Origin of the sequence: Comamonas sp. SY3, from assembly GCF_041730275.1 — a bacterium.
Lineage (GTDB): Bacteria > Pseudomonadota > Gammaproteobacteria > Burkholderiales > Burkholderiaceae_C > Comamonas > Comamonas sediminis.
Genome location: NZ_JBGTYN010000006.1, coordinates 164919 through 221634, shown reverse-complemented (window position 1 = coordinate 221634; position 56716 = coordinate 164919). Strand labels below are relative to the sequence as shown.

At 62.9% G+C, this 56716-nt stretch carries 51 protein-coding genes, 1 tRNA gene and 1 pseudogene (2 of these 53 only partly in view); 31 read left to right on the top strand and 22 right to left on the bottom strand.

Translation table 11 applies throughout. The features are described from left to right. From ACCQ08_RS10705 to tatC, 9 genes are all read left to right on the top strand, one after another. Nucleotides 1-7589, top strand: partial view of a hypothetical protein gene (locus tag ACCQ08_RS10705; protein ID WP_373449761.1) — the 3' portion only. It extends 2608 nt beyond the left edge of the window; 7589 of the gene's 10197 nt are visible here — the last part of the coding sequence; its start codon lies beyond the left edge, outside the window; its stop codon occupies nt 7587-7589. A 110-nt stretch (nt 7590-7699) separates the two neighbouring features. Further along, complete coding sequence (hisI, locus tag ACCQ08_RS10700) at nt 7700-8098, top strand: phosphoribosyl-AMP cyclohydrolase (protein ID WP_182328367.1); 399 nt, start codon at nt 7700-7702, stop codon at nt 8096-8098. Between the two features lie 88 nt (nt 8099-8186). Continuing rightward, nucleotides 8187-8564 (top strand): phosphoribosyl-ATP diphosphatase, encoded by a 378-nt coding sequence (locus tag ACCQ08_RS10695; protein WP_312529640.1) that lies wholly within the window; start codon nt 8187-8189, stop codon nt 8562-8564. Further along, the gene (locus ACCQ08_RS10690; RefSeq protein ID WP_239810777.1) at nt 8561-8950 is read left to right on the top strand and encodes a hypothetical protein; all 390 of its coding nucleotides are present in this window, start codon (nt 8561-8563) and stop codon (nt 8948-8950) included. Before ACCQ08_RS10695 ends, ACCQ08_RS10690 begins: the two co-directional genes overlap by 4 nt. A 91-nt stretch (nt 8951-9041) precedes the next feature. After that, nucleotides 9042-10052 (top strand): patatin-like phospholipase family protein, encoded by a 1011-nt coding sequence (locus tag ACCQ08_RS10685; RefSeq protein WP_373449790.1) that lies wholly within the window; start codon nt 9042-9044, stop codon nt 10050-10052. A 95-nt stretch (nt 10053-10147) separates the two neighbouring features. Next, on the top strand, nt 10148-10504 hold the full coding sequence (locus tag ACCQ08_RS10680; RefSeq protein WP_313332138.1) for a histidine triad nucleotide-binding protein: 357 nt from the start codon (nt 10148-10150) through the stop codon (nt 10502-10504). A 103-nt stretch (nt 10505-10607) separates the two neighbouring features. Continuing rightward, entirely contained in the window at nt 10608-10859 is a 252-nt protein-coding gene (gene tatA, locus ACCQ08_RS10675) for a Sec-independent protein translocase subunit TatA (protein ID WP_239810780.1), read from the top strand. Between the two features lie 65 nt (nt 10860-10924). Then, entirely contained in the window at nt 10925-11446 is a 522-nt protein-coding gene (tatB, locus tag ACCQ08_RS10670) for a Sec-independent protein translocase protein TatB (protein WP_239810781.1), read from the top strand. A 137-nt stretch (nt 11447-11583) separates the two neighbouring features. Continuing rightward, on the top strand, nt 11584-12378 hold the full coding sequence (gene tatC / locus ACCQ08_RS10665; RefSeq protein WP_239810782.1) for a twin-arginine translocase subunit TatC: 795 nt from the start codon (nt 11584-11586) through the stop codon (nt 12376-12378). Nucleotides 12379-12562: 184 nt separating this feature from the next. Here the strand turns inward: tatC and ACCQ08_RS10660 are convergent, their stop codons facing one another. Next, nucleotides 12563-13726, bottom strand: coding sequence for a trypsin-like peptidase domain-containing protein (locus ACCQ08_RS10660; RefSeq protein ID WP_312416491.1), 1164 nt, complete (start codon nt 13724-13726; stop codon nt 12563-12565). 580 nt (nt 13727-14306) lie between these two features. Here ACCQ08_RS10660 and ACCQ08_RS10655 point away from each other — a divergent pair. The 3 genes from ACCQ08_RS10655 (at nt 14307) to pdxA (ending at nt 17561) form a co-directional block, all read left to right on the top strand. Then, nucleotides 14307-15629: an MFS transporter gene (locus ACCQ08_RS10655; RefSeq protein WP_313332133.1), complete on the top strand. Its 1323-nt coding sequence runs from the start codon at nt 14307-14309 to the stop codon at nt 15627-15629. A 103-nt stretch (nt 15630-15732) separates the two neighbouring features. Beyond that, complete coding sequence (locus ACCQ08_RS10650) at nt 15733-16485, top strand: Nif3-like dinuclear metal center hexameric protein (RefSeq protein WP_313332132.1); 753 nt, start codon at nt 15733-15735, stop codon at nt 16483-16485. Nucleotides 16486-16508: 23 nt separating this feature from the next. Further along, a complete protein-coding gene (pdxA, locus tag ACCQ08_RS10645) occupies nt 16509-17561 on the top strand; it encodes a 4-hydroxythreonine-4-phosphate dehydrogenase PdxA (RefSeq protein ID WP_373449760.1) in 1053 nt (350 codons plus the stop codon). 73 nt (nt 17562-17634) lie between these two features. On the opposite strand, the gene mscL is transcribed toward pdxA, so the two are convergent. After that, nucleotides 17635-18063, bottom strand: a complete 429-nt coding sequence (gene mscL / locus ACCQ08_RS10640) for a large conductance mechanosensitive channel protein MscL (protein WP_312416480.1) — start codon at nt 18061-18063, stop codon at nt 17635-17637. A gap of 132 nt (nt 18064-18195) precedes the next feature. Between mscL and petA the strand changes: the two genes are divergently transcribed. From petA to ACCQ08_RS10610, 6 genes are all read left to right on the top strand, one after another. Beyond that, entirely contained in the window at nt 18196-18792 is a 597-nt protein-coding gene (gene petA / locus ACCQ08_RS10635; RefSeq protein ID WP_239810788.1) for a ubiquinol-cytochrome c reductase iron-sulfur subunit, read from the top strand. Nucleotides 18793-18801: 9 nt separating this feature from the next. After that, the gene (locus ACCQ08_RS10630) at nt 18802-20250 is read left to right on the top strand and encodes a cytochrome bc complex cytochrome b subunit (protein ID WP_373449759.1); all 1449 of its coding nucleotides are present in this window, start codon (nt 18802-18804) and stop codon (nt 20248-20250) included. A gap of 18 nt (nt 20251-20268) precedes the next feature. Then, nucleotides 20269-21033, top strand: a complete 765-nt coding sequence (locus ACCQ08_RS10625) for a cytochrome c1 (protein WP_373449758.1) — start codon at nt 20269-20271, stop codon at nt 21031-21033. A 124-nt stretch (nt 21034-21157) separates the two neighbouring features. After that, nucleotides 21158-21769 (top strand): glutathione S-transferase N-terminal domain-containing protein, encoded by a 612-nt coding sequence (locus ACCQ08_RS10620; RefSeq protein ID WP_116927111.1) that lies wholly within the window; start codon nt 21158-21160, stop codon nt 21767-21769. Nucleotides 21770-21848: 79 nt separating this feature from the next. Beyond that, entirely contained in the window at nt 21849-22367 is a 519-nt protein-coding gene (locus ACCQ08_RS10615) for a ClpXP protease specificity-enhancing factor (RefSeq protein ID WP_373449757.1), read from the top strand. A gap of 49 nt (nt 22368-22416) precedes the next feature. Then, nucleotides 22417-22492 (top strand) — tRNA-Thr (locus ACCQ08_RS10610). An 89-nt stretch (nt 22493-22581) separates the two neighbouring features. Here ACCQ08_RS10610 and ACCQ08_RS10605 read toward each other — a convergent pair. Then, on the bottom strand, nt 22582-22890 hold the full coding sequence (locus ACCQ08_RS10605) for a hypothetical protein (RefSeq protein WP_021027801.1): 309 nt from the start codon (nt 22888-22890) through the stop codon (nt 22582-22584). Between the two features lie 230 nt (nt 22891-23120). Here ACCQ08_RS10605 and secA point away from each other — a divergent pair, with 230 nt between their 5' ends. The 4 genes from secA to ACCQ08_RS10585 all read left to right on the top strand — a co-directional run bounded on the left by secA (nt 23121) and on the right by ACCQ08_RS10585 (nt 28720). After that, nucleotides 23121-25859, top strand: a complete 2739-nt coding sequence (gene secA / locus ACCQ08_RS10600; protein ID WP_239810792.1) for a preprotein translocase subunit SecA — start codon at nt 23121-23123, stop codon at nt 25857-25859. 78 nt (nt 25860-25937) lie between these two features. After that, nucleotides 25938-27170 carry a bifunctional glutamate N-acetyltransferase/amino-acid acetyltransferase ArgJ gene (gene argJ, locus ACCQ08_RS10595; RefSeq protein ID WP_313332123.1) on the top strand — a complete coding sequence of 411 codons (1233 nt, stop codon included), beginning with the start codon at nt 25938-25940 and terminating at the stop codon, nt 27168-27170. Nucleotides 27171-27254: 84 nt separating this feature from the next. Then, nucleotides 27255-28211, top strand: coding sequence for an ATP-binding protein (locus tag ACCQ08_RS10590; RefSeq protein WP_373449756.1), 957 nt, complete (start codon nt 27255-27257; stop codon nt 28209-28211). 35 nt (nt 28212-28246) lie between these two features. After that, nucleotides 28247-28720 carry an NUDIX domain-containing protein gene (locus ACCQ08_RS10585; RefSeq protein WP_373449755.1) on the top strand — a complete coding sequence of 158 codons (474 nt, stop codon included), beginning with the start codon at nt 28247-28249 and terminating at the stop codon, nt 28718-28720. A gap of 11 nt (nt 28721-28731) precedes the next feature. Here ACCQ08_RS10585 and ACCQ08_RS10580 read toward each other — a convergent pair whose 3' ends face one another. From ACCQ08_RS10580 to ACCQ08_RS10550, 7 genes are all read right to left on the bottom strand, one after another. Further along, nucleotides 28732-28944: a DNA gyrase inhibitor YacG gene (locus ACCQ08_RS10580; protein ID WP_021027806.1), complete on the bottom strand. Its 213-nt coding sequence runs from the start codon at nt 28942-28944 to the stop codon at nt 28732-28734. 54 nt (nt 28945-28998) lie between these two features. Then, nucleotides 28999-29754: a cell division protein ZapD gene (zapD, locus tag ACCQ08_RS10575; RefSeq protein ID WP_312416464.1), complete on the bottom strand. Its 756-nt coding sequence runs from the start codon at nt 29752-29754 to the stop codon at nt 28999-29001. A 3-nt stretch (nt 29755-29757) separates the two neighbouring features. Continuing rightward, complete coding sequence (gene coaE, locus ACCQ08_RS10570) at nt 29758-30384, bottom strand: dephospho-CoA kinase (RefSeq protein ID WP_312451976.1); 627 nt, start codon at nt 30382-30384, stop codon at nt 29758-29760. Nucleotide 30385: 1 nt separating this feature from the next. Beyond that, nucleotides 30386-31261 carry an A24 family peptidase gene (locus ACCQ08_RS10565; RefSeq protein WP_312416460.1) on the bottom strand — a complete coding sequence of 292 codons (876 nt, stop codon included), beginning with the start codon at nt 31259-31261 and terminating at the stop codon, nt 30386-30388. Between the two features lie 2 nt (nt 31262-31263). Then, on the bottom strand, nt 31264-32484 hold the full coding sequence (locus ACCQ08_RS10560; RefSeq protein ID WP_312833724.1) for a type II secretion system F family protein: 1221 nt from the start codon (nt 32482-32484) through the stop codon (nt 31264-31266). A 20-nt stretch (nt 32485-32504) separates the two neighbouring features. Continuing rightward, nucleotides 32505-34238: a type IV-A pilus assembly ATPase PilB gene (gene pilB, locus ACCQ08_RS10555; RefSeq protein WP_312529445.1), complete on the bottom strand. Its 1734-nt coding sequence runs from the start codon at nt 34236-34238 to the stop codon at nt 32505-32507. A 162-nt stretch (nt 34239-34400) separates the two neighbouring features. Next, on the bottom strand, nt 34401-35330 hold the full coding sequence (locus ACCQ08_RS10550; RefSeq protein WP_312416684.1) for a polyprenyl synthetase family protein: 930 nt from the start codon (nt 35328-35330) through the stop codon (nt 34401-34403). Nucleotides 35331-35597: 267 nt separating this feature from the next. Between ACCQ08_RS10550 and rplU the strand changes: the two genes are divergently transcribed. From rplU to proB, 4 genes are all read left to right on the top strand, one after another. Continuing rightward, the gene (gene rplU / locus ACCQ08_RS10545) at nt 35598-35909 is read left to right on the top strand and encodes a 50S ribosomal protein L21 (protein ID WP_092832020.1); all 312 of its coding nucleotides are present in this window, start codon (nt 35598-35600) and stop codon (nt 35907-35909) included. A gap of 15 nt (nt 35910-35924) precedes the next feature. Further along, nucleotides 35925-36185 carry a 50S ribosomal protein L27 gene (rpmA, locus tag ACCQ08_RS10540; RefSeq protein ID WP_021027814.1) on the top strand — a complete coding sequence of 87 codons (261 nt, stop codon included), beginning with the start codon at nt 35925-35927 and terminating at the stop codon, nt 36183-36185. 189 nt (nt 36186-36374) lie between these two features. Continuing rightward, entirely contained in the window at nt 36375-37490 is a 1116-nt protein-coding gene (cgtA, locus tag ACCQ08_RS10535; protein ID WP_230770598.1) for an Obg family GTPase CgtA, read from the top strand. Between the two features lie 84 nt (nt 37491-37574). After that, complete coding sequence (gene proB / locus ACCQ08_RS10530; protein WP_373449754.1) at nt 37575-38714, top strand: glutamate 5-kinase; 1140 nt, start codon at nt 37575-37577, stop codon at nt 38712-38714. Nucleotides 38715-38948: 234 nt separating this feature from the next. Here proB and ACCQ08_RS10525 read toward each other — a convergent pair. Continuing rightward, nucleotides 38949-39495: pseudogene (locus ACCQ08_RS10525) on the bottom strand (RNA pyrophosphohydrolase); the annotation flags it as partial. A gap of 92 nt (nt 39496-39587) precedes the next feature. Here ACCQ08_RS10525 and ACCQ08_RS10520 point away from each other — a divergent pair. After that, nucleotides 39588-41327, top strand: a complete 1740-nt coding sequence (locus ACCQ08_RS10520) for a proline--tRNA ligase (protein ID WP_239810804.1) — start codon at nt 39588-39590, stop codon at nt 41325-41327. A gap of 126 nt (nt 41328-41453) precedes the next feature. Continuing rightward, on the top strand, nt 41454-42065 hold the full coding sequence (locus tag ACCQ08_RS10515; RefSeq protein ID WP_239810805.1) for a lytic transglycosylase domain-containing protein: 612 nt from the start codon (nt 41454-41456) through the stop codon (nt 42063-42065). A 96-nt stretch (nt 42066-42161) separates the two neighbouring features. Here ACCQ08_RS10515 and ACCQ08_RS10510 read toward each other — a convergent pair whose 3' ends face one another. The 6 genes from ACCQ08_RS10510 to hemA all read right to left on the bottom strand — a co-directional run bounded on the left by ACCQ08_RS10510 (nt 42162) and on the right by hemA (nt 49727). Then, a complete protein-coding gene (locus tag ACCQ08_RS10510) occupies nt 42162-43502 on the bottom strand; it encodes a hemolysin family protein (RefSeq protein WP_312451965.1) in 1341 nt (446 codons plus the stop codon). 346 nt (nt 43503-43848) lie between these two features. Continuing rightward, nucleotides 43849-44169, bottom strand: a complete 321-nt coding sequence (grxD, locus tag ACCQ08_RS10505) for a Grx4 family monothiol glutaredoxin (RefSeq protein ID WP_021027821.1) — start codon at nt 44167-44169, stop codon at nt 43849-43851. Between the two features lie 109 nt (nt 44170-44278). After that, the gene (gene prmC / locus ACCQ08_RS10500; RefSeq protein WP_373449753.1) at nt 44279-45145 is read right to left on the bottom strand and encodes a peptide chain release factor N(5)-glutamine methyltransferase; all 867 of its coding nucleotides are present in this window, start codon (nt 45143-45145) and stop codon (nt 44279-44281) included. 29 nt (nt 45146-45174) lie between these two features. Beyond that, entirely contained in the window at nt 45175-47199 is a 2025-nt protein-coding gene (locus ACCQ08_RS10495; RefSeq protein ID WP_373449752.1) for a PEP/pyruvate-binding domain-containing protein, read from the bottom strand. Nucleotides 47200-47207: 8 nt separating this feature from the next. Further along, on the bottom strand, nt 47208-48293 hold the full coding sequence (prfA, locus tag ACCQ08_RS10490) for a peptide chain release factor 1 (protein WP_373449751.1): 1086 nt from the start codon (nt 48291-48293) through the stop codon (nt 47208-47210). A gap of 117 nt (nt 48294-48410) precedes the next feature. Further along, on the bottom strand, nt 48411-49727 hold the full coding sequence (gene hemA, locus ACCQ08_RS10485) for a glutamyl-tRNA reductase (RefSeq protein WP_230770608.1): 1317 nt from the start codon (nt 49725-49727) through the stop codon (nt 48411-48413). A gap of 79 nt (nt 49728-49806) precedes the next feature. On the opposite strand from hemA, the gene ACCQ08_RS10480 reads away from it, so the two are divergent. From ACCQ08_RS10480 to ACCQ08_RS10470, 3 genes are all read left to right on the top strand, one after another. After that, a complete protein-coding gene (locus ACCQ08_RS10480; RefSeq protein ID WP_239810810.1) occupies nt 49807-50085 on the top strand; it encodes a hypothetical protein in 279 nt (92 codons plus the stop codon). 69 nt (nt 50086-50154) lie between these two features. Continuing rightward, a complete protein-coding gene (locus tag ACCQ08_RS10475; RefSeq protein WP_312529457.1) occupies nt 50155-51594 on the top strand; it encodes a hypothetical protein in 1440 nt (479 codons plus the stop codon). A 135-nt stretch (nt 51595-51729) separates the two neighbouring features. Beyond that, the gene (locus ACCQ08_RS10470) at nt 51730-52704 is read left to right on the top strand and encodes a Bug family tripartite tricarboxylate transporter substrate binding protein (RefSeq protein ID WP_373449750.1); all 975 of its coding nucleotides are present in this window, start codon (nt 51730-51732) and stop codon (nt 52702-52704) included. An 82-nt stretch (nt 52705-52786) separates the two neighbouring features. Here the strand turns inward: ACCQ08_RS10470 and ugpQ are convergent, their stop codons facing one another. The 5 genes from ugpQ to ugpB all read right to left on the bottom strand — a co-directional run. Continuing rightward, on the bottom strand, nt 52787-53560 hold the full coding sequence (gene ugpQ, locus ACCQ08_RS10465) for a glycerophosphodiester phosphodiesterase (protein ID WP_239810813.1): 774 nt from the start codon (nt 53558-53560) through the stop codon (nt 52787-52789). A gap of 115 nt (nt 53561-53675) precedes the next feature. Further along, nucleotides 53676-54683: a sn-glycerol-3-phosphate ABC transporter ATP-binding protein UgpC gene (ugpC, locus tag ACCQ08_RS10460; RefSeq protein ID WP_230770617.1), complete on the bottom strand. Its 1008-nt coding sequence runs from the start codon at nt 54681-54683 to the stop codon at nt 53676-53678. A 54-nt stretch (nt 54684-54737) separates the two neighbouring features. Next, entirely contained in the window at nt 54738-55586 is an 849-nt protein-coding gene (ugpE, locus tag ACCQ08_RS10455) for a sn-glycerol-3-phosphate ABC transporter permease UgpE (RefSeq protein WP_116927066.1), read from the bottom strand. A 2-nt stretch (nt 55587-55588) separates the two neighbouring features. Then, complete coding sequence (gene ugpA, locus ACCQ08_RS10450) at nt 55589-56470, bottom strand: sn-glycerol-3-phosphate ABC transporter permease UgpA (RefSeq protein WP_239810815.1); 882 nt, start codon at nt 56468-56470, stop codon at nt 55589-55591. 110 nt (nt 56471-56580) lie between these two features. Then, nucleotides 56581-56716: the 3' end of a sn-glycerol-3-phosphate ABC transporter substrate-binding protein UgpB gene (ugpB, locus tag ACCQ08_RS10445; RefSeq protein WP_239810816.1), read on the bottom strand. Its footprint extends 1181 nt past the window's final position; 136 of the gene's 1317 nt are visible here — the last part of the coding sequence; its start codon lies off the right edge, out of view — the gene reads right to left on this strand; the stop codon is at nt 56581-56583.

The following is a 56716-nucleotide window of genomic DNA, read 5'->3' as shown; positions in this document are numbered from 1 at the left end:
CGACGGAAGCATGCGATCCGACCACAGGGGCGGTGGCTGTGAAGACGCCCGCCAATGTCGGCCTGGTCAAATCCGGCGCTGCTACCGCTGTGGCTGGCAACAGCTATGTCTACACGCTTGTGCTGAGCAACAGCGGCCAGACCGCCACCGCCTCCAACCTGGTGGTGCGCGACCAGTTGGCCCCTGGCATGGTGGCTACCGCCGTCACCGGTGCCAACTGCGGCACCTTGCCCAGCGCTGCTGGCGCGTTGCTGAGCTGCACCGTGGCCGATCCGGTTGCGGCCGATGGCGGAACTGCCAGCATCCAGCTGACGGTGACCATGCCCAGCGGCGGCGGCAATGTCGTCAACTATGCGGCCACCCATCCATCGGGTAGCGGCAACCCCGGTGTGGATCCTGGCCCGGCCTGTACCAATGCCGCCAATGTGGTATGTGCCAGCGCGACCACCGCATCCAGCACCCCTGCCAATGTCAGCCTGAGCAAGACCGGTGCGGCCACCGCGCTGACCGGCTCGAGCTACGTCTACACGCTGACTCTGAGCAACAGCGGCCAGCTCGCTACCGGCAGCAACCCGATCATCAAGGACCAGCTGCCCGCAGGCGTAGTAGCTACCTCGGTCAGCGGTGCCAGCTGCGGCACGCTGCCTAGCAGCGCCGCAGCCCTGCTGACCTGTACCGTGGCGGGACCGGTAGCCGCAGGTGCATCTGCCACTGTCCAACTGACCGTCACTTTGCCAAATGCCGGCGGAACCTTGGTCAACAACGCGGCGACCAACCCCACGGGCTCAGGCGCCCCTGGCGTGGATCCCAGTGCCACCTGTGTGAACAGCGCCACCACCTTCTGCGCAAGCCAGAGCCTCGCGGTCAACACACCGGCAAGCCTGGCAACCACCAATGTGCTGACATCGGTCAATGGCAGCCCGGTGCCTGCCGGCTACCTGGCCAAGCCCGGCGATGTGCTGACCTACACGGTGACCGTCGTCAACAGCGGTGGCACGGCAGGCTCCACCGACGTGGGCCAGACCGTACCTGCCGGTACCACCTATACGGGCAGCGGCCAAGGCTGGAGCGCAGGCTGCACGGATGCGGGCACGCAGTGCACGCAAACCGTGCCAGTCGGAGCAAACCAAACCAGCACCGTGCAGTACACCGTCACCGTCGCCAGCCCAGGTAGCACGGCAACGATTGTTGATACCGCCACCAGCTCGGTAGGCACCTGCACCGCTTGCCAGGTCAGCACCGATACACAGCGGGCAGACATGCAGGCGAGCATCTCGGTCAGCCCAGGCACCACCAGTGCGACGGGTGTGGAGCTGACCTACACCAGCATCTGCAAGAACAATGGCCCGCAAACCGCCCTGAACGCCGCGTGCACGGTGAGCGCTCCTGCCGGCGCCGCGACGAGCTGTACACCTGCCAGTCCGGCTGCAACGCTCGCTTCCGGCTCCAGCATCACCTGCACCACCAAGCTCACACCGAGTGTGGTGGGTGACTACGCCGTGAGCGTTGCCACCAGCAACACCTTGTTCGACCCCGCAACGGGCAACAACAGCGCAACGGCGACCGTCAAGGTCAACACGCCAGCAGCCCTGCGTATCGTCAAGAGCCTGGCGCAAGTCAACGGAGCGGCTGTGCCTGCCAATTACGCAGCCAAGATCGGCGATACGCTGACCTATGCGATGGTGGTGACCAACACCGGCGGCACCGCTGGCACCACGGTCTTGACCGAGACCGTGCCGGAGGGCACCCAGTTTGTCGGCGGCAACGCGCCAGACCTGAGCCAAGGCTGGAGCCAGGCTCCGCAAGCTTGCGACGCCGCAGCCAGCATCTGCACGCAAACCGTGTCGGTCCCTGCACAGAGCACGGACGGTGTTCCCGGTCAGCAGACGGTGCAGTTCACCGTGAAGGTCCTGGCCCCCGCGACCAGCAACGGCAAGATCACGAACACGGTGGCGAGCGACGTGGCTGCCGCCTGTGCTTCCGGTACTTGCGCGGTCGAGACGGCCAATGCAGTGGCTGATATGCAAGCGCAGATCAGCTCCATCCCCGCTACGGCGGTGGTCGTGGGTCAAAGCGTCACCATCACCGGCACCTGTACCAACAACGGCCCCGCCGATGCGGTGAACGCCAGTTGCGCCATGGCCGTGAACAATGCCGGCACCAGCATTGCCGGCACCTGCGCTGCCAATGCCGACCTGGCAATGGGTGCGAACCTGAGCTGCTCTGCGACCTTTGTCGCAGCAGAAGGTGTGATCAGCGCCACCATCCATACGACTACGCAAAGCTACGAGAGCAACACGGCGAACAACACAGACACCAAGTCCACGGTGGGCAATACGCCTGCGAGCCTGGCGACCACCAATGTGCTGACCTTAGTCAATGGCAGTCCAGTGCCCGCTGGCTACCTGGCCAAGCCCGGTGATGTGCTGACCTACACCGTCAGCGTTACCAACAGCGGCGGTACCGCTGGCTCCACCGAAGTGGGTCAAACGGTACCAGCAGGCACGACCTATACCGGTACCGGCCAAGGCTGGGGCGCAGGATGCGCAGCAGCGGGCACGCAGTGTGCGCAGCCAGTCACTGTTGCCGCAGGCCAGACCAGCACGCTGCAGTACACGGTGACGGTGGCAAGCCCAGGCTCGACTGCGACTATCGTGGACACGGTTAGCAGCTCGGTGGGCACCTGCACGGCTTGCCAGGTGACTACCGGAACGCAGCAGGCAGACATGCAGGCTACCGTGACAGTGACGCCAGGCGCGACCAGCACCACAGGGGTGGAATTGATCTACACCAGCGTGTGCAAGAACAATGGTCCACAAACGGCTTTGAACGCAGCTTGCGCAGTGACCGCTCCAGCTGGCGCTCAAACCATCTGCACGCCAACCAGCCCAGCGGCTACCTTGGCTTCTGGCACCAGCATCATCTGCACCACCAAGTTCACGCCAAGCGTGGCTGGTGACTATGCTGTGAGCGTGGCTACCAGCAATGATCTTTACGACGCGGCACCAGGCAACAACACGGCCAACGCCACTGTCAAGGTCAAGACGCCAGCAGACCTGCATATCACCAAGACCTTGGCGCAAGCCAATGGCGCGGCTGTGCCAGTGAACTATGCAGCCAAGATCGGCGACAAACTGACTTACGCGATGGTGGTGACCAACACGGGTGGTACTGCCGGTACGACGGTCCTGACTGAGACCGTGCCAGAGGGCACCCAGTTTGTGGGCGTCAGCAGCGATCCAACCCAAGGCTGGAGCGAGGCACCTCAGAAATGCGAAGCAGCAGGTACCACCTGCGTTCAAAGCGTGAATGTGCAAGCGCAAAGCTCCGAAGGTGCTGCTGGTGAGAAGACCGTTGAGTTCACCGTGGAAGTGATTGCGCCAGCGACCAGCAACGGCAAGATCACCAATACTGTGCTGAGCGATGTGGCAACTGCTTGCGCAGGCACCAACTGCGCAGTGGAAACGGCGAACGCTGTTGCTGATATGCAAGCGCAGATCACCGACATCCCAGCTACGGCGGTGGTGGTGGGCCAAAGCGTGACCATCAGTGGCGTGTGCACCAATAGCGGCCCAGCGAATGCAGTGAACGCTAGCTGCCAGATGGCGGTGAACAACGGTGGCACAAGCATTGCAGCGACTTGTGGTGCAAACGCGAACCTGGCGATGAGCGAAAGCATCAGTTGCTCGGTGACGTTCATTGCCGCCGAAGGTGCGATCAGCGCCACCATCCATGCGACTACGCAAAGCTACGAGAGCAACACGGCGAACAACACAGACACCAAGTCCACGGTGGGCAATACGCCTGCGAGCCTGGCGACCACCAATGTGCTGTCCTTGGTCAATGGCAGTCCAGTGCCCGCTGGCTACCTGGCCAAGCCCGGTGATGTGCTGACCTACACCGTCAGCGTTACCAACAGCGGCGGTACCGCTGGCTCCACCGAAGTGGGTCAGACGGTACCAGCAGGCACGACCTACACGGGCACCGGCCAAGGCTGGGGTGCAGGTTGCACGGCAGCGGGCACGCAGTGCGCGCAGCCAGTCAGTGTCGGCGCCGGTCAGACCAGCACGGTTTCCTATACCGTTACTGTGTCCAGCCCGGGCAGCACGCCAACGATCGTGAACACTGCTACCAGCTCGGTGGGCTCCTGCACGACCTGTGTGGTGACGACCAACACGCAGCAGGCAGATATGGCGGCAGCTGTGACCGTGACGCCAGGCGCTATCAGCACCACCGGTGTGGAACTGACCTACACCGCTGTTTGCAAGAACAACGGCCCACAAGCAGCACTGAACGCATCTTGCGTGGTGAGCGCACCAGCGGGCGCATCGGCAGCAATCTGCACGCCAACCAGCCCAGCGGCTACGTTGGCTTCGGGCGACAGCATCACTTGCGTCACCAAGCTCACGCCGAGCAGCGCTGGTGACTATGCAGTCAGCGTGGCTACCGGCAATGACCTGTACGACGCAGCGCCAGCCAACAACACTGCCAACAGCAGCGTCAAGGTCAACACGCCAGCTGCGCTGAGCATCGTCAAGAGCTTGGTGCAAGTCAATGGCGCAGATGCGACTGCTGGCTACGCCGCCAAGATTGGCGACAAGCTGACCTATGCAATGGTGGTGACCAACACGGGTGGTACTGCCGGTACGACGGTGCTGACCGAGACCGTGCCAGAGGGCACCCAGTTTGTGGGCGTCAGCAGCGATCCAACCCAAGGCTGGAGCGAGGCACCTCAGAAATGCGAAGCAGCAGGTTCCACCTGCGTTCAAAGCGTGAATGTGCCAGCGCAAAGTGCCGAAGGTGCTGCTGGTGAGAAGACCGTTGAGTTCACCGTGGAAGTGATTGCGCCAGCTACCAGCAACGGCAAGATCACCAATACCGTGCTGAGCGATGTGGCGGCTGCTTGTACCGGCACCAGCTGCTCGGTGGAGACCAACAACGCAGTGGCAGACATGCAAGCGCAGATCACCGACATCCCAGCTACGGCGGTGGTGGTGGGTCAAAGCGTGACCATCACTGGCGTCTGTACCAACAAGGGCCCCGCCGACGCTGTAAATGCCAGCTGTGAGATGACCGTGAACAACGGCGGCAACAGCATCCCGGCAAGCTGCGGTGCCAATGTGAATCTGGCATTGAACGAAAGCATCAGCTGCACGGCCAGCTTCACGGCTGTAGAAGGTGCCATCAGCGCAAGCATCCGCACCGCTACACAAAGCTACGAGAGCAATACGGCCAACAATACCGACACCAAGTCCACGGTGGGAAACACTGCGGCTAGCCTGGTAACCACCAATGTGTTGACCGCAGTGAACGGTAACCCTGTCCCTGCTGGTTATCTGGCCAAGCCCGGCGATGTGCTGACCTACACGGTGACGGTTGCGAATACCGGCGGCACCGCAGGCAGCACTGATGTGGGCCAGACGGTGCCAGCAGGCACGAGCTACACGGGAACGGGCGAGGGCTGGAGCGCCGGTTGTGCAGCAGCATCGAGCACCTGCAACCAGACGGTAGCAGTGGGCGCGGGCCAAACGAGCTCGGTGACCTACACCGTCACCGTGGCGGGCCCTGGCAGCACTGCCACCATTGTTAACACGGCCACCAGCAGCGTTGGCAGCTGCAGCGCTTGCCAGGTAACGACCGGCACGCAACGTGCAGACATGCAGGCCACCGTGGCTGTGACGCCAGGACCGACCAGCACCACCGGTGTGGAACTGGTCTACACCAGCGTGTGCAAGAACCAGGGCCCACAAAGCGCGCTCAACGCATCTTGCATCGTGACTGCGCCAGCCAATGCGGTTACCACTTGCGCGCCTGTGAGCCCAGTCGCCACTTTGGAGTCTGGTGAGAGCATCACCTGCACCACCAAGTTCACGCCAAGTGATGCGGGTGACTACGCAGTCAGCGTTGTGGCCAGCAACACCTTGTACGACCCGGCTGCAGGTAACAACACGGCAACGAAGACCGTCAAGGTCAATACGCCGGCCGAGCTGAACATCACCAAGACCCTGGCGCAAGTCAACGGTGCTGCAGTCCCTGACAACTATGCAGCCAAGATCGGTGACACGCTGACCTACCACCTGCGGGTGACCAATGCGGGCGGTACCGCCAGCACCCTGGAGCTGACCGAAACCGTGCCGGAAGGTACCAGGTTTGTCGGTGGCGCTGCCGCTAACCCTGACCAGGGTTGGAGCCTGGCACCCCATGCCTGCGACGCAGCAGCCAGCACGTGCACGCAAAGTGTGACCGTTCCCGCGCAGAGCGCAGGCGCACCGGGCGAGCAGACCGTGCAGTTCACGGTGGAAGTGCTGGCGCCAGCGACCAGCAGCGGCAAGATCATCAATACGGTGACCAGCGATGTGCCAGCCGCTTGCGCGGCCGGTGGCTGCACGGCGGAAACGGCCAATGCGGTCGCGGACATGCAAGCGCAGATCACGACGATTCCATCTGGCGCCGTGGTGGTTGGCGACAGCGTGACCATCACCGGCCAATGCACCAACAATGGCCCGGTGGAGGCGGTGAATGCCAGCTGCGTGATGACCGTGAACAACGGCGGCAACAGCATTGCAGCGACTTGCGGTGCCAACACCCAGCTTGCAGTGGGCGAAAGCATCAGCTGCACAGCGACCTTCACGGCCGCTGAAGGATCCATCAGCGCCAGCATGACGGCGGCAACCGATAGTTATGAGAGCGACACCGCAAACAACACGGCCACCCAGGCTGTCAACGGCAATACGCCTTCGGCAGTGACGGTGCGCAATGTGCTGGTGAAGGTCAACGATGCGCCCGTGCCTGCCGGCTATGTGATCAAGCCCGGTGACAAGCTGACCTACCAGGTCCTGGTCAGCAACACGGGCGGTACGCCGGGCTCGACGGTGCTGACGGAGACGGTGCCTGTGGGCACCCGCTATGCCGGTACCGACGAAGGGTGGACGGCGGGTTGCGGCGCATCGCGCAGCACCTGCAACCGTTCCGTGACGGTGCCCGGCGGTAGCGCTCAGGCACCGGGCACGGTGGCTTTCGAGTACACGGTGCGCGTGGAGGACACGGTCAGCAGCCCGAATGTGGTCAATATTGTGGACAGCAGTGCACCAGGCAGTTGCAGTGCAGCCTGCTCGGTGAGCACGCCGACGCAAGCGGCCGATATGCAGGTGAGCACGCCTGCGACCATCGATGCCAAGGTGGGCGTGGAGTTCACGCTGACCTCGGTCTGCCGCAACGCAGGCCCCGCCACGGCAAGCAATGCCCGCTGCGATGTGAGCGGCGCACCGGCCGGTGCGGTCACCGTGTGTACGCCGACCCCGCCGATCGCTTCGCTGGCGGTGGGTGAGTCGGTCACCTGTACCACCAGGTTCACGCCGAGCTCGACGGCTGCCATCACGATCACCACGCGCGCCAGCAGCGATGTGTACGACCCTGTCGCGGCCAATAGCGAGGCCTCCGCGTCCGCCGTGTTCACCAGCACACCGCCAGCTGCCGTCAAGGCAGTGCCTGTGAATGCTGCATGGGCGACGGGTCTGGTGGCCTTGTTGCTGATGCTGTTGGCAGGCAGGGCCCTGCCGCATCGCCAGGGCCGTGGTCGGCAGAACTGACCATTTTTGACCTCAACCCCACCGGCCCGGCTGCATTCGCTGCACCGGGCCGGTTGCATTGGCGGCTGTTTTCTCCCTGCAGTGCGCACAACTGCATTGAATGCGAGACAATTCCCCGCATGAACTGGCTCGATCAAGTGAAATGGGATGCGCAGGGCCTGGTGCCCGTGATTGCGCAGGAGCAGCACACCAAGGATGTGCTGATGTTTGCCTGGATGAACCGCGAGGCGCTGGCCCACACGGCCGAGCTGGGCCGGGCGGTGTACTTCAGCCGTTCGCGCGGCAAGCTGTGGTTCAAGGGCGAAGAGTCCGGCCATGTGCAGACCGTGCACGAGATCCGCATTGACTGTGACAATGATGTGGTGCTGCTGAGCGTGACCCAGACGGGGCATGAGCCGGGCATTGCCTGCCACACAGGCCGCCACAGCTGTTTTTACAGCGTGTTGCGTGATGGCCAGTGGCAAGCGGTCGATCCGGTCTTGAAAGACCCGGAATCGATCTACAAATAATCCCTGTCCAGCATCCGCCTTCCTTTGCAGCCCTTTGCGGCTGCTTCGCTATATTTCCGATATGACCGATACCTCCCCCTCTGCTGCCATGTCCTCGACGGATGCCTTGATGCGTCTGGCCGAAGTGCTGGAGTCGCGCAAACCTGCCAATGGCGGTGATCCCGAGGCCAGCTATGTGGCCCGTTTGCTGCACAAGGGGCCCGACGCCTTTTTGAAGAAGGTGGGAGAGGAGGCGACCGAGGTGGTGATGGCTGCCAAGGATGTGGACCACGGAGCGCCCGCCTCCAAACTGGTGTACGAAGTCGCCGATCTGTGGTTTCATACGATGGTGGCGCTGACCCACTATGGCCTGAGCCCCGCTGATGTGGTGAATGAACTGGTACGCCGCGAAGGCCTCAGTGGCCTGGAAGAGAAGGCGATGCGCAAGGTAAAAGACCGTGAAGCTGAAGAAGGGAGTTCCGCATGAATGATGTCGTTGACGTGAAGACTGTGGATTCGGCCGCGATGGAAAGCCTCAAGACCTGGGGCTGGGTGAGCTACCTGCTGCACCTGATCGTGGCAGTGGCGGCGGTGGTGCCCAGCGCGCAGGCCAGCATCGTGCTGCTGCTGATTGCGCTGGTGATCGACCTCGTCAAGCGCAGCGATGCGCAAGGCACCTGGCAGCAAAGCCACTTCTCCTGGCGCATTCGCAGCGTCATCTGGGCCGGCATCTTGTATGTGGTCACCGCGCCGCTGTGGATCCTGTTCCTCGTCCCTGGCTGGATTGCCTGGACGCTGATTTCGCTGTGGTTCCTCTATCGCATCGTGCGCGGCATGCTGGCAATGAACAAAGACCAGGCCATCCATGGCTAGCGCCGAGCCGCAGCCCGAAGCGCCAGCGCTGCCGGGAGAGCCGGTGCCCGTCGAAGCCGAAGCGCCCAAACGCCTGCCGCGCTCCAAGGGGGTGGACGAAAACACCCCTCCGATCAGCCTGGCCTTGCAAGGCGGCGGCTCGCATGGTGCCTTCACCTGGGGGGTGCTCGATGCCTTGCTGGCTGACCGCAGCCTCTGGGCCGAGGGCATCAGCGGCACCAGTGCCGGCGCGATGAATGCCGTCGTGATGGCCTATGGCTATGGCAGGGCGGCAGCGACCCAGACAGACCGGCGCAAGGCCCATGAGGCCGGCTGCGAATCGGCCCGGGAGAGCCTCACCCAGTTCTGGGAAGGCGTGGGTACCATGGGCAGCCTGATGGCGGGCGTGCCGATGGCTGGCAAGGCCATCTGGGACATGATGAGCCAGTGGCTCTCGCCCTACCAGACCAATCCCCTCGATATCAACCCGCTGCGCCGTCTGCTTGAGAAAGTGGTGGATTTCGACTTTTTGCAGCACGAGCAAGGCCGCAATGCCCCCCGGGTGTTTGTCTGCGCGACCAATGTGCGTACCGGCAAGGGCGAGGTGTTCAGTGGCAAGCGCTTGTCCGCCGATGCGGTGATGGCCTCCGCCTGCCTGCCGATGATGTACAAGGCGGTCGAGATCAAGGACCAGCACTACTGGGACGGCGGCTACTCCGGCAATCCCTTGCTCTACCCGCTGATCTACCAGACCGGCAACAGCGATGTGCTGCTGGTGCAGCTCAACCCGATTGAGTACAACGAGGTGCCCACCAACGTCCAGGAAATCATGGACCGCATCAATGAAATCACCTTCAACGCCAGCTTGCTGGCCGAGTTGCGGGCGATGGGCTTTGTGCGCCGCCTGCTCGATGAAGGCAAGCTGGACCGTGAACGCTACAAGTACATGCTGATGCACCATGTGGATGGGGGTGCCGTGCTCAAGAGCTATGGCGCGTCCAGCAAGAACCGCTCCGATGCACCCTTTGTGCGCGAACTGTTTGAGCGGGGCCGTGTCTCCGGCGAGAACTGGCTGACCCAGCACCGCGCCGATGTCGGTGTGCGTTCTGGCTTCAAGGTGTAATTTACTGATGGTTGGCACGGTTGCTGCTTGTACCGTGCCCAGTGCTGGTGGCTGCCCGCTGCGGCGCCGCCGTTGTTTTGAGAGATAAGAATTTTATGCACGATCCCGACTGCCTTTTTTGCAAAATCATCGCCGGCCAAATCCCGTCGAGCAAGGTTCATGAGGACGAGGACATGCTGGTGTTCAAGGACATCCACCCGGCCGCTCCCGTGCATTTGCTGATGGTGCCCAAGCGGCACATCCCGTCGATGGCGCAGGTCGGTGCCGAAGATGCCTCGCTGCTGGGACGCATGCTGGCCAAGGCACCGCAACTGGCGCTGGACAACGGCTGCAACCCCTATCCGCAAGGGGGTTTCCGGCTGATGGTCAACACCGGCGAGGAGGGCGGCCAGGAAGTGCACCACCTGCACATCCACCTGCTGGGCGGCCCCCGGCCCTGGAAAAAGGGCTGAGCGCTGGCTCCGCCCAACGGCGATGACCTCGCCCTGTGACAGTATTACGAAACTGGTAGATGCCCAAGGCGTCTAAAATGTGCATATTCGCTAGGAGAATTTCATGGGTTCCTTTTCTGTTTGGCATTGGCTGATTGTTCTGCTCATCGTGGTGCTGGTGTTTGGCACCAAGAAGCTCAAGAACATCGGCACCGATCTGGGTGGTGCGGTCAAGGGCTTCAAGGATGGCATCAAGGACGGCAGTGACTCGGCCTCGCCCGCTGCCCCCACGACGACCACGGCACAGCAGGTGGGCCAGTCGCCTGTCGCTGACAAGAACTCCACCATCGACGTAGAAGCCAAGAACAAGGGCTGATATGCGCGCCGCTGGGGCTGCGGGCCAGCCGCAGCAACCGTTGCTGTGCATTCGATGGGACTGGAATGTTTGATCTCGGTATCTCCAAAATGGCCTTGATCGGTGCGGTGGCACTGATCGTCATCGGCCCTGAAAAACTGCCGCGCGTTGCGCGCACGGTAGGCACTTTGCTGGGCAAGGCGCAGCGCTATGTCAACGACGTCAAGTCCGAGGTCAACCGCTCGATGGAGCTTGACGAGCTGCGCAAGATGAAAGAGAACGTCGAGTCAGCCGCGCGGGATGTGGAAAACACCATCCGCACCAATTCGGCAGACTTCGAGAAAAACCTCAACGACCAGGCCAATGGCCTGGCTTCATCGGCCAGCGACGACAGCTTCTACACCGCAGATCCCTATGCCGAGAGCTATGACAGTGGCTCGGCATCGGCGGTGGCGCCGGTCTACCACCACCCGCGCAAGAACTGGCGCGTAAAGCGCGGCGCGACGCCCCAGTGGTACAAGCACCAAGCGGGTGTGCGCACCCATGTGCAATCGGGCGCGGCACGCGTGGCACGTTTCCGGCCCAAAAAGCCATCGTCCGGCCTGTGATGGCGCCCGCAACGCATCAGGCTCCAGGGGCAGGGCGTTGGCATGTTTTCTCCCTGGCATTCCACCGGTCCGCGATGGTGCAGCCTGCCTCCAGGTGCTGCACGCCGGTGATGCCTTGATCCGCAACTGATATCCCCATGTCCGAAACCCCTTCCAAAGAAGACGAGCTGGCCGGCACCGAGCAGCCCTTTGTGCAGCACCTGATGGAGCTGCGCGATAGGCTGCTCTACAGCATTGGCGGTGTGCTCGTCGCCGTGGTGCTGCTGGCCATCTGGCCGGGGCCGGATGGCTTGATGAATTTCATCGCCCATCCGATCAAGATGCACATGCCGCCCGACGCCAAGCTGATCGCGGTTGGCGTGTTCTCGCCTTTCATCGTCCCGCTCAAAGTGCTGGGCATGGCAGCGATCTTGCTGGCACTGCCCTGGATCATGTACCAGCTGTGGGCCTTTGTGGCACCGGGCCTGTACATGCATGAGCGCAAGTTTGCGCTGCCGCTGATCTTCTTTGGCAGCCTGCTGGCCTATGCCGGCATTGCCTTTGTGCAGCTGTTCGTGCTTGACCGCATGTTCGGCTTCATCCAGCACTTCACGCCGTCGAGCGTGGCTGCCACGCCCGATATCGCCTCGTATGTCGAGGCCATCTTGTCACTCTACCTGGCCTTTGGCCTGGCCTTCCAGGTCCCGATTGTGGTGATCCTGCTGGTGCGCCTGGGCCTGGTGGAGATTGCCAAGCTCAAGTCGTTCCGCGGCTACTTCATCGTGCTGTCGTTTGTCATCGCGGCGGTGGTGACCCCGCCGGATGTGCTGTCGCAGATTTCGCTGGCCGTGCCCATGTGCATTCTGTACGAGGTCGGCATCCTGGGCGCCACCTGGTTCTCGCGCAACCAGCCCAAGAAGGAAGAAGAGAGCGACGCTGACGCAGCAGCCTGATTACTGCCAGCCCGCCAGATACCACAAAGCCCCATGCTGACCTGGGTTCAGCCGGGGCTTTGGTATTTGTGAGGTACGGGGGGCTGGAGCGGCTTGGCCGCAGCGGTAGTGCTCGGCGGCCTGGTTCCACATCGGTGGGATGCATGGCCCGGGCGAGGGCGCAGCCAGCGCACCCCGCCAGCGCTTAACGCCGGCCTTGGGGCATCGCGCGGTTGTTGACCGGGCGGGTGCCCGGGGTAATTGGCAGGGTCAGGCTCTGGTCCCCCCGGCGCAACTGCACTTCGGACGTGGTGCCGGGCACCAGCGCGGCCACGGCCGTCAGCAGGCTTTGCACATGGTGCACCGGCATCGCGCCGATCTGGGTGATCACATCACCGGGGCGGATGCCAGCATTGGCGGCAGGGCCGCTTTGCAGCACGCCGGTGATGATCACACCGGTGTCGGCCTTGACGCCAAAGGTGTCGGCCAGCTCGGGTGTCAGGTCATTGGGCTCGACGCCGATCCAGCCGCGGGTGACCTTACCATCGCGCACGATGCTGTCGAGCACGTTCTTGGCCAGCGCGATGGGGATGGCAAAGCCAATGCCCATGCTGCCTCCCGAGCGCGAATAGATGGCTGTGTTGATGCCGACCAGATTGCCGTTGACATCGACCAGCGCGCCGCCCGAGTTGCCGGGGTTGATGGCCGCATCGGTCTGGATGAAATTCTCGAAAGTGTTGATGCCCAGCTCACTGCGGCCCAGCGCGCTGATGATGCCGCTGGTCACCGTTTGGCCCACGCCAAAGGGGTTGCCAATCGCCAGTACCTGGTCGCCGACCTCGGCCGAATCCGAATTGCCCAGCACGATGACCGGCAATTTGTCGAGGCTGATCTTGAGAATGGCGAGGTCCGTCTCCGGATCGGTGCCGATGATCGTGCCCTTGGCTTTGCGGCCATCGGTCAAGGTCACTTCGATATCGTCGGCGGCCTCGACCACATGGTTGTTGGTGAGCACATAGCCGTCAGGGCTGACGATCACGCCGCTGCCCAGGCCCGCCTGGTTCTGCACGCCCTGGTCGCCAAAGAAGAACTGGAACCAGGGGTCGTTGGCGCGCGGGTGGCGCACTGCCGTGCTGGTGTTGATGCTGACCACCGCCGGCGACGCCTTTTTGGCGGCGGGGCTGAAGCTGCTGGTCGCGACGCTGGCCCGGTTGGCTTCGCTTTGCGGCGCCTCGATCAACGCGATGCCGGCATTGCTGCGTACGGCGTTGTTGCGCTGCAGCCAGCCGGGCTGCAAGGTGGCGACGATAAAGTACAAGGCCAGCAAGACGGTGACCGATTGTGCGAAAAAAAGCCAGAGGCGTTTCATAGAACCTAGGATAGGGTGAAGGTGGCCGCGCCTGGCTGACAGCCAGCAACGGCGTTGGGCATTGCTATTGATTATGGCACCGGGCCTGGCGGCAAGGCGCTGCGGTGCCGTCTGATGCGCTGCGGCGCAGGCGCCGCCCGGCGGTTGACGGGCGCAGCAGGGCCACGGGTATTCTGGCGCATCTCGCGGCCATCTGCGATGCAATCCATCGTATTTGACGATGTCATGGCCGCGACATTGTTCTCCAAATCGGACCAATCCCGGGGATTTTCAAAGAATGCCTCTAAAAACCGTTGCTGGCGGAACAATGTCATCGCGGCACAGATACGAGGGCGCCATTGCAAGCCCTAGCAGAGAGGGATACTTTTCGTGACAGTGGCAGAGGCCAAAGGGTAAGTACCTAGAATGGCTTCCCAACCTTTTGACTGCGCTCCTGCGCTCATCGTGGTTCCCTGCGAAGGGGTCCATCTCTCCTCTCGCTTGCGCTGACTCCCGCCATCCCGGGGCTCGCCGAACCCCTTGATACGCGCCCACAATGCGCTGCGTTTTGCGCTGTCCTGCTCTGATATGTAGAGGACACATGACTTCGCTGACTGCTGACCAAGGTGGGGCTGCCGCTGCTTCGCCTGCCAACCGCCCCTTGAACCGGGACGACTACAAGACCCTGGGCCTGTCGGCCCTGGGCGGCACCCTGGAGTTTTATGACTTTGTGGTGTTTGTATTCTTTGCCAACGTACTGGGATCGCTGTTCTTCCCGGCCTCGATGCCGGACTGGATGCGCCAGCTGCAGACGCTGGGCATCTTCGCGGCTGGCTACCTGGCCCGCCCCATTGGCGGGATCTTGATCGCCCACTTTGGCGACATTCTGGGCCGCAAGCAGATGTTCACCTTGTCGGTGTTCCTGATGGCGGTGCCCACCTTGGTGATCGGCCTGCTGCCGACCTATGAAACCATTGGCTTGGCCGCGCCCATCCTGCTGCTGGCGATGCGCGTGCTGCAAGGCGCTGCGATTGGCGGCGAGATGCCCGGTGCCTGGGTGTTTGTCGCCGAGCACGCACCGGCCAAACGCTATGGCTTCGCGATTGGCTCGCTGACCTCCGGCATCACCGGCGGCATTTTCCTGGGCTCGATCATTGGCGTCTGGCTCAACAGCGTCTACAGCGCGGCCGAGATCCACGACTGGGCCTGGCGCATTCCGTTCATCCTGGGCGGCGTGTTTGGCCTGGTGTCCGTGTACCTGCGCAAGTTCCTGCATGAGACCCCCATCTTCCAGGAGATGCAGGCCCGCAAGCAGGTGGACCGCGAACTGCCGCTGAAGACCATTCTGCGCGACCACCGCGAAGCCAGCGTGGTCGTGGCGCTGATGACCTGGATCCTGTCCACCGCCGTGGTGGTGGTGATCCTGTTCACACCTTCCTATCTGCAAAAGGTGTTCCATATCGCCCCTGCGGTGGCCCTCAAGGCCAATGCCGTAGCGACTGTGACCTTGACCCTCGGCTGCGTGTTCTGGGGCTGGCTGTCGGACCAATGGGGCACGCGTGCCGCGATGGTGCTGGGCTGGGGCGGCATGGCCGTTACCGCCTATCTGTTTTACCTGAACCTGCCTGGCACCGAGGTCTCGCTGGTCTGGACCTATGCGCTGGTGGGCTTCTTTGTGGGTGCGATCTCGCTGCTGCCCGTCGTTGGTGTGCGCGCCTTCCCGCCCGAGGTGCGCTTCACTGGACTGTCCTTCTCGTACAACATGGCCTATGCCGTGTTCGGTGGTTTGACGCCGATGCTGGTGTCCGTCTGGCAACAGGCCGATGTGATGGCGCCTGCCCACTATGTGGCCGCGATGGGCGTGCTGGGCGTGGCCATGGGCTTCTGGCCGCTGGCCGTCAAGGGCTGGGTCGCCAAAAAGTAAATCCGCTTTTTGGCGGATGGCGCCTCGAACCCGCTGCATGCCTGGCATCAGCGGGTTTTTTGATTCCGGGGTGGCGCGCCGCACAGGTCTGAGACAATCGGGCATGACTACGACCCGCCAAGACATGCTGCAGGCCTTTGATGCGCTGCTGCAGCCCGCCCGCTTCAAAGACTATGGCCCCAATGGTTTGCAGGTGGAGGGCAAGGCGGAGATCCGCAAGCTGGTCAGCGGTGTGACGGCATCGCGGGCGCTGATCAAGGCGGCCATTGCCGCCCAGGCCGATGCGATCTTTGTGCACCATGGCTTGTTCTGGCGTGGTTACGACGGCCGCATCACCGGCTGGATGAAGCAGCGCATCGAGCTGCTGATCAAGCACGACATCAATCTGTTCGCCTACCACCTGCCGCTGGATGCGCACCCGGAGCTGGGCAACAATGCCCAACTGGGCGTGCAGCTGGGCTGGCAGGCCGACGCCCGTTTTGGCGACCAGGAACTGGGCTTTATCGGCAGCCTGGATGCGCTGCCACCTGCGCAAGTGGCTGCGCACATACAACAGACCCTGGGCCGCTCCGTCACCGTGGTGACGGGCGAAACGCCACGCCCCATCCGCCGCATGGCCTGGTGCACCGGGGGCGCGCAGGGCTTCTTCGAGGCCGCAATGGCTGCCGGTGCTGATGGCTTTCTGACCGGCGAGATATCCGAGCCCCAGGCCCACCTGGCGCGCGAGACCGGCGTGAGCTTTTTTGCGGCCGGCCACCATGCGACCGAGCGCTACGGCGCGCCCGCCGCTGCGGCCGCCGTAGCCCAGCAGTTGGGCGTGGCGCATCACTTTATCGACATCGACAATCCCGCCTGACGTTTCTCCGAAGGACATCCCCCGTGCACTCCGCTCCCTTGCTCGCCATCACCCAGGGCGACCCCGCCGGCATTGGCCCGGAAATCGTGGCCAAGGCCTTTCGTGATGCGCCCGAGCAGATGCTGGGCTGCTTTGTCGTCGGCGAGCTGCAGACCCTGCGCCGCGCAGCGCAGATGCTGCAGGGCCCGGGCCGCTGCGCGCTGCCGGTGGCCGAGATTGCGGATCCGCAAGAGGCCTGGAGCGTGCCGCCGCGTTGCATGCCGGTGCTGTCACTGCCAGGCTTGCCCGGGCCTTTGCCCTTTGGCCAGGTGCAGGCCGAGGCCGGGCGCTCTGCTGCCGAGTGCGTGCGCTGGGCGGCGCGCCAGGCCTTGCAAGGCCGGATTGCCGGGTTGGTGACGGCGCCCTTGAACAAGGAGGCGCTGCACCTGGCCGGGCTCCCGTTCCCCGGCCATACCGAATTGCTGCAGGCCGAAGCGGCCCAGCATGCCGGGGTGGCACTGGCACAAATGCCGGTGCGCATGATGCTGGCCAATGAAGCGCTGCGCACCGTGCTGGTGAGCATCCATGTATCGCTGCGCGATGCCATTGACGCAGTGACCAAAGAGCAGGTGCTGGAGACCATCCGCATCACGCACGAGGCCTTGCTGCGTGCGCTAGGGCGGCCCCCCCGGATTGCGGTGGCAGGGCTCAATCCCCATGCCGGTGAGGCAGGTCTGATGGGCCGTGAAGAGCTGGAGCACATAGCGCCCGCCGTGGCCGCTGCGCAGGCGCTGGGCATGCAAGTGGTCGGCCCCGAGCCGCCCGATACCGTCTTCATGCGCGCCCGCCACAGCGCCGAGCATCCCGGCGCCTTTGATGTGGTGGTGGCCATGTACCACGACCAGGGCCTGATCCCCGTGAAGTACCTGGGGCTGGACGAGGGCGTCAACGTGACCCTGGGCCTGCCGCTGGTGCGCACCAGCCCGGACCATGGCACAGCCTTTGACATTGCCGGCCAGGGCCTGGCCGATGCGGCCAGCCTGATCGCGGCAGTGCAGATGGCACGCCGCTTGGCCGCAGGGCAGCCGCAGGCATAAAAAAGCAGCCTCCAAAGGCTGCTGTGGTGTCGGTGCAAAAGAAGCAGAATTTCTGCTTCCTTGTTGCAAAAAATCAACGCTTTTGCTGCAGACTGTCGCGGATTTCGCGCAGCAGCACCACGTCTTCCGGGGGGGCTGCTGGTGCGGGAGGAGGCGTGTCGCGCTTGAGGCGGTTGATCTGCTTGACCATCAGGAAAATGATGAAGGCCAGGATCGCGAAGTTCACCGCGACGGTGATGAAGTTGCCATAAGCAAACACCGGAATGCCCGCTTTTTTCAGTGCATCGAGCGTACGCGGCACGCCATCGGGAATGGTGCCCAGCACGACGAAGAGGTTGGAGAAGTCCAGCTTGCCAAAGACCAAACCGACGAGGGGCATGATAAGGTCGTTCACGACCGAGTCGACGATCTTGCCAAAAGCGGCGCCGATGATCACACCAACGGCCAGATCCATCACATTGCCCTTGACCGCGAACTCGCGGAATTCCTTCATGAAGCTCATGCGCTGCTCCTGTCAATTAAACATGACGCCTAGTATCGCTCAGCTTCAAGGGTTTCGGCGCATTGCATGATGGGCAAGACACTTCGTACAATCCGCCAAAAACCGAGATATAAGCGTTGACCAAGGAGCCCCATGAGTGATTCTTCCATCGACTCCAGTAAAAGGACGTGGCTGATAGCGTCGGGATGCGCAGGTGCTGTCGGAGGAGTCGCCACTGCGGTTCCGTTTGTCAGCTCCTTCAATCCTTCAGAAAAGGCCAAGGCCGCCGGCGCTGCCGTTGAAGTGGATATCTCGGACCTCAAGCCTGGCGAGAAAATCACCGCCGAATGGCGCGGCAAGCCGATCTGGATCCTGCGCCGCACGCCTGAGCAGATCGCCGAGCTGCCCCAGCTCGATGGCCAGCTCGCCGACCCCAAGTCGGAGCGCACCGCCTATCCGACACCGGCCTACGCCAAGAACGAAACCCGCTCCATCAAGCCCGAGGTGCTGGTCGTGATCGGCATCTGCACCCACCTGGGCTGCTCCCCCACCGACAAGCTGCAGCCCGGCCCCCAGCCTTCGCTGCCCGACGACTGGAAAGGCGGCTTTCTCTGCCCCTGCCACGGCTCGACCTTTGACCTGGCCGGCCGCGTATTCAAGAACAAGCCCGCGCCCGACAACCTCGAAGTGCCAGCGCACCAGTATCTGAGCGATACCAAGCTGCTGATTGGCGAAGACAAAAAAGCATAAGGAGGCGCGATGGCACACGAATTCAAGGAGATATCGCCGAACGCCACCTTGGGCGCCAAGGCCGGCAACTGGCTGGAGAACCGCTTTCCCACGGCATTTGAGGCCTACCGGGTCCATATGTCGGAGTACTACGCACCGAAGAACTTCAACTTCTGGTACATCTTTGGCTCGCTGGCGCTGCTGGTGCTGGTGATCCAGATCGTCACCGGCATCTTCTTGGTGATGCACTACAAGCCCGATGCCGAGAAGGCCTTTGCCTCGGTCGAGTACATCATGCGTGATGTGCCCTGGGGCTGGCTGATCCGGACCATGCATTCCACCGGTGCGTCGGCGTTCTTTGTCGTGGTCTATTTGCACATGTTCCGGGGCCTGTTGTACGGCAGCTACCGCAAGCCGCGTGAGCTGGTCTGGGTGTTTGGCTGCGCCATCTTCCTGTGCCTGATGGCCGAGGCCTTCATGGGCTACCTGCTGCCCTGGGGCCAGATGTCGTATTGGGGCGCCCAGGTGATCGTCAACCTGTTCTCGGCCATTCCCTTCATCGGCCCGGACCTGGCCCTGCTGATTCGTGGCGACTATGTGGTGGGCGATGCCACCTTGAACCGCTTCTTCAGCTTCCACGTGATTGCCGTGCCGCTGGTGCTGCTGGGCCTGGTTGCGGCGCACTTGCTGGCCTTGCATGATGTGGGCTCGAACAACCCCGATGGCATCGAGATCAAGGGGCCTAATGCGCCCAAGGATGCGCAGGGCCGGCCGCTTGATGGCGTGCCCTTCCACCCGTACTACACGGTGCATGACCTGTTTGGCGTGGCGGTGTTCCTGTTCATCTTCTCGGCCATCGTGTTCTTTGCGCCGGAGATGGGCGGCTACTTCCTCGAGTACAACAACTTCATCCCGGCCGACCCGCTCAAGACGCCCAACCACATCGCGCCGGTCTGGTACTTCACGCCGTTCTACTCGATGCTGCGTGCCATCACCGGCGAGATGATGGTGGCCCTGTCGGTGATCCTGGTCGCGGCGGTTGCCTATGTCTGCATCAAGACCCGCTTGGCGACCATCCTCAAGGGGCTGCTGGTGCTGGTAGGCCTGGTGGTGCTGGCCATGTTTGGCGCTTTTGCGTTCACCGGCATTGCGGCGCTGGGCGGTATCGACGCCAAGTTCTGGGGTGTGGTGGTGATGGGCCTGGCGGTGATCATCCTGTTCTTCCTGCCCTGGCTGGACCACAGCCCGGTGCGCTCCATCCGCTACCGCCCGCACTGGCACAAGTATGTGTATGCGGTGTTTGTCGTGAACTTCGTGGTGCTCGCCTATCTGGGGGTGCAGCCGCCATCGCCGATTGGCGAAAAGGTCTCGCAAGTGGGTACCTTGTTCTACTTTGGCTTTTTTCTGCTGATGCCGTGGTGGAGCCGCAAGGGCACCCCCAAGCCGGTGCCTGAGCGTGTCACCTTCCATGCGCACTGAACCAGAAAGCATCCCACGATGAAAAAAATCATTCTCTCCGCATGCCTGGGCCTGGGCGTGCTTTTGGGGGCCGGCGCGGTGCAGGCGGCCGAAGGCGGTGTCGCTTGGGACAAGTTCAAGCCCGACACCACCAACACCACCTCCTTGCAAAACGGCGCCAAGCTGTTTGTGAACTACTGCCTCAGCTGCCATTCGGCCGCTTTCATGCGCTACAACCGGCTGCAGGACATTGGCCTGACCGAGCAGCAGATCAAGGACAACCTGCTGTTCACCACCGACAAGGTCGGCGAGACGATGAAGGCGGCCATCGATCCCAAGCAGGCCAAGGAGTGGTTTGGCGCCAATCCGCCGGACCTGACCTTGGTGGCGCGCTCACGTGCCGGCCACCAGGGCAGCGGTGCGGACTACCTCTATACCTTCCTGCGTGGCTTCTACAAGGACGACACCAAGGCCACCGGCTGGAACAACATGGCCTTCCCCTCGGTGGGCATGCCCCATGTGCTCTGGGAACTGCAAGGTGTGCGCGTGCCGGTCTACAAAGAGGTGGAGGAGCATGGGCACAAGACGCAGGTGTTCAGCGGCTGGCAACAGGTCACGCCGGGCAAGCTGAATTCCACCGAATTCGATAAGAGTGTGGGTGATTTGGTGAACTATCTACAATGGATGGGTGATCCCAGCCAGAACACCCGCATGCGCGTCGGCGTCGGGGTGTTGATATTTTTGCTGGGCCTGATCCTCATCACCTGGCGTCTGAATGCGGCGTTCTGGAAAGATGTGAAGTAAACGTATTTTGCGTGCAGCCGGTCCAGGCCCTGTGAGCAGGGCTTGAATTTGGGTAGCCGATTTGTGTAGAGTGGGCGGCATTGACTGCAGTCCACTCTTTTTTGATTTTGAGGAGCCTCTCACCATGATGGTGCTTTATTCGGGAACGACCTGCCCTTTCTCCCACCGCTGCCGCTTTGTGCTGTTTGAAAAAGGGATGGATTTCGAGATCCGCGATGTGGACCTGTTCAACAAGCCCGAAGACATCAGTGTGATGAATCCCTACGGCCAAGTGCCTATCCTGGTCGAACGTGATTTGATCCTGTACGAATCGAACATCATCAACGAGTACATCGACGAGCGCTTCCCCCATCCACAGCTGATGCCCGGCGATCCGGTCGAGCGCGCCCGCGTGCGCCTGTTCCTGCTGAACTTCGAAAAAGAGCTGTTCACCCACGTGCACACCCTGGAAGAGCGTGCCGTCAAGGGCAACGAGAAGGCGCTGGAAAAGGCCCGTGCTCAGATCCGCGACCGCCTGACCCAGATGGCACCGGTGTTCCTGAAGAACAAGTTCATCCTGGGCGAGAACTTCTCGATGCTGGACGTGGCCATTGCGCCGCTGCTGTGGCGCCTGGATTACTACGGCATCGAGCTGTCCAAGAACGCCGCTCCGCTGCTCAAGTATGCAGAGCGCATCTTCTCGCGTCCTGCGTACATCGAGGCGCTGACGCCTTCCGAAAAGGTCATGCGCAAGTAAAAGGCCCCGAGCCTGCCGCAGCGCGGGCAGCGTCTGCGGAGCCATGCTCCGTGGCGCGGGAGCGCGCAGAAAGTGTCCAATGAGTGAAATCCAGACAACATCCACCCAGCCGTACCTGATCCGCGCCTGGGTGGAGTGGTGCAATGACAATGGCCTGACCCCGTACCTCAGTGTCCGTGTGGACAAGACGGTGCTGGTGCCGCGCGAATTCGTCAAAGACGGCGAAATCGTGCTCAATATCAGCTACGACGCGACCAGTGCGCTCAAGCTGGGCAATGACTACATCGAGTTCACCGCCCGTTTTGGCGGCGTGCCGCGCGACATCATGGTGCCTGTCAGCCGTGTGGTCGCGATCTTTGCCCGTGAAACGGGGCAGGGCATGGGCTTTCCGCCACCCGAAGATCTGCTCGATGACGATGCCGACATTGCGATGGCAGCGCTGGAGGCAAGCAGCGACAACGGCGAGGAGACCGCCGCGGACGCTGCGCCGCCGGTCATGCAGGTCGTGACCTCCAGTGACGAACCGCCCGCGCCCGATGGCAATGCCCCCAGCCGCAGCGGCAAAGGCGGCAAGCCGTCCCTCAAACTGGTCAAATAGGACCCATTTGGCTTTGCTGCGGGCAATCCCGTATAGAATGCCGAGTGTTGCCGGTTTAGCTCAGTTGGTAGAGCAACCGCCTTGTAAGCGGTAGGTCATCAGTTCGATTCCGATAACCGGCACCAGATTCCAGAGCCGTTCTCAGCCCCGTGCTGCGAACGGCTTTTTTGCGTCCCGACCGGCCGCCTGGCCTTGCCTGGCCTGGATGGGTCAGTCAGCGCAGTACTTTGAGGCGAATGTCAGCCGTCGGGTAGCCTTTGACGCGCAGATGGGCAGCCATGGCCGGCAGCAATTGCTTCATCTTGGCCGCGCAGGCATTGTTGGCCACCAGCAGGCACCACTGGTCGCCGTCGATGGGGCCGGGCTTGATCGAGGCGCGCAGCATCGGCGGAATCAGCGGCTCCACAAGCTTGAAGCGGGTGGCGGACTCGCGCGTCAATGCCACGAGGCTGGCCAACGTGGGCGCTTCGCTCGCGGCTTGTTCTACGGTGACGGCGAAATGCCGGCGTTGGGGCTGGATCATGGCTGGGAAGGGGTGTCAGGGGCGGGCCAGGGGCGATAGCCATACATTGCAATGCACCTGCCACAACGCATTCTATTCAGGGTTGTAGAATGTTTTATTCGGCAGGCCTCGTTCCCGGTATTGAAGCCGGGGTCATTGCCTCCATCTGACACAACACTAATCACTAGGAATTCCGGTCGCATGGCAGGGGTGGACGAGAGTGCACTCCCTGGTTGTGTGGTTCTGTTCGCATGGCAACCAATTTCTTCACCAAAATTTTTGGCAGTCGCAATGATCGCCTGCTCAAGCAATACCGCAAGGTCGTCGCTCGCATCAATGCGATGGAGCCGGAGTACGAGAAGCTCAGCGACGAACAATTGCGCGAGAAGACGCAGGAATTCAAGAACCGCATTGCTGGCGGCGAGTCGCTGGACAACATCCTGCCCGAGGCATTTGCCGTGGTGCGCGAGGGCTCCAAGCGTGTGATGAAGATGCGCCACTTCGACGTGCAGATGCTGGGCGGCATGGCCCTGCATTACGGCAAGATTGCCGAAATGCGCACCGGTGAAGGCAAGACCTTGACGGGTACCTTGCCGGTGTACCTGAACGCGCTGAGCGGCAATGGTGTGCACGTCGTGACGGTCAATGACTATCTGGCCACGCGTGATGCGACCTGGATGGGACGCCTGTACAACTTCCTGGGTCTGTCGGTGGGCATCAACCTGTCGCAACTGCCCAAGCATGAGAAGCAGGCAGCCTACAACTCCGACATCACCTACGGTACGAACAACGAATACGGCTTTGACTACCTGCGCGACAACATGGTGCAGGATGCGAGCGAGCGCGTGCAGCGCCGGCTCAATTACGCGATTGTCGACGAGGTGGACTCCATCCTGATCGACGAGGCGCGTACGCCGCTGATCATCTCCGGCCAGGCCGAAGACCATACCGCCGCCTACCTGGCGATGCGCGAAGTGGTGCCGCTGCTGACCCGCCAGGAAGGCGAAGCCGACCCCCGCACCGGTGAAGGCGTGACCAAGCCCGGCGACTTCACCGTCGACGAAAAGGGCCACCAGATCCACCTGACCGAGCAAGGCTACGAAGCGGCAGAGCGCATTCTGGCCGAAAAGGGTATGCTGGCCGAAGGCGCATCGCTGTACGACCCGGCCAACATCACCCTGGTGCACCAGCTGTACGCCGCACTGCGCGCCCAGCACCTCTACCACCGCGACCAGCACTATGTGGTGCAGGGCGGCGAGGTCGTGATTGTCGACGAGTTCACCGGCCGCCTGATGTCGGGCCGCCGCTGGAGCGAAGGCCTGCACCAGGCCGTGGAAGCCAAGGAAGGCGTGGAGATCCAGGCCGAGAACCAGACCTTGGCATCGATCACCTTCCAGAACTACTTCCGCCTGTACAACAAGCTCGGTGGCATGACGGGTACCGCAGACACCGAGGCCTATGAGTTCCAGGAAATCTACGGTCTGGAGACCGTGGTGATTCCGCCCAACCGCCCCAGCAAGCGCGATGACCAGCTGGACCGCGTCTACAAGACCACGCCCGAGAAGTATGCGGCGGCGATCCAGGACATCCGTGAGTGCTACGAGCGCGGCCAGCCGGTGCTGGTGGGCACGACCTCGATCGAGAACTCCGAAATCATCGACGAGATGCTGAAGAAGGAGAACCTGCCTCACCAGGTGCTCAACGCCAAGCAGCACGAGCGCGAGGCCGACATCATCGCCCAGGCAGGGCGCCCCGGCGTCATCACCATCGCGACCAATATGGCCGGTCGTGGTACCGACATCGTGCTGGGTGGCAATATCGAAAAGCAGGTCGCTGCGATCGAGGCCGACGAGTCGCTGTCCGAGACCGAGCGCCGCAACAAGATCGATGCCCTGCGCGCCGAGTGGAAGGTCGAGCATGACAAGGTGACCGAGCTGGGCGGTCTGCGCATCATCGCGACCGAGCGCCATGAATCGCGCCGTATCGACAACCAGCTGCGTGGCCGTGCCGGCCGCCAGGGTGACCGGGGCTCCTCGCGTTTTTACCTGTCGCTGGACGACCAGCTGATGCGCATCTTCGCGGGCGACCGTGTCAAGGCCATCATGGAACGCCTGAAGATGCCCGATGGCGAAGCCATCGAAGCGGGCATCGTGACCCGCTCCATCGAGAGCGCCCAGCGCAAGGTGGAAGCGCGCAACTTCGACATGCGCAAGCAGCTGCTCGAATACGACGATGTCGCCAATGACCAGCGCAAGGTGATCTACCAGCAGCGCAACGAGATTCTCGATGCGGCCGATCTGGCACCGATGATCGATGGCATGCGCGACAGCGCACTGGCTGACATCGTGCGCCAGTATGTGCCTGAGCAGTCGATGGAAGAGCAGTGGGACCTGCCCGGCCTGGAGAAGGTATTGCGTGAGGAGTGGCATATCGACCTGCCGCTGCAGCAACTGCTCGAAGGCGCGGAATCGATCACTGACGAGGAAATCGAAGAGAAGGTGGTGGCCGAAGGTGCACGCCTGTTCAATGACAAGCTGGAGCAGGCAGGCAAGGAAAACTTCATGCAGTTCATGCGTGCGGTGCTGCTGCAGACGCTCGACTCCAGCTGGCGCGACCACCTGGCCGCGCTGGACTATCTGCGCCAGGGCATCCACCTGCGTGGCTACGCGCAAAAGCAGCCCAAGCAGGAATACAAGCGCGAGGCATTCGAGCTGTTCAGCCAGCTGATCGACCAGGTCAAGACCCAGGTCACCCGGGTGATGATGTCGGTGCAGATCCGCTCGCCCGAACAGCTCGACGAAGCCACCGAGCAGCTGGAACAAAGCAATGACCGCACGGCCCACGTGACCTACAGCGGCCCCGATGAATCGGGGGATGCCGAGGCCAGCGAGCCACTGGCCCTGCCCGAAGGCGTGCGCGTGGCCCGCAATGATCCATGCCCCTGCGGCAGCGGCAAGAAATACAAGCTCTGCCACGGTAAACTCGCGTAATTACCGGATCGCTTCACCACAACGGGCTTTGACTGGTTCATCGCCCGTTTTTTTCATGGTTCCAAGGAAAAGACTGATATGCCCGTCAATTTGAAAGCCCCCGTAGCGCAGGACCTGGCCCCTGTCGCCGGTATTCGCATTGGTGTGACGGAGGCCGGCGTGCGCAAGGCCAACCGCAAGGATGTGACGGTGTTCTTGCTGGACGAGGGCAGCCATGTCGCTGGCGTGTTCACGAAGAACCGCTTTTGCGCTGCGCCCGTGCAGATCTGCCGTGAGCACCTGGCCAGCCATAGCCAGTCCATCCGCGCGATAGTCATCAACACCGGCAATGCCAATGCCGGCACCGGCGCCGATGGCCTGGCCCGTGCGCACGCCACCTGTGATGCGCTGGCAGGCCTGCTGAAGATCGATGCCCAGCAAGTGCTGCCGTTCTCGACGGGCGTGATCATGGAGCCGCTGCCGGTGGACCGCATCACTGCGGGCCTGCCTGCAGCGATTGCCGATGCGCAGCCGGGCCACTGGGCCAAGGCGGCCGAGGGCATCATGACCACCGACACCCTGCCCAAGGCGTTTTCCGCCTCGGCCACCGTGGCTGGCAAGACGGTGCAGGTCACCGGCATCAGCAAGGGCGCGGGCATGATCCGCCCCAACATGGCGACCATGCTGAGCTTTCTGGGCACCGACGCGGCCATCAGCCCTGAGTTGATGCCAGCGCTGGCCAAGACTTTGGCCGACCAGTCTTTCAACCGTATCACGATCGATGGCGACACCTCGACCAATGACTCCTTTGTCGTGGTCGCGACCAACCAGGCGGGCAATGCCCCGATCACCGACTGGAACACCGCCGATGGCCAGGCCTTGATGGCCGCGCTGCGCGAAGTGGCCCAGAAGCTGGCGCAGGCCATTGTGCGCGACGGCGAAGGCGCCACCAAGTTCATCCAGATCGACGTGGAGCAGGGCCGTACCGAAGAGGAATGCCGCCTGGTGGCCTATGCGATTGCGCATTCGCCGCTGGTCAAGACGGCGTTTTTTGCCAGCGACCCCAACCTGGGCCGCATTCTGGCGGCTGTGGGTTATGCCGGTATCGACGACCTGGACCAGACCCAGATCGAGCTGTACCTGGACGATGTGCATGTCGCGACCAAGGGTGGCCGCAACCCGGCCTACCAGGAGGCCGATGGCCAGCGCGTCATGAAGCAGCAGGAGATTGTGGTGCGTGTGCAGCTGGGCCGTGGCAACGCATCCACCCAGCTGTGGACCTGCGACCTGAGCCACGACTATGTGAGCATCAACGCGGACTACCGCTCCTGATCCCACTGGGCCAGCGCGCCGCACCCCCCTAAGCCGGGTGGGTGCCGGCCTTACTGGCATTCCAACCTTGAGCCTCTGGATACCATGACCGAGTCTTCCAACTCCCCTTTTTCTCCGCTTGAACGCCTGGTGCAGCGCGCCGAGCAGCTGATGCAGCGCATCGAATCCGTGCTGCCCCAGGCGCTGCAGGCGCCGGCCGACTGGAGTGACGCGATTGCCTGGCGCTACCGCAAGCGGGCCAACGGCTGCGGCGTGCTGGAGCCTGTGCGCCATGTGGGAGCCATGTCCTTGTCCAATCTGCAGAACATCGACGGGCAAAAGGAAAAGATTGCGCGCAACACCGAGCAGTTTGTGCAAGGCAGCACCGCCAACAATGTGCTGTTGACGGGCGCACGGGGGACTGGCAAGTCGTCCTTGATCCGCGCCTGTCTGCATGCCTATGCGCCCCAGGGCCTGCGCCTGATCGAGGTGGACAAGGCCGATCTGACCGATCTGCCCGATATCGTCGATGTGGTGGCCGGCCGGCCCGAGAAATTCATCATCTACTGCGATGACCTGAGCTTTGAAGAAGGCGAGCCCGGCTACAAGGCGATGAAGTCGATTCTGGATGGCTCCGTGTCTGCAGCGACCCCGAATGTATTGGTCTATGCGACCAGCAACCGCCGTCACCTGCTGCCCGAGTACATGACCGACAATCTGGCCCAGCAAAAGGGCGAGAACGGTGAGATCCACCCCGGGGAAGTGGTCGAGGAAAAGATTTCGCTGTCCGAGCGCTTTGGCCTCTGGGTGAGCTTTTACCCGTTCAGCCAGGACGAGTACCTGCGCGTGGTGGGCCAATGGCTCTCGGCGCTGGGTGTGGCCGAGGCCGATATCGAGGCCGCCAGGCCCGAGGCGTTGGTCTGGGCGCTGGAGCGCGGCTCGCGCAGCGGCCGGGTGGCCCACCAGTTTGCCCGCGACTGGGCGGGCCGCAGCCACCGCGAAGTGCAGGGACGCCAGAAGATTGCCGATGTAGCCGACCTGGGGGAAGAGGCCCAGGATTGACGATACCGGGCTGCCCGCGCAGCCCATGAAGACCTATGAGCCAGACTGACACCACCGAGACCCGCAGCCATACCGACGTGGCGGTGGGCGTGCTGATCCGCGAAAGCGACAATGCGCTGCTGATAACGAGCCGCCCCCTGGGCAAGCCCCGTGCGGGCTGGTGGGAGTTCCCCGGCGGCAAGCTGGAGGCGGGCGAGACCGTCGAAGAGGCGCTGCGCCGTGAGCTGGTCGAAGAGCTCGGCATCCGCATCGGCAACTGCATTGCCTGGAAGGTGACCGAGCATGACTACAGCCATGCGCTGGTGCGCTTGCACTGGTGCAAGGTGACGCAGTGGTCGGGTGAATTCGAGATGCGTGAAGGCCAGCAGATGTCCTGGCAGCAACTGCCGCTGACGGTGAGCCCGGTGCTGGAGGGGTCTTTCCCCGTGCTGCAATGGCTGAGCGAGGAGCGGGGTCTGCCTTTTGACCCCGCCGTCTATATCCAGGCGGCAGAGGCTGCGGCGAAATAAGGCCGGGGTGCTCAGTCTTCCAGGCGCGGATCGCCGTAGGGCTGGTCCAGCGGTGGCGATTGCGCCGGCACCCGAAAATCTTCGTTGCCCCACGCGCCCAGGTCAATCAGCTTGCAGCGCTCGCTGCAAAAAGGGCGAAACCGGTTGCTGCGTTCAAAGCTGGAGGGGCCGCCACACTGGGGGCACTGGATGCTGGGGAGCGCGTTGTCTGCGGAAGAACTCATCCGGCCATTGTAGGGCGCCTGTACTGGCCGCCTCATCTGCAGGCGTTTAGCCGATCAAGCGCAAAGCACCATCTCGTACTGGCCGTCCTGCGTAGTGAGGCCCAGCTGACCGCTCTCGGTCTTTTGCAGCATGCGGATCGAGATCATCAGGCGGTTGCCACTGATCTCGGGCACCAGGCTGGAGCTGGGGTCCATCTTGAGGCGCAGCAGCTGGTAGATACGGCCCTGGGGAAGGTTCTGCTGGAACTGGCCACGCACCGTCGCAATGCGCTGGGGGGCGCCGGCATCCCGGAACAGCCGCAGCAGCAGAATAAGGGCGCTGGCCAGCGGCGCAAAACACGACGTCCAGCCTTGCAGATCGGCACGGCGGCTCTGGCTGTCCGCATGCAGCCAGGCGTGGTAGCTGGGCAGGTCAAATGTGCAGGTGCCACCGGGAATGCCGGTACGGTTGCGGATGGCCATCAGCCATTCGTTCTCGATCAGCAGCTGGCTGGGCTTGCCGTTTTGGGCACGCAGTTCGCTATGGGCAGCGTCGATCTGGCCAATCACCTTGTCGAGCATGTCGACGGCGATCATCGGGTTGTCGCGGTAGGCATTGAACTGCTGGCGCTGGCGCTCCAGGTCCTTGAGCAGGTCGGTCTTCAGGTCGCTGCGGGAGGCGACATCCATCACCTCGAACAAGGTGGTGATGGCGAAATGGTGGTCGATGTCCGTGTCGCGCTGCAGGAGTACGTCAAGCCTGCGCAGCAGATACTCCAGGCGGAGATAGGCGCGCACGCGTTCGTTGAAGGGGTACTCGTAAACTATCACGGATCAGTCGGGCTGCAGAAGGCGGTAGTGGGCTATCAATTCATTGTATAGGTCGAATACGGCCTCGCCTAGCGCTTGTAACGACAGCGTTTCATTCCACAGCACCCAGTCGGCCTTGCGCAGGCGCTGCAAACGGGTGGCCTGCTGGGCCATGATGGCCTCGATCGCTGCCTGGGGCAGCTGGTTGCGCTGCTGCACCCGTGCGATTTGCGTGCGCTCGAGACAGTCGACGACGATGACCTGGTCCAGCCTCGGGCTCCATTGGCCGGACTCAGCCAGCAAAGGGATATCAAAGATCACCAGCGGCGCGTTGGTGTCACAGGCATGCTGGTACTGCTGGTCGATCTGCTGGCGGATGAGCGGATGCAGGATGCCTTCGAGCTGGGCCTTGTAGCCCGGATCGCGGAAGGCAGCGTCCCGCATCCGTGCACGGTCCAGAGCGCCGTCTGCGCCGATGAAATGGGCACCCATCCGGGCCGCGATGGGGGCGATGGCCGCACCGCCCGGCAGCGTAAGCGTGCGGGCAATGCGGTCGGCATCGATCACATAGCAGCCCTGCTGGGCAAAGCCTTGGGCTACCGTGCTTTTGCCACTGCCAATGCCCCCGGTGAGACCAATGCGCGGGCGCATATCAGGGCTGCAGCAGGCGGTCGACGATGCCGGTGCCGAACCACATCACCAAAAAGCCGGCGCCCGCCAGAAAGGGACCAAACGGGATGTAGCCACCTTCGCGCAGGCTGGAGAATATCTTCAGCGCGATGCCGATGACTGCACCGACGACCGACGAGAAGAGTGCAATCGGTATCAGCGCCTGCCAGCCAAACCAGGCGCCCAACGCCGCGAGCAGCTTGAAATCGCCGTAGCCCATGCCTTCCTTGCCGGTCAGCAGCTTGAAGGCCCAGTAAATCAGCCAGAGCACCATGTAGCCGATGGCAGCACCAAACAGCGCATCTTTGAGCGGTACCGCAATCCATCCCATCGCACTGCACAGCAAGCCTGCCCAGAGCAGTGGCAAGGTCAGGTCATCGGGGAGCAGGGTCGTGTCCCAGTCAATCAGCGCTGCGGTCAGCAGCATCGATGCGAAAAAACACCAGGCCAGGCCGGTGGGGCCCAGGCCCCAGCGGTGGATGCAATAGGCCCAGAGCAGGCTGTTGGCGATTTCCACGACCGGGTAGCGTACAGAAATACGTGCGCGGCACTGGCTGCAGCGCCCGCCCAGAAACAGCCAGCTGAACACGGGCACATTCTCGTACCAGCGGATCTGGTGGCTGCAATGCGGGCAGCGCGAGGCGGGGGTCCAGAGATTGAAGCGGTCTGCCTTAGGTTCGGCCGCAGGCACTGCCTCTGGCGTCTGCACGCTGTCCGCCGCGGCCAGCATGTCCTGCGCATCACGCCGCCATTGGCGCTCCAGCATCAGCGGCAGGCGGTGCACCACCACATTCAAAAAGCTGCCCACCAGCAGGCCCAACAGGGCAAACAGCCCTGTGTTCAATTGCGCTTCGGACATGCTTAAACCACCTGACCGAGCTTGAAGATCGGCAGGTACATCGAGACCACGATGCCGCCGATGATGGTGCCCAGAAACACGATGATGATGGGCTCCATCAGGCTGGACAGGCCAGCGACGGCCTCGTCGACCTCGGCTTCGTAAAAGTCGGCCGCCTTGCCCAGCATATGGTCGATCGATCCCGATTCCTCACCGATCGCACACATCTGCAACACCATCGACGGGAACACATGCGCATCCGACATGGCGACCGTCAGGCTGGTGCCGGTGGATACTTGTGCCTGGATTTTCTCGGTGGCCACCGCAAATACGGCATTGCCAGAAGCGCCGCCTACCGAATCAAGTGCTTCCACTAAGGGCACACCAGCGGCAAACATCGTCGACAAGGTGCGGGTCCAGCGCGCCACACAGGATTTCTCAATCAGCGGGCCGAAGATGGGTACCTTCAGCAGCCAGCGGTCCATCGTGCGCTGCATTTTTTCGCTGCGCTTCCAGGCCTGCAGAAAGAAATAGATGCTGCCACCAATGCCAAAGAAGATCAGGTACCAGTAGCTGACAAAGAAATCACTGATACCCATCACGATCAGGGTCGGGCCGGGCAGATCGGCTCCAAACGAGGTGAACACCTCCTTGAATGCCGGAATCACGAAGATCATGATGATGGCCACCACGACGAAGGCCACGATGATCACCGAGGTCGGGTACATCAGCGCAGAGCGGATCTTGCTCTTGATGGCCTCGGTCTTTTCCATGTAAGTGGCCAGGCGGTCGAGCAGGCCTTCCAGAATACCGGCGGCTTCACCGGCCTCGACCAGGTTGCAGTACAGCGCATTGAAGTACATCGGGTGGCGGCGAAAGGCGGTGCTCAGCGAAGAGCCCGATTCCACGTCACTGCGCACATCGTTGAGCAGCTTGGTGACGCTGGGGTTGGTGCTGCCTCTGCCCACGATGTCAAAGGCCTGCAGCAAAGGCACACCGGCCTTCATCATCGTGGCCAGCTGGCGTGTGAACAACGCAATGTCCTTGGGCTTGATGCGCTTGCCCGAACGCATGCGGCGCTTCTTGATCTTGGACGGAAGAATGCCCTGGCGGCGCAGCGATGCGATGACCTGGTTTTCTCCGCCCGCGCGGGATTCGCCGCGCACGATCTTGCCGTTGCGGTCCTTGCCTTCCCACTCATAAACGGCTTCGTTCGATGTTTTCTTATGGACTGTAGTTGCCATTTATCCCTGCCCTCATTGCTTTATTCGTTGGTGACGGCTAAGACCTCTTCGAGGGAGGTCAGTCCCTTTTTGACTTTGTGCAGACCCGATGCGCGCAAGGAGCGGACATTTTCGAGGTTGGCTTGCTCCGCAATTTCCAGCGCGCTGCCATCACGCAGGATGATGCGCTGTGTTTCTTCAGAGATGGGCATCACCTGGTAGATGCCCAACCGGCCCTTGTAGCCGTTGTTGCAGGCATCGCAACCCACAGGCTCGTAGGGCATCCAGGTGCCATCGAGATCCTCTTCCTTGAAGCCGGCTTCCAGCAGCGCTTCATGCGGAATCTCCGTGGGCCGCTTGCAGACAGGGCACAGCTTGCGTGCCAGGCGCTGCGCGGTGATCAGGATCACGCTGGAGGCAATGTTGAACGGCGCAATCCCCATATTGCGCATACGCGTCAATGTGGTGGGCGCGTCGTTGGTGTGCAAGGTCGACAGCACCAAGTGGCCCGTCTGCGCGGCCTTGATCGCAATGTCTGCGGTCTCCAGGTCACGGATTTCACCCACCATGATGATGTCGGGATCCTGGCGCAGGAACGACTTGAGCGCCGTCGCAAAGGTCAGGCCGGCCTTTTCATTGACATTGACCTGGTTGACGCCGGGCAGGTTGATTTCCGACGGGTCTTCCGCGGTGGCAATATTGACCGCTGGTGTATTGAGAATGTTCAGGCAGGTATAGAGCGACACGGTCTTGCCCGAGCCGGTGGGGCCGGTGACCAGAATCATGCCGTAGGGCCGCTTGATGGCGCTGAGCAGACGCTCCTTCTCTTCTGGCTCATAGCCCAGCGCATCGATGCCCAGCTTGGCGCTGCTCGGATCCAGAATACGGATCACGATCTTTTCGCCGAACAGGGTTGGCAAGGTGCTGACCCGGAAGTCGATCACCCGGTCGGCGCCGATCTTGAGCTTCATGCGGCCATCTTGGGGCACGCGCTTTTCGGAGATGTCCAGGCGCGAAATGACCTTGATGCGCGATGCCAGCTTGTCCTTGATGCCGGGAGGCGGGGAGGCGATTTCGCGCAGCTCGCCATCGATGCGGAAGCGGATGCGGTATTGGTGCTCGTAGGGCTCGAAATGCAAGTCCGATGCGCGCATATTGAATGCGTCGATCAGCATCTTCTGCAGGAACTTGACGATGGGCGCGTCTTCAACTTCGGTCTCGTCGCTGCTGCTGCTTTCCGTGTTCACCGATTCGTCGTCAATCTCGAACTCGTTGAGGTTGACGTCGCCGGTGATCATGTCCTGGATGCTGTCACCGCCCTTTTTGGCGACGGACTCCAGGGCCTTGAGCAGCTTGGCATGCTCGGCAATCACCCAGTCCACGCTCAGCTGCGTGGAGAACTTGATCTGCTCGGCCACCGAATGGTCGGTGGGGTCGGCGGTAACGACCACCAGGCGGTTGCCCCGCTTGGCCAGCGGGATGATCTTGTTGGTCAGGGCCAGCTTGGTATCGAGCAGGCCGCTGGCCAGCCGGGTCAGGTCGATCGCATCCAGGTCGACCATCGGCGCGCCATAAACGGTCGAGATGATGCTGGCTACATCACTGCCGGAGACGGCTCCGCTGGCCACCAGCTCGCCAATGAAGCTGTTCTTGCTCTTGAGACTTGTCGCATACAGCGCCTCTGCCTTGGCAACAGGAAGCTTTCCGCTGGCCACCAGCGCTCTGGCGATGCCGGGAAGGGCGACGGCTTTTTGGGGGGTGTTGATGTCAGCCATGTAAACGGGGACGCCTATCGTCGATAGCCTCGCTGCGTAATCCGGCAAACTGTAGCAGTTGTTCGGAGATTTAACAAAGAAATGCACCCGCCATTCTGTGCCAGTGCAGTCGATCTGCGACAGTCTGTGGGGTACGCCAGCCGATGCCCGACGACCGCTGCGTTACTCCCGGCGCGCCAGAAGTTGTGATGCCAGCGTAGTCAGGGCGTCGGTATAGGCATTGCGGGGCAGCAGCGCCAGGCAGTCGATGGCTTCCTGGGCCTGCAGTGCCGCGGCTGCCCGGGTGGCCTCCAGCGAGCCGGTGTCCTTGACCACCTGCACGATATGGGCCATGTGGGGCGTGGAACCTTGCTCGATGGCGTCCACGATCATCTGCCTATCATCGGCGTTTGCGCGCTGCATGGCAATGATCAGCGGCAAGGTGACCTTGCCTTCGCGCAAATCATCGCCAATATTCTTGCCCATCACGGTCGTGTCACCGTCGTAGTCGAGTGCATCGTCGATCACCTGGAAGGCGGTGCCCAGCGAGCGGCCATAGTTGGCGCAGGCTTCTTCCAGCGCAGCAGGTGCCTCGGTCAGGACAGCGGCCAGGCGGGCGCTGGCCTCGAACAGCTTGGCCGTCTTGGAGCGGATGACGGACAGGTAGCCGGCCTCGTCCAGATCGACATTGTGGGTGTTGATCAGCTGCTGCACCTCACCCTCGGCGATGATGTTGGTGGCCTCCGACAGGATCTGCATCACACGCATGCTGTCGGCGTCAACCATCATCTGAAACGCGCGCGAGTGCAGGAAGTCCCCGACCAGGACGCTGGCGGCGTTGCCAAAGCTCTCGTTGGCGGTAGGTTTGCCGCGCCGCATCGTGGATTCGTCCACCACATCGTCGTGCAGCAGGGTGGCGGTATGGATGAACTCGACCACGGCCGCCAGATTGAAATGCTGCTCGCCCCGGTATTCCAGTGCACCGGCTACCAGCAGCAGCAGCGCGGGGCGCAGACGCTTGCCACCGGCCGAGATGATGTAGTGGGACACCTCCCCGATCAACGGAACGGAGGAGCTCAGGCGCCTGGCAATCACGGCGTCAACCTGTCGCATATCGCCAGCGACGAGGCTCAAGGGGTTGGACGGGTTGGGAGTGTTGGACTCGGACAAGGCGGCTATCTCGGCATTTTATGGATACTGCATTATAGAAACGAGAGCAGTGCGACTTGCAGACATGGCCGCTTGTCCGTCTTCGGCATGCGCATTCTGGCCGGTGTTGTGGCGCAAAAACGTGCAGGGTTTGCGTCGTTCATAGCCTCGTGCTACAATCTTCGGCTCTTGCGAAATTTCTTTGCAAGCTATCCCCTTTTAGAGGTTCTTATGTACGCGGTCATAAAAACCGGTGGCAAACAGTATCGTGTTGCTTCCGGCGAAAAAATCAAGGTAGAACAGATCGCTGCGGACGTAGGCCAAGAAATCGTGATCGACCAGGTTCTGGCAGTCGGCAACGGCGCAGAGTTGAAGGTTGGTACGCCCTTGGTGTCCGGAGCAACTGTGACGGTTACGGTAGTAGCCCACGGCAAGCACGACAAGGTGCGCATTTTCAAGATGCGTCGTCGTAAGCACTATCAAAAGCGCCAAGGCCATCGCCAGCAGTTCACTGAGCTGCAAATCGGTGCGATTGCAGCTTAACAGGAGCTATATCTCATGGCACAGAAAAAAGGCGGCGGCTCTACGCGCAACGGACGTGATTCCAAGCCAAAGATGCTGGGTGTGAAGGCTTTCGGTGGTCAACTGATCAGCGCCGGTTCGATCATCGTGCGTCAACGCGGCACCAAGTTCCACCCCGGCACCAATGTCGGCGTGGGCAAGGACCACACCTTGTTTGCTCTGGTGGACGGCCACGTGTCGTTCGAAACCAAGGGCGCTTTGTCCAAGCACACGGTGAGCATCACCAAGGCTGCTTAAGACAAGACAAGTGTCTTGAAGGCCTTCCATGGCCTTGTCCAAAGCCCCGCGCAGTCGGGGCTTTGGTGTTTTTGGGCTGACCCGCTTGGCGCCCCGGTGCGACAATAGCGGTTTTGGCAGGGCTGCATGTATCGGCATGCAGCAGAACAATTCCCGTAATTCCTGTACCAGGACGGGTGGATAACGACCATGAAATTCGTAGATGAAGCGTTTATTGACATTGCAGCTGGCGATGGTGGCAATGGCTGTGTGTCGTTCCGCCATGAAAAGTACAAGGAATTCGGCGGCCCCGATGGGGGCGATGGCGGCCGCGGCGGCCATGTGTACGCACTGGCCGACGTCAACCTCAACACCTTGATCGACTACCGCTATTCGCGCCGCCATGAGGCTGAGCGCGGTGAACATGGCAAGGGCTCGGACATGTTTGGCTGCGCCGGCAAGGACATCACCTTGCACATGCCGGTGGGGACCATCATCACCGATGCACAGACCGGTGAGGTGTTGTTTGAGTTGCTGAACCCGGGCGAGGTCATCACCATCGCCAAGGGCGGTGACGGCGGCTTCGGCAACCTGCGCTTCAAAAGCGCGATCAACCGCGCGCCGCGCCAGAAGACCCCCGGCTGGAAGGGTGAGCGCCGCAGCCTGAAGCTGGAGCTGAAGGTGCTGGCTGACGTAGGCCTGCTGGGCATGCCCAATGCCGGCAAGTCGACCTTCATCTCGGCAGTGTCCAACGCCCGCCCCAAGATTGCGGACTACCCGTTCACCACCTTGCACCCCAACCTGGGCGTGGTGCGCGTGGGGCCGGAAAAGAGCTTTGTCGTTGCCGATATCCCGGGCCTGATCGAAGGCGCTTCGGACGGTGCGGGCCTGGGCCACCAGTTCTTGCGCCATCTGCAGCGTACGCGCTTGCTGCTGCACATTGTCGATCTGGCACCGTTTGACGAAGGTGTGGACCCGGTCGCGCAGGCCAAGGCGATTGTCGGCGAGCTCAAGAAATACGACGAAGAGCTCTATAACAAGCCGCGCTGGCTGGTGCTCAACAAGCTGGACATGGTGCCCGGTGATGAGCGCGCCGCCAAGGTCAAGGACTTTGTCAAGCGCTACAAGTGGAAGGGTCCGGTCTACGAGATCTCGGCGCTGACCCGTGAAGGTTGCGAGCCGCTGATCAAGGAGATCTTCCAGTTCGTGCACAAGATGCAAAAGGCCGAGCAGGAGCCGCAAGAGGTCGACCCGCGCTTCGCCGCAGGCGCAGAGCTGGAGCAACCCGACTACTCGGACGATCCCCGCTTTTCGTCGCCTGACTGAGCGACAAGGCCTGCACCGTAGATTTCTCATGGATGGATAGCTGCTTGCGCTTGCGAGACGGGCGCAATGCCGGAAAAAGCAAAAATGGCATCGAATGTTCTGCGCGACGCACGTCGCATCGTCGTCAAAGTCGGCTCCAGTCTGGTCACCAACGAGGGCAAGGGCCTCGATGAAGGGGCCATCACTGAATGGAGCCGCCAGCTCGCCGCCCTGGTGCACGGTGAAGGGGGCGCCAAGCGCGAAGTGATCATGGTCTCCAGTGGTGCGGTCGCAGAAGGCATGAAGCGCCTGGGCTGGCACCAGCGGCCCAAGGAAATCCATGAGCTGCAGGCCGCTGCCGCCGTCGGCCAGATGGGCCTGGTCCAGATGTACGAGACCAAGCTGCGTGAACAGAACCTGGGCAGCGCCCAGGTGCTGCTGACCCATGCCGACCTGGCCGACCGCGAGCGCTACCTCAATGCGCGCGTCACCTTGCTGACCTTGCTGCAGCTGGGTGTCGTGCCGGTGATCAACGAGAACGACACCGTCGTCAACGACGAAATCAAGTTCGGTGACAACGACACCTTGGGGGCGCTGGTGGCCAACCTGGTCGAGGCCGATGCGCTGGTCATTCTGACCGACCAGAAGGGCCTGTACACCGCCGATCCCCGCAAGAACCCCGATGCCGAATTTGTGCACGAGGCGCAGGCTGGCGACCTGAAGCTGGAGGCCATGGCCGGCGGCGCAGGCTCGGGCATTGGCAAGGGCGGCATGCTGACCAAGATCCTGGCTGCCAAGCGCGCTGCGGGCTCAGGCGCCTCCACGGTGATCGCCTGGGGGCGTGAGCAGAATGTGCTGCTGCGTCTGGCTGCCGGCGAGGCCATTGGCACGCTGTTGGTGGCCGATACCCACAAGAACCAGGCACGCAAGCAATGGATGATGGACCACTTGCAGATGCATGGCTATGTCACGGTGGATGAGGGTGCCGCTCAAAAGCTGCGCCGTGACGGCAAGAGCCTGCTGCCGATCGGCATGGTGAGCGTGCATGGCGAGTTCTCGCGCGGTGAGGTGATTGGCGTGCGTGATCCGCAAGGCATCGAGCTGGCGCGTGGCCTTGCCAACTACAGCAGTGCGGAAGCGCGGCGCCTGTGCCGCAAGCCCTCGACAGAGTTCGAGCAGCTGCTGGGCTATACCGGTGAGCCGGAGATGCTGCACCGTGACAACATGGTGTTGACCGGGCATTGACCCGGCCGTCTGCGGCCTGCCATGCACCCGTGGCTCAAAGCACAAAGCGTCCCGAGGGACGCTTTGTGCTTTGGATCGCTCATCCGCCTTTGGGTTGCGGATCGCGCCCGGCATTGCCCGGGTCCGGGTCAAAGCTGGCACCCGGTGGCAGCTCCATCTCCTGCATCATGCGCAGCGGCGAATGGTAGCTCACCACCGTGGTGGTGGTCACCGATACCTGCAAGGTCTCGGCAGAGCTGCCGTCAGGCTCATGCAGCTCACCGTCACGCGCGCGCGCATTGCTGCGCAAATAGCGGTTGCGCGGATCGTGGCGGGGCACAAAACGCGACAGCTCGGTCAACGCCATCTCGTAGACGCCCCGCTTGAATTCCACCACCACATCCAGCGGTACCCAGTAGTCATTCCAGCGCCAGGCATCGAACTCCGGATGGTTGGTGGCGCGCAGATTCAGGTCCCAGTCATGCCCCGTTAACTGGAGCAAAAACCAAATCTGCTTTTGTCCGCGATAATAGCCTCTGGCATCGCGGCGGATGAAGCGTTCTGGCACCTCGTACCGTAGCCAATCCCGCGTTCTAGCCACAATACGTACATGCTCCGGTCGCAAGCCCACTTCCTCATGCAGCTCTCGAAACATCGCCTGCTCGGGGGTTTCTCCACGGTCGATACCGCCCTGCGGAAACTGCCAGCTATGGGTGCGGATGCGCTTGCCCCAAAACACCTGATTGCGCTGGTTGAGCAGGATGATGCCGACGTTTGGCCTAAAGCCATCTCGGTCCAGCATAATCTAACCCCAATTTTTTAAACTGTGTCCATTATGCCTGTGCCTTGAAGCCATCTTCAAGGGGGCAACTACTAGGTCCATTGTCATAGACTATGAAAGCTTCGCAATTTCTCATCTCGACCCTGAAAGAAGCGCCTGCGGACGCTGAAATCGCCAGCCACCAGCTGATGACCCGCGCCGGCATGATCAAAAAGCTCGGCGCCGGCATCTACAACTACATGCCGATGGGCCTGCGCGTGATCCGCAAGGTCGAGGCGATCGTGCGCGAAGAGATGAACCGCGCTGGCGCCATCGAAGTGACGATGCCCGTGGTGCAGCCTGCCGAGCTGTGGCAGGAGACCGGCCGTTTCGACAAGATGGGTGCCGAGCTGCTGCGCATCCAGGACCGCCACTCGCGTGACTTCGTCATCCAGCCCACCAGTGAAGAGGTGGTGACCGACATCGCGCGCCAGGAGTTCAAGAGCTACAAGCAGCTGCCCAAGAACCTCTACCAAATCCAGACCAAGTTCCGCGACGAGCGCCGCCCCCGCTTTGGCCTGATGCGTGGCCGCGAGTTCATCATGAAGGACGCCTATTCCTTCGACAAGGACCGCGACGCCGCCCAGATCAGCTACCAGACCATGCGCGCTGCCTACAAGCGCATCTTTGACCGTTTCGGCCTGCAATACCGTGCCGTGCGCGCAGACAGCGGTGCCATCGGTGGCGATCTGAGCGAAGAGTTCCAGGTGATTGCCGCGACCGGCGAGGACGCCATCGTCTACTGCCCCAACAGCGATTACGCGGCCAACATCGAAAAGGCCGAAAGCCTGGCGCCTACCCAGCCCCGTGCTGCTGCCGCGCAGGCCATGGCCAAGACGGCCACGCCGGGCAAGAGCACCTGCGCCGATGTGGCCGAGCTGCTGAACCTGCCTTTGGCCAACACCGTCAAATCGCTGGTGCTGGCCACCGACGAGACCAATGACAAGGGCGACATCCTGAGCTCGCAGGTCTGGCTGCTGCTGCTGCGCGGTGACCATGACATGAACGAGATCAAGGTCGGCAAGGTCGAGGGCCTGGCCAACTTCCGTTTTGCGACCGTCAGCGAGATTGAAGAACACTTTGGCTGCCAGCCCGGTTACTTGGGCCCGATCGGTCTGAAGAAGCCCGTCAAGCTGGTGGTGGACCGCGACGTGGCCGTGATGGCCGACTGGGTCTGCGGTGCCAACGAGGCCGACTACCACTTGACCGGTGTGAACTGGGGCCGTGACCTGCCCGAGCCTGCGCTGGTCGCCGATCTGCGCAATGTGGTCGCCGGCGACCTCTCGCCAGACGGCCAGGGCGAGCTGGCCATTGAGCGCGGTATCGAGATCGGCCACGTGTTCTACCTGGGCACCAAGTACTCCAAGGCGATGAAGGCCACCTTCCTGGCCGAGAACGGCAAGCCCAGCGAGTTCGAAATGGGTTGCTATGGCATTGGCGTGACCCGCCTGCCCGCTGCGGCTGTGGAGCAAAACCACGACGAGCGCGGCATCATCTGGCCCGATGCGATTGCGCCTTTCACGGTGGTGATCTGCCCGATCGGCATGGACCGCAGCGAAGCGGTCAAGACTGCGGCTGAAAAGCTACACGCAGACTTGTTGGCCGCCGGCGTCGATGTGATACTGGACGACCGCGGCGAGCGCCCGGGCGCGATGCTGGCTGATTGGGAGCTGATTGGCGTGCCGCACCGTGTAGTGCTGGGCGACCGGGGCCTGCAAGAAGGCATGGTCGAGTACCAGCAGCGCCGCGACACCGCAGCCACCAAGGTGCCTGTGGACGAGGTGTTCAGCTTCATCACCAGCCGCTTGGCCTGATGCGGGCATGGGCTGCAAGTGCAGCCCGGCCGGCCAGGCGCCGCATAAAATATTCACCAGAGGGATTGATCCAGGATGTCAGGCTCACGCATTGCTCTACCTGCGGGCGTATCACGCCGCGCGGCCATGGCATCGCTGTTGGCGGGGCCCGGCGCCTGGCTGGCAGCGCCGCAGGCTGCGCATGCCGGTGGCCAGCTGGAGGAGCCGCTGATCGATTCGGTGCGCTCGGCGCTGACGGCCGCCATTGGCAGCGCGGCGCCACCGGAGCCCGTGTTTGTCTCGACCGAGGCCAAGATCGTCTACCTGCGCTGGCTGGGCGCGATGAGTGACCGCCTGCGCCGGCGCAAACCCGACTGGGAAGTGCGCCGCGATTTTCTGCAGACCGTCTGGTATGAGGCCCGGCGTGCGCGCCTCGATGAATCGCTGGTGCTGGGCCTGATCCAGGTCGAAAGCGGTTTCCGCAAGTTCGCGATGTCCAATGTCGGCGCCCGTGGCTACATGCAGGTGATGCCATTCTGGACCCGGGTGATCGGTGATGGTGACCCGGCCAAGCTTTTCCACATGCAGACCAATCTGCGCTTTGGCTGCGTGATTCTGCGCCACTACCTGGACCGCGAAAAGGGCGATCTGTTCATGGCACTGGGCCGCTACAACGGCAGCCGCGGCAAGGACACCTACCCCAACCTGGTCTACGGGGCCCAGCGCCAGTGGCTGTTCGAGAACAAGGTGGAAGCCTGAAGCTTGGGCCCGTGGCAGCTGCCAGCACTGCGACCACAACATAGCCACCGCATGCGGTGGCTTTTTCATGGGCACGGGTGTGGGTTGGACCGGTGTTCAGGCCAACAGGCTGCCCGGGGCTGGCGGCACCGGCGAATCCGGCACCTTGTTGGGGTCCACGACGGTGACCAGCACCTGGTCGATGCGGTAGCTGTCCACATCCATCACCTCGAACTGGTACTTGCCCCAGACCACCTTGTCGGTGCGGCGGGGGATGCGGCGCAGCATCACCATCAAGAAGCCGCCGAGGGTCTCGTACTCGTCGGCGTGCGGCAGGTCATCAAGCAGCAGGGCCCGCTCCACATCCTCGATCGGCGTGATACCGTCGATCAGCCACGAGGTCTCGTCACGGCGCACGATCAGCTCCTCATCAACCGGGCCCATCAGGTCGCCCATGACGGTGCTCATCACATCGTTGAGCGTGACCACGCCGACCACGAGGCTGTATTCGTTGACGATGATCGCAAAGTCCTCATGCGCCTGGCGGAACTGCTGCAGCACCTCGGCCAGGGTCAACCGGTCGGGGATGACCAGGGCCTTCTTGACCAGGCCTTCGTCGTGCAGCTTCATCGGCAGGTTGTTCAGCGCGCGCTGGAACAGGTCCTTGGCATCCACATAGCCGACCACATGGTCGATATCCCCGGCGCAGACCGGGTAGGTCGAAAACGGCTCTTCGGCAATGCGGGCGCGGATGATGTCGTCGCTGTCGTCCTGGTAGAAGAAGGCGATGCGGTCGCGCTGCGTCATCGCCGAGCCGACGGTGCGCGTGTCGAGCTCGAACAGGTTGGCAATCACCTGCTGCTCCTGCGCGGCCAGCACACCAGCCTTGGCGCCCGCCTCGGTCATCGCCAGAATGTCTTCGTAAGTGATCTTTTCATCGCGGATCGTCGACAGGCCGAGCACGCGGAACAGTGCATCGGCCGCCTTGCTGTAGAACCAGACCACCGGCTTGAAGATCGTCATGCACCACTGCATGGGCCGCAGCACCCGCAGCGCCAAGGCTTCGGGCTCGGCCATCGACAGGCGCTTGGGCAGCAGGTCGGCCAGCAAAATGAACAGCGAGGTGACCACGGTGAACGAGAACAGGAACCCGATGGTTTGCGCGGTGGCTGGTTCCAGCCAGCGGCTGGCGATGCCCGCGACAAACGGGCTGAGTGCCCCTTCGCCAACGATACCGCCCAGAATGGCCACCGCATTCTGGCCCACCTGCACGACGGTGAAGTACTCACCGGGCTGCTCCTGGACCTTCATCACACGTTCTGCACGCGGGTCTCCGTCATCCACCATCTGCCGCAAGCGCAGGCGGCGCGAGGCGGCCAGCGCTATCTCCGCCATGGAGAAAAAGGCGCTGAAGCTGATCAGCAAGGCAATGACAAAGAGACTCTGCGTAAGATTCATAGACGTTCTTGTAGGAGCAGTGCAGACCGGCTGCTCACATTTTTCGGCAAAAGCGGGGGCAGCGCGCGGGGCGCCGCCGGATTGAATCCGTGTTCAATGGTCGCATGCCCGTCTGGAGACTGGCAAGTGCTTTTGGCAGCAGGCGCTCAAAGCCCCACAGCGGGGGGCGGGGCGCGGTTGGTGCTGCGGTGCCAAGCTTACCCCAGCAGCCTGGCTATGGCGGCTGGCGGGGCCATTGTGTGCCGCCATCGGAGGGCCGCGCAGCGCAGCCAGCAGCAGAGAGCAGGCGCAAAAAAGCCGCCTCAAAGGCGGCCTGGGCACATCCGGCAAGCCGGGTGCAGCGCAATCAGAGCGTCGCCACGAGTTGCTGCAGCTCGCCCGATTCGTACATTTCCATCATGATGTCCGAGCCACCGATGAATTCACCTTTGACATACAGCTGTGGGATCGTGGGCCACTGGCTGTAGTCCTTGATGCCTTGGCGGATCTCGGGGTCTTCGAGCACATTGACGGTGGTCAGACCACGGGTCTCCACGCCGCTGGCTTTGAGAATCTGAATGGCACGGCCGGAGAATCCGCATTGCGGAAAGCTGGCTGTTCCCTTCATGAACAGCACGATGTCATGGCCTTTGACCAGTTGGTCGATGCGTTGTTGGGTATCGCTCATGGATGGGCTCCGTCGGGGCGTGTGGGTTGCTATGTAATCGGATCAGCGCTGGGATCAGCTTCCCAGATGTGGGCGGTTTGCCACATATCAAGCGCGGACAGGGTTGCCATTATTTCATGGAAGCCCATTGCCCGCCGCTGGCTCGCTCGATGCCAGCGAGGTCGTTGCGGCTTTGCACCTGGGTAAAGCCGCGCTGTGCCAACAGCGCGCGCACCCCGTCCGCCTGGTCCCAGCCATGCTCGATCAGCAGCCAGCCGCCGTCACGCAGGTAGCGGGGGGCGGCATCAATGATATGGCGGATGTCGTCCAGCCCATCGGCGCCGCTGGTCAGCGCCTGGCGCGGCTCATGGCGTAGCGCAGGCATGTGCGGGTCATCGTCGCGGATATAGGGCGGATTCGTGATGATGGCGTCAAACGGGCCTTGCAACGCCGACAGCCAGTGGCTGTGCGCCAAGCGCAGCGGCAACTGCAGCCGCTCTGCATTGGCCTGGGCCACCGCCAGCGCATCGCTGCTGGCATCCACCGCCCAGACCTCGGCTGCAGGCCGCGCATGCTGCAAGGCCAGCGCAATCGCGCCGCTGCCGGTGCCCAGGTCGGCCAGGCGCAAGGCTGGCTGGCCCGGTGCCGCATCGGGCAGCAGCTCCAGCGCCCAGTCCACCAAGGTTTCGGTGTCGGGGCGCGGGTCCAGCACGCGGGCGTCCACGGCCAGGTCCAGCCCGTAAAAGCCTTTATGGCCGGTCAGATAGGCCACCGGCTCGCCATCGGCGCGGCGCTGCAGCCATTGCTGCCACTGCGCGGTCTGCGCGCTGCTCAGGCTGTCGCCGTCATGGGTGATGAGCCAGGCGCGCGCATGGGTCGGTTGGCCGCACAGGTGCAGCAGCAGCATCTGCGCATCGATGCGGGCGATACCCAGCGCAGCGGCTTGCGCCAGCGCCTGGCTGACCGTGATGGGGGTGTTCGGGGTGGAAGCATTCATGTCGGTGCGCGGTTCGCTGTGGCTGCGGGCTAGGGGTTGGCGGCTTGCACAAAGGGCCGCGATTGCAGGACCAGAAGCTGGTCACCGGCAAGCGCCCATTCAATATCCTGGGTGCTGCCGCCAAACTGCTTTTCGACTGCAGCAGCGGCATCGGCCAGGCGTTGGACCAGTGCATCGCTCAGCACCTGGCGCTGCGCAACGGCCACTTCCTGCACGCCGCCGCCAGGTGCCAGCCGCAGCTCGGTGTCTTCGGCCGAGCGGCTGAGGACCTGCACAGCCTTGCTGCGGCGCGAATACAGCACCTGCTCTGCGACCCGCCGGCCTTCCACCACGCGGATGCCGATGCCGCGCTTGGCGGCGATGAAGACGCTGTGCGGGGTGTTGCCCAGCGGATCGCGCGTGACCATCACACCCGAGGCATCCGAATCCACCGCCTTTTGCACCAGCACGGCCATTGCAACAGCGTCCTGCGCAATGCCGGCGGCGCGGCGCGCCTCCCAGGCTTCGAAGTTGAAGACCGAGGCCCAGACCTTGCGTACGGCATCCTGCAAGGCCGCCTCGCCCTTCACATGGGGCACGGTGGTGTAGAGGCCGGCGCCGCTGAAGCCGGGCAAATCTTCCGAGCTGGAGGAGCTGCGCACAAACACGCCAGCCTGCTGCAGCTGGCTGGTCCAGCGCGCCTGCAGCTGGCTGGCAAAAGCGGCATCGAGCGGCATCTGTTCGATCTCGGCACGCAGCGCGGCCAAGGCACTGCGGCGCAGCGCGGCATCGCTGTCAAAGCCCGGCTGCTGCCGCATGCGGGCTACTTTTTCCGCCAGGCCAAAACGCTGCATCGCGCTGGCATAGGCGCCAAAGGGCAGGCAGAAACCGTCGGGCACCTGGACCCCGGCAATGCCTGCATGCCGCACTTCGCCGAGGTTGGCGGCCTTGGCCCCGCACTGGCGGCGGTGGCTGGCGCGCAGTGCCGCCAGCGGCTGCAGCGCGCTGCTGCGCATGTCGTTCTGAATACTGGCGCCCGCCAGGCTGCGTTTGAGGGCCGTGCGCTCCAGGGCCTGGCTGCGTTCGGCACCGGTGGCGGCCCGCAGCTGGTAGTCCTTGGCGCTGACCGTCAGGTGCACCCATTGGCCGTTGTGTGCTGCCAGCAGCTGGCTGGCATCGCGCACATAGGCATTGGGTACGCCCCAGCCCCTGGCCAGCAGGTTGACATGCGACACCATGGTCGATGGCTGCTCGGTCACCACGCCCGCCACCGGCGGCAGCGTAATCGGTACCTGGCGCAGCACCACGATGTCGCTGGGCTGCAGGTCCTGCACCTGGTCGATATCGTCCACCAGGCGCAAACGGCCCACGGCCTGGCCGGTGTTCAGCGGCAAAAAGGGCTGCTGGCCGATCAGCGCACTTTGCGTCACAGCGGGAATGCCTGCGGCGGCCGCCACCTGCTCTTGCGCGCTGGCATTGGCCTTGAACTGTACGGGTGCAAAAAAATGGCTGCGCAGCTGGGCTTGGGTTTCGCGCAGCAAGGCGCCTGTCAGCTGGTCGCCTTCCCAGAATTCGTAGACAAAGCCGTCGATCTGCGGCTGCCAGCTCAAGGTGCCCAGGATGAAGCGGCGCCCCGCGTCGCGGTAATTGCGGTTCAGCGCGTCCTTGCCGCCGCGCAGCAAGCCCTGCGCGCGCAGGAAGTGGTCGTGCAGCTGGTAACGCGGGGTGTTGATGAAATACAGCCGGGCCGCAGGTTGGGCCTGGCGGTCCACCACAAAGATCACATGGGGCTGGGCCAGCGGCGTGCCGGCGTTGTAGACGCGGGCCAGCTGGTCAAAGGCGGCCTGGCTGGGCAGATCGGCGGCAAAGGGCAGGCTGCTGTGGTGGGCAATGGCCTGCGCGGGCGCGCTGCTGCCTGGCCTGGCGATCAGCTCCTGCGGCGTGCGGCCATCCTCATACATCGATGGCTTGCGCGCCAGCTGTGCCGATGCGCTGCTGGTGGCCAGAGCCAGCGCGATGCAACCCGCCGCACGCCAGGCAGCGCGCAACGCCAAACCGGGGTGGGGGCTGGGCATCGCTGGCCTTATTGGTTGACTTCCAGCTCGGCCAGCAACTCGGCCTCGCGTTCGGACTGCAGCGCTTCCATCAGCTCGCTGAGGTCGCCGTCCATGATGAAGCTGAGCTTGTACAAGGTCAGGTTGATGCGGTGGTCGGTGACGCGGCCCTGCGGGAAGTTGTAGGTGCGGATGCGGTCGCTGCGGTCGCCCGAGCCGATCAGGCCCTTGCGCATCGCTGCCTCCTTGGCGGCACGCTCGCTGCGTTCCTTTTCCTGGATGCGGGCCTGCAGCACCTGCAAGGCCTTGGCCTTGTTGCTGTGCTGGCTGCGGCCGTCCTGGCATTCGGCGACGATGCCGGTGGGCAAGTGGACGATGCGCACCGCCGAATCGGTCTTGTTGATGTGCTGGCCACCGGCGCCGCTGGCGCGGAAGGTGTCGATGCGCAGGTCAGCCGGGTTCAGCGTAATGGCCTGCTGCTCATCGGGCTCGGGCATCACCGCCACGGTGCAGGCGCTGGTGTGGATGCGGCCCTGGGTTTCGGTGGCGGGCACGCGCTGCACGCGGTGGCCGCCGGATTCAAAGCGCAGGGTGCCGTAGACGTTGTCGCCGCCGTCGATGCGCAGCACCACTTCCTTGTAGCCCCCCAGCTCGGCCTCGTTGGCGCTCATGATCTCGACCCGCCAGCCCATGCGCTCGGCGTAGCGGGTGTACATGCGGGTGATGTCGCCGGCAAACAGCGCCGACTCATCACCGCCGGTGCCGGCCCGCACTTCGACGAAGGCGGGGCGGGCATCGTCCGGGTCCCTGGGCAGCAGCATGCGCTGCAGCTGCGCGGCGAGCTGCTGCAGCTCGGCCTCGCCATTGCTGATTTCTTCGCGCGCCATGTCGGCCATGTCCGGGTCGGCCAGCATCTCCTTGGCGCCTTCGATATCGGATTCGACCTGCTGGTAGCGCGCATAGCGCTCGGCCACCGCGGCGACATCGGTGTGCTCACGCGAGAGCTTGAGGAACTGCGGCATGTTGGCCATGATGCCCTCGCGCGAGAGCAGAAAATTCAGCTCGTTGAGGCGCTCGGCATAGCGTTCCAGCTGTTGGCGGAGAAAGTCTTTCATGGCGGTCTGGTAGGCAGGGCCTGCGCCGGGGTTGCCGCAAATGCAGCGATCAAACAGGCAGGCCGAGAAAAAGAGGGGCGGGGGAGCGAGCAGGGGGCGGCAAGCCGCGCAGCGTCGCTACAAACCCGATTGGTGGCCGTTGCCACCGCCGCGCTGGCTGCGCAGGAACAGGCGCGACACCATGTCTGCAGTCTGGGCACGCGCCTGGGCATCGCCCGCGTGCAGCTCGGCCATCGTGCCATGCAAAATCTTTTGCGACAGGCCACGCGTCAGCGCATCGAGCACTGCGTCCATGTCTTCGCCCTTGGCCAGGCGCTTCTTGGCACGTTCGATCTCCAGCGCACGCCAGACATCGGCCTGCGCGTTGATCTGCTGGATCAACGGCACGGCGCCGCCCTCTGGGGCGCGCTGGTCCATCCAGTGCATGAAGCGCTGCACGCCGGCATCGATGATGGTTTCGGCCTGCACCACGGCAGCCTGGCGCTGCTCCTGGCCGGCCTTGACCACATGGGCCAGGTCATCCACGGTGTAGAGGTAGATATCGCCCAGGTTCTTGACCTCGGCCTCGATATCGCGGGGAACGGCCAGGTCCACCATGAAGATCGGGCGGCGCTTGCGCTTTTTCAGTGCGCTCTCGACGGCACCCAGGCCGATGATCGGCAGGCTCGATGCGGTGCAGCTGATGATGGCATCGTATTCGTGCAGATGGTCGGGTAGATCGGCCAGGCGCATCGTGCTGGCGCCAAAGTGGCCGGCCAGTTTTTCGCCGCGCTCCAGCGTGCGGTTGGCCACCGTGATGTGGGCGGGCTGCTTGGCTGCGAAATGGGTGGCGCACAGCTCGATCATCTCGCCGGCGCCGACAAACAGCACGCGGATCTTGGTCAGGTCTTCAAACAACTGGCCCGCCAGACGCACGGCAGCGGCAGCCATGCTGATGCTGTGCGCGCCGATCTCGGTGGCACTGCGCACTTCCTTGGCGACGGCAAAGCTGCGCTGGAACAGCTGGTTCAGCGTGGTGCCCAGCGAGCCGGCTTCTTCGGCGGCGCGCACGGCGTTCTTCATCTGGCCCAGAATCTGGGCCTCGCCCAGCACCATCGAATCCAGACCGCTGGCCACGCGAAAAGCGTGGCGGGCGGCCAGGTCGTTCTGCAAGGTGTAGGTGTAGTGCTTCAGCGCATCGGCTGGCAGGTCGCCGCTCTGGGCGAGCCAGCGCAAGGTGTGGTCAAGCGCCGGCTCTTGGGCGGCGCAATAGATCTCGGTGCGGTTGCAGGTCGACAGGATGGCGGTTTCCACACCGGCGTGGCTGTGCACACCCGAGATCGTGCTGCGCAAACTCTGCAAAGTTGGCGCAATCTTGTCGAGTGCAAATGCAAACCGGCCGCGAATGTCGACCGGTGCCGTCGTGTGGTTGATGCCCAGGGCCCAAACTGCCATGTCACAGATTATAAAATCTCTGTAAATCCATTGCTTGTCGTATCAGTACCAGCTTGACTTATATCAACCGGCCCGCTCCATGACTGCTAGCACCAGCCTCTGGCACCTGCTGAATTTCTGCGCACCGGCCGCCTTTTTGGCGCTGTTGCTGGTGCTTGCCCGCTGGGTGTTTGCACGCAAGGCCGCGCCCTTGCTGCCCTGGTATGGCCAGCTGGCACTGCATTTTCTGGTGGGCTGTGCCGCCCTTTTTGCCGCCCTGCTGTGGCAGGGCCGCGATGGCAGCCTGGCGGGCTATGCGCTGTTGGTGCTGGCGATGGCCAGCAGCCAATGGGCGGTGCTGGGCAACTGGCGGCGCTGAGGCCAGCGACTGCAACTATTTCTGAGGCAGAAGCTATACGTTTCTTTACAATTCAGACATAATTGTGGGATGACTACCACAACGACCTTGGCAGGCCACCGCTCCCGGTGGCTTTTCTGTATTTGCTTTCTGGCGGTGGGCGTTGTAGCGGCGGCGCTGGTCTGGGGATCGCAGGCCTTGCTGTTTGCCGACACCAATGATTTTCAACGCGTGGTGGGCCATCTCTACCTGACGCCTCTGGGCGACGGCATCCACTGGACGCTGCCCGAGCGCGCGTTCCGCACGCCGGGCAATCCGGAGCTGGCCTCGCATATGTTCACGTTTGCGGGCTGGGTGCAGCGCTTCATGCCGGGGAACCTGTTTGACCTGTCGCGCACGGCGCTGGCGGCCAAATTGCTGCTGCTGGCCTATGCCGGTGTGCTGGCCTGGCAATGCGCTGTGGCGCTGCAGCGCGGTGCGCTGGGCTGGGCGGGGCTGGCGCTGGCCTGGTTGGCGGCGTTCTTCATGGCGCACAACATCGGTATGGCGCAGTCGTTCTATGCCGAATACGCCTGCCTGATCGCGCTGCCGCTGCTGCTGCTGGGCATGCTGGCCTCGCGCCGCGCAGTCCGGCTGGCCGGTCTGGGCCTGGGGGCACTGGTGTGCGGCCTGGCCAAGGTGCAGTATTTTTATGTTCCGCTGCTGGCGCTGTTGTGCGTCTGGGCCGCAGGCCGCTGGCAGCGCAGCCCGGCCGACAGGGGGCTGCTCAAGCTGCTGCTGGCGGTGCAGGTGCTGTGCCTGGTGCCGCTGTTGATCGGCAAGAACGCCAGTCTCAATGCCTACCATGGCGTCTACCTGGGCTCCTACATGGTGCTCAGCCCGGCGCAGCTCGATGGCCTGGGCGTGCCGGCCGAGCGCCGTGACTGCATCGGTGTCGATGCCTGGGGCAATGCGCTTTCGGGCCCCGGCGGCACCCAGGTGCAGCACACGGACCGCGATTGCTACCCGGTGACGCCCAAGCTGGGCAAGGGCGATGTGCTGCGGCCCTATCTGCACTACCCGCTGACCCTGTGGCGCCTGGCCCGCTTTGCGCTGCCCAGCCATTTCACGGTGCAGTACTTCCATGTGTTTCCCGGTAACTTCTACCTCCACCGCCACGAGGGCGGTGCCCAGCCGGTGACCGATCTGTTGCAGCAGCTGACGCTACTGCGCGACCGCAGCATCACGCCGCTGGCGCCGCTGTTTCTGCTGGCCGCGCTGGCGCTGTTTGCCGCCAGCCGCTGCCGCCAGGCCGCCCGCATGCGCCCGCTGGCTGCTGGCGGCCTGCTGCTGGCGCTCTTGGTGGTGTCGCAGGTGATCATCGTGCTGCTGGGCGAAGGTGTGCGCGACATGAGCAAGCACCTGTGGGCGGCGCAGCTGGCGCTGGACATGCTGGTGGTGCTGACGGCCGTGCAAGGCCTGGGCTGGCTGTGGCTGTTGTGGCGGCGCAAGTCCGCGCCCACTGCCCAGGCGGCGGCAGCTACTGTCTGAAGGCGGCGGCGTCAATCCGAAAAAATGCGAGACAGGGGCCGGTTGTAGAAGCGGGATGCGCCGGTCATCATGCGGTGCACAGGCCGCGCTTGCGCTGCCCGCCGCTCAACCGATAACAACCCAAGGAGACCCTCCATGAAGCACATTGCACACGCCTTCCTGGCAACCATCGCCGGCCTGGCGCTGACTGCCGCCGCCCAGGCCCAGCAACCTTTCCCGACCAAGCCGGTGCGCGTGGTCATCGGCTTTCCCGCAGGAGGCCCGCTGGACCAGCATGCCCGCTTGTTGACCGACAAGCTCCAGGGCGTGCTGGGCCAGCCGATCATCGTCGACTACAAACCCGGTGCCGGTGGCGCGGTGGGCGCGCAGGATGTCATGAAAGCGCCGCCCGATGGCTACACGCTGATGCTGGCCAATACCGGGGTGATGGTGATCAACCCCGCGCTCTACCCCAAGCTGCCCTACAGCACCTTGCGCGATTTCACGCCGGTGGCGCGCACGGCCATGCAGCCCCTGGCCTTGCTGGTCAACAACAAGGTACCGGCCAAAAACCTGCAGGAGTTCATCGCCTACGCCAAAGCCAACCCGGGCAAGGTCAACTTTGGCTCGGCCGGCAATGGCGGCATCAGCCACCTGGTGCCCGAGATGTTCAAGAGTGCGACCGGGCTGGACCTGGTGCACATTCCCTACAAGGGCAGTGCGCCGGCCTTTACCGATCTGGTGGGTGGCCAGGTGCAGTTCATGGCCGAGAGCATTCCGCAGGCTGCCGCCTACCACAAGCAGGGCAAGGTGCGTGCGCTGGCCGTCACCAGCAAGGAGCGCAACCCGGCGCTGCCCGAGGTGCCCACCGCCATTGAAGGCGGACTCAAGGGCTTTGAGGTCGTGGGCTTCTATGGCTTTCTCGCGCCCGCCGGAACGCCCAAGGACGTGGTGGACAAGCTCAGCTCCGCGTTTGGCCAGGTGATGCAGATGCCCGATGTGCGCGGCCGCATGGTGGAGCAGGGGGCTGACCCTGCCTTTCTCGGTGCCGAGGCCTTCCAGCAGTTCCTGGCGGCGGAGACGCCACGCTGGGCCGAGGCGGTGAAGGCCTCGGGCACCAAGATGGACTGAGGCGCAGCGCGCACCCAAAAAAGGCCCGGCATGGCCGGGCTTTTGTCTGGCGGTCAGCCAAGGCACGAGTGCTGCGATGGCATTACAGCAGCGGACCATCCTGGGCCGGGCTGAACAGATCGACCCGGTCGGTGATGATGCCGTCGGTGCCCAGATCGATCAGGCGCTGGGCGGCCCATTCGTCGTTGACGGTGTAGCTGCTGCAGCGCAGGCCTGCGGCATGGACCTTGGCCACCAAGGCGGCATCCCAGAGCGCATGGTTGAGCACCAGTGCCTGGCAGCCCAGCTCCAGCGCCAGCTGCAGCTCAGTGTCGCCGCTGCCATCGGCCAGCTTGTCCACCAGCAGGCCGCGCGGGATATGCGCTGCCACTTCGCGGGCGCCGCGCAACGAATCGGCCTTGAACGAGGTGAACAGCGGCGGCACCACGTTTTGCGGCCAGATGCGGTTCATCAGCGCGCCAGTGGCGCGGCCGGTCTCCAGCTCCTGGCCGGGCGTGGGCTTGATCTCGACATTGAGGTAGAGGTGGTTGGCCAGGCACCAGCGGGCGAGCGCTTCCAAGGTGGGCAGGTTTTCGCCCGCATGGCTGCGGGAGTGCCAGCTGCCGGCATCGAGCTGGGCCAGCTCGCCCATGCTCAGATCGCTGCCGGTGCCCTGGGCATTGGTGGTGCGCTTCAGGTCTGCATCGTGCATCAGAAACAGCACGCCATCGCGGCTGAGCTTGGCATCGCATTCGAACATGCGGTAGCCATGTGCCGCGCCCAGGCGGAAGGCGCTCATGGTGTTTTCGGGCGCCAGTTTGCCTGCGCCGCGGTGGGCCACCCAGCGTGGATAGGGCCAGTTGCTAGAAAGCGTCATATCAGTCTCGATGAGAAAAAAGAAAAGCGCCACAAGTGCTGCACTTGGGCGCTGGGGTTCAAGGGCTCAGCTCAGGAGCCAAGGCGCGGCAGGGGTGCACATCGCCTTGCCGCGCTCAGATGCGCTTGCCGGTTTCTGCGTGGAACCAGTGCAGGCGGTCTTCACGGGCGCTGATGCGCGCCACTTCGCCGGGCTTGGGGAAGGCATGGCCTTCCTCGACGCGCACGACGACTTCTTCACCGCCGACCTTGCCGTACAGTAGGCGCTCGGCGCCCAGCAGTTCCACGGTTTCCACCTGGAACTCCCAGCCGCCCGAGGCCACCAGGTCGATGTGCTCGGGGCGGATGCCCAGGATCTGGCCGGCCTTGCCAATGGGGGCGTTCTTCAGCAGGTTCATTGGTGGCGAGCCGATGAAGCCGGCCACAAAGGTCGACGCGGGCGTGTGGTAGACCTCTTCAGGCGTACCGAACTGCTCGACATTGCCGCCGTTCATCACGATCATGCGCTGGGCCAGGGTCATGGCCTCGACCTGGTCGTGGGTCACGAACAGGCTGGTGATGCCCAGCTCGGCATGCAGCTTCTGGATTTCGATGCGGGTCTGGCCGCGCAGCTTGGCGTCCAGGTTGGACAGCGGCTCGTCAAACAGGAAAACCTGGGGCTGGCGCACGATGGCGCGGCCCATGGCCACGCGCTGGCGCTGGCCGCCCGACAGCTGGCGCGGCTTGCGGTCCAGCAGGTGCGACAGCTCCAGAATCTTGGCGGCCTTGTCCACGCGGCGCTTGATCTCGTCCTCGGGCACCTTGGCGAGCTTGAGGCCGTAGGCCATGTTCTCGTAGTTGCTCATGTGCGGGTAGAGCGCGTAGTTCTGGAACACCATGGCGATGTTGCGCTTGGCGGGCTCCAGGTTGTTGACGATCTTGTCGCCAATCATCAGGTCACCGCCGGTGATTTCTTCCAGGCCGGCAATCATGCGCAGCAGGGTCGATTTGCCGCAGCCCGAGGGGCCGACCAGGACGATGAATTCGCCGTCCTTGATTTCGGCATTGACGCCATGGATCACGGGAACGGCAGTCTTGCCGGTGCCGTAGCGTTTGACAATGTTCTTGAGAGAGATGGAAGCCATATGAAGGTTTCGTTGTATCGGTCAAAGATGGTGGAGGGACAAGATGGCGAGGGGTTACTTTTCGGTATCCACCAGACCTTTGACAAACCACTTTTGCATCAGCATCACCACCAGGGTCGGTGGCAGCATCGCCAGGATGGCCGTGGCCATCACGATATTCCAGTCCACAGCGGCTTCGCCGCCTGCCAGCATGCGCTTGATGCCGATCACCACGGGGTACATGTCTTCCGAGGTGGTCATCAGCAAGGGCCAGAGGTACTGGTTCCAGCCGTAGATGAACTGGATCACGAACAGCGCAGCGATCGAGGTGCGGGACAGCGGCACCAGGATGTCCTTGAAAAAGCGCATCGCGCCGGCGCCGTCGATGCGTGCCGCTTCCACCAGCTCATCGGGTACCGTCAGGAAGAACTGGCGGAACAGGAAGGTAGCGGTGGCCGAGGCGATCAGCGGCAGGGTCAGGCCGGCGTAGCTGTTGAGCAGGCCCAGTTCGGCCACGACCTTGTAGGTGGGCAGAATCCGCACTTCGACGGGCAGCATCAGGGTGAGGAAAATCGCCCAGAAGCAGATCATCTTGAAGGGGAAGCGGAAGTAGACGATCGCAAAGGCCGACAGCAGCGAGATGGCGATCTTGCCGACGGTGATGATCATCGCCACCCAGAAGCTCACCCACATCATGTGCATCACATTGGTGTTGGAGCCGAGCTTGCCGGAGCCAAACAGTGCGGCCTGGTAGTTTTCCCAAAGGTGGGCGCCAGGCAGCAGCGGCATGGGGGACTGCACGATCGCATCGGCCGTGTGGGTCGAGGCGATGAAAGCCAGGTACAGCGGGAAGGCCACAATCGCCACGCCGAGCACCAGCACGGCGTGCGAGAAGAAATTGAGCCAGGGATTGCGGTCAACCATGATCAGTACTGCACTTTCTTTTCAACATAGCGGAACTGAACCACGGTCAGCACAATGACGATCAGCATCAGCACGACGGACTGCGCTGCCGAGCCGCCCAGATCCAGCGCCTTGAAGCCGTCCTGGTAGACCTTGTAGACCAGGATAGACGTCGATTGGCCGGGGCCGCCCTGCGTTGCGGCATCGATGATGCCGAAGGTGTCGAAGAACGCGTAGACGATGTTGATCACCAGCAGGAAGAAGGTGGTCGGCGACAGCAGCGGCAGCTGGATGTTCCAGAAACGGCGCCAGGGTCCGGCACCGTCGATGGAAGCAGCTTCAATCAGTGCCTTGGGGATGGACTGCAGGCCCGCGAGGAAGAACAGGAAGTTGTAGGAAATCTGCTTCCACACCGAGGCCATGACGATCAGCGCCATCGCCTGGTTGTCATTCATCATGTGGTTCCAGTTGTAGCCCAGCTTGCCCAGGTAGTAGGTGACCACGCCAATGGAGGGCGAGAACAGAAACACCCACAGCACGCCGGCAATGACGGGCGCGACGGCATAGGGGACGATCAGCAAGGTCTTGTAGACCATGGCGAAGCGCACGATGCGGTCTGCAAAGATGGCCAGCACCAGCGAGATGGCAATGCCAGCGCCGGCGACCAGCACCGAGAACATGGCGGTGCGCTTGAAGGAATTCAGATAGGTGGGATCGGAGAACAGGTTGCGGAAGTTATCCAGCCCGACCCATTCGGTGCTCATGCCGAAGGCGTCTTCCATCTGGAAGGACTGCAGCACAGCCTGGCCAGCGGGCCAGAAAAAGAAAATGCCAATGATCAGCAACTGCGGTGCAATCAACACCCAGGGCAGCCATTTAGAGCGGAAAAGTACGCGTTTTTCCATGATGGAGCTTAAAAACAAAAAAACCGCCGGGGCTGCAGGCAGCCGCCGGGCGATGGTTCATCGACTGCGCCAGCCCCACGCGTGCGGGGTTGGCGCCTGTGATGAAAGGATTAAGGCTTGTACGACTTTTCGAAGCGAGCCAGCAGTTCGTTGCCGCGGGACACGATGGCGTCCAGGGCTTCCTTGCCGGTCTTCTTGCCAGCCCAGACCTGTTCGAGTTCTTCGTCCTCGATGGTGCGGATCTGT

Bases quoted from the DNA above. Each gene is read 5' to 3' on its own strand.
- proB (WP_373449754.1), top strand. From the start codon at position 37,575: ATGGCATCGAATGTTCTGCGCGACGCACGTCGCATCGTCGTCAAAGTC.
- ACCQ08_RS10630 (WP_373449759.1), top strand. From the start codon at position 18,802: ATGGCACACGAATTCAAGGAGATATCGCCGAACGCCACCTTGGGCGCC.
- tatB (WP_239810781.1), top strand. From the start codon at position 10,925: ATGTTTGATCTCGGTATCTCCAAAATGGCCTTGATCGGTGCGGTGGCA.
- ACCQ08_RS10510 (WP_312451965.1), bottom strand. From the start codon at position 43,502: ATGAATCTTACGCAGAGTCTCTTTGTCATTGCCTTGCTGATCAGCTTC.
- ACCQ08_RS10590 (WP_373449756.1), top strand. From the start codon at position 27,255: ATGACCGAGTCTTCCAACTCCCCTTTTTCTCCGCTTGAACGCCTGGTG.
- ugpA (WP_239810815.1), bottom strand. From the start codon at position 56,470: ATGGAAAAACGCGTACTTTTCCGCTCTAAATGGCTGCCCTGGGTGTTG.
- ACCQ08_RS10470 (WP_373449750.1), top strand. From the start codon at position 51,730: ATGAAGCACATTGCACACGCCTTCCTGGCAACCATCGCCGGCCTGGCG.
- ACCQ08_RS10480 (WP_239810810.1), top strand. From the start codon at position 49,807: ATGACTGCTAGCACCAGCCTCTGGCACCTGCTGAATTTCTGCGCACCG.
- secA (WP_239810792.1), top strand. From the start codon at position 23,121: ATGGCAACCAATTTCTTCACCAAAATTTTTGGCAGTCGCAATGATCGC.
- ACCQ08_RS10660 (WP_312416491.1), bottom strand. From the start codon at position 13,726: ATGAAACGCCTCTGGCTTTTTTTCGCACAATCGGTCACCGTCTTGCTG.
- ugpE (WP_116927066.1), bottom strand. From the start codon at position 55,586: ATGGTTGACCGCAATCCCTGGCTCAATTTCTTCTCGCACGCCGTGCTG.
- petA (WP_239810788.1), top strand. From the start codon at position 18,196: ATGAGTGATTCTTCCATCGACTCCAGTAAAAGGACGTGGCTGATAGCG.
- ACCQ08_RS10580 (WP_021027806.1), bottom strand. From the start codon at position 28,944: ATGAGTTCTTCCGCAGACAACGCGCTCCCCAGCATCCAGTGCCCCCAG.
- pilB (WP_312529445.1), bottom strand. From the start codon at position 34,238: ATGGCTGACATCAACACCCCCCAAAAAGCCGTCGCCCTTCCCGGCATC.
- ugpQ (WP_239810813.1), bottom strand. From the start codon at position 53,560: ATGACGCTTTCTAGCAACTGGCCCTATCCACGCTGGGTGGCCCACCGC.
- ACCQ08_RS10515 (WP_239810805.1), top strand. From the start codon at position 41,454: ATGGCATCGCTGTTGGCGGGGCCCGGCGCCTGGCTGGCAGCGCCGCAG.
- ACCQ08_RS10680 (WP_313332138.1), top strand. From the start codon at position 10,148: ATGCACGATCCCGACTGCCTTTTTTGCAAAATCATCGCCGGCCAAATC.
- ACCQ08_RS10475 (WP_312529457.1), top strand. From the start codon at position 50,155: ATGACTACCACAACGACCTTGGCAGGCCACCGCTCCCGGTGGCTTTTC.
- ACCQ08_RS10625 (WP_373449758.1), top strand. From the start codon at position 20,269: ATGAAAAAAATCATTCTCTCCGCATGCCTGGGCCTGGGCGTGCTTTTG.
- rpmA (WP_021027814.1), top strand. From the start codon at position 35,925: ATGGCACAGAAAAAAGGCGGCGGCTCTACGCGCAACGGACGTGATTCC.
- ACCQ08_RS10550 (WP_312416684.1), bottom strand. From the start codon at position 35,330: ATGCGACAGGTTGACGCCGTGATTGCCAGGCGCCTGAGCTCCTCCGTT.
- coaE (WP_312451976.1), bottom strand. From the start codon at position 30,384: ATGCGCCCGCGCATTGGTCTCACCGGGGGCATTGGCAGTGGCAAAAGC.
- ACCQ08_RS10655 (WP_313332133.1), top strand. From the start codon at position 14,307: ATGACTTCGCTGACTGCTGACCAAGGTGGGGCTGCCGCTGCTTCGCCT.
- argJ (WP_313332123.1), top strand. From the start codon at position 25,938: ATGCCCGTCAATTTGAAAGCCCCCGTAGCGCAGGACCTGGCCCCTGTC.
- hemA (WP_230770608.1), bottom strand. From the start codon at position 49,727: ATGGCAGTTTGGGCCCTGGGCATCAACCACACGACGGCACCGGTCGAC.
- cgtA (WP_230770598.1), top strand. From the start codon at position 36,375: ATGAAATTCGTAGATGAAGCGTTTATTGACATTGCAGCTGGCGATGGT.
- ACCQ08_RS10585 (WP_373449755.1), top strand. From the start codon at position 28,247: ATGAGCCAGACTGACACCACCGAGACCCGCAGCCATACCGACGTGGCG.
- ugpC (WP_230770617.1), bottom strand. From the start codon at position 54,683: ATGGCTTCCATCTCTCTCAAGAACATTGTCAAACGCTACGGCACCGGC.
- ACCQ08_RS10565 (WP_312416460.1), bottom strand. From the start codon at position 31,261: ATGTCCGAAGCGCAATTGAACACAGGGCTGTTTGCCCTGTTGGGCCTG.
- prmC (WP_373449753.1), bottom strand. From the start codon at position 45,145: ATGAATGCTTCCACCCCGAACACCCCCATCACGGTCAGCCAGGCGCTG.
- ACCQ08_RS10615 (WP_373449757.1), top strand. From the start codon at position 21,849: ATGAGTGAAATCCAGACAACATCCACCCAGCCGTACCTGATCCGCGCC.
- prfA (WP_373449751.1), bottom strand. From the start codon at position 48,293: ATGAAAGACTTTCTCCGCCAACAGCTGGAACGCTATGCCGAGCGCCTC.
- rplU (WP_092832020.1), top strand. From the start codon at position 35,598: ATGTACGCGGTCATAAAAACCGGTGGCAAACAGTATCGTGTTGCTTCC.
- ACCQ08_RS10560 (WP_312833724.1), bottom strand. From the start codon at position 32,484: ATGGCAACTACAGTCCATAAGAAAACATCGAACGAAGCCGTTTATGAG.
- ACCQ08_RS10690 (WP_239810777.1), top strand. From the start codon at position 8,561: ATGAATGATGTCGTTGACGTGAAGACTGTGGATTCGGCCGCGATGGAA.
- ACCQ08_RS10520 (WP_239810804.1), top strand. From the start codon at position 39,588: ATGAAAGCTTCGCAATTTCTCATCTCGACCCTGAAAGAAGCGCCTGCG.
- ACCQ08_RS10605 (WP_021027801.1), bottom strand. From the start codon at position 22,890: ATGATCCAGCCCCAACGCCGGCATTTCGCCGTCACCGTAGAACAAGCC.
- ACCQ08_RS10495 (WP_373449752.1), bottom strand. From the start codon at position 47,199: ATGCCCAGCCCCCACCCCGGTTTGGCGTTGCGCGCTGCCTGGCGTGCG.
- tatC (WP_239810782.1), top strand. From the start codon at position 11,584: ATGTCCGAAACCCCTTCCAAAGAAGACGAGCTGGCCGGCACCGAGCAG.
- ACCQ08_RS10620 (WP_116927111.1), top strand. From the start codon at position 21,158: ATGATGGTGCTTTATTCGGGAACGACCTGCCCTTTCTCCCACCGCTGC.
- tatA (WP_239810780.1), top strand. From the start codon at position 10,608: ATGGGTTCCTTTTCTGTTTGGCATTGGCTGATTGTTCTGCTCATCGTG.
- mscL (WP_312416480.1), bottom strand. From the start codon at position 18,063: ATGAGCTTCATGAAGGAATTCCGCGAGTTCGCGGTCAAGGGCAATGTG.
- ACCQ08_RS10695 (WP_312529640.1), top strand. From the start codon at position 8,187: ATGTCCTCGACGGATGCCTTGATGCGTCTGGCCGAAGTGCTGGAGTCG.
- grxD (WP_021027821.1), bottom strand. From the start codon at position 44,169: ATGAGCGATACCCAACAACGCATCGACCAACTGGTCAAAGGCCATGAC.
- ACCQ08_RS10650 (WP_313332132.1), top strand. From the start codon at position 15,733: ATGACTACGACCCGCCAAGACATGCTGCAGGCCTTTGATGCGCTGCTG.